This is a genomic window from Selenomonas sp. (assembly GCF_052169755.1).
In the GTDB taxonomy this organism is placed as follows: domain Bacteria; phylum Bacillota; class Negativicutes; order Selenomonadales; family Selenomonadaceae; genus Selenomonas.
The window spans coordinates 1-46,722 of the sequence record NZ_JBQNBV010000002.1 but is presented as its reverse complement, the minus strand read 5'-3'; the positions used below and the strand labels follow the sequence as shown (position 1 = coordinate 46,722).

Sequence of the window (46,722 nt, the reverse complement as noted above, 5' to 3'; positions counted from 1 at the left end):
GGATTTGCTATGGAACTGAAAGGGTCACAGACGGAGAAGAATCTTTGGGCGGCATTTGCCGGGGAGTCGCAGGCGTATACGAAGTACGGCTACTATGCGTCACGCGCGAAGAAGGACGGCTTCGAGCAGATTTCGGCGCTCTTTGCCGAGACGGCGGGCAACGAGAAGGAGCACGCAAAGATCTGGTTCAAGCTCGTCGCGGGCGTCGGCACGACGGCGGAGAATCTTGAGGCAGCCGCAGACGGCGAGCACGAGGAATGGACCTCGATGTATCCCGAGTTTGCCAAGGTCGCGAAGGAAGAGGGCTTCACGAAGATTGCGCGTCTCTTCGAGGCTGTGGCGAAGATCGAGAGCGAGCACGAGGAGCGCTATCGCATTTTGCTTGCAAATATCAAGGATGAGAAGGTGTTTAAGAAGGACGAGAAGATCATCTGGCAGTGCCGCAACTGCGGCTATGTCTGTGAATCGCCGCAGGCGCCCCAGGTCTGTCCCGTTTGCAATCATCCGCAGGCGTATTTCGAACAGCTCAAGAAGAATTATTGAAAAAGCGCATCTTGCCAAAGAAAGATGGGGCTGCTGCACATTCGTTTTGTGCAGCAGCCCCATTTTTTATCCCGCGGCGGTTACAGTCGTGTGCTGATGTTTGCCACATAGCCGAGCTGGGCGGCGTGGTCGTGGAAGAAGTCGAACATCGTCGTGAACATATCGCGGTTCTCCTTCTTCATGGCGTTCGTCATGATCTTCAAAGCGCCCTTCGCTCCTTCGTCATGCAGGATGCCGGGCGGATCGAGAAGCGTCATTGCGCCGTACTTTTGCTCTGTACGGAAGGCGTGCTTTTCGATCTTTTCCTTCCAGCCTGCAAGTGTCAGCGGTTCGACATGGACGTTGATCGCTTTGGAGAGTCCGGCGATAAGTTCGTGCTGCACCTGCGGGTTCTCTTCGCGGAATACGACGTCATGCGTCAAAAGCACGCCGCCGGGCTTTAGGATGCGCGAATATTCCTTGAGGGCACGATCTTTGTCCTCGCCGATGAGCATCGTGAGCATCGCCTCATTGATGACGACGTCGAAACTCGCATCTTCAAAGGGCAGATCGAAAGCGCTGCCGCAGACGACCGAGAGCTGTTTTTCGAAGCCGTTTGCACGGATGTTTTCACGCGCCTTTTCGAGCGCCGCTTCATCCAAATCTATGCCTGTGACCTTGCAGCCGTATCGCTTGGCGACGAGGAGCATCGTCGTGCCCATGTTGCACGCGACTTCAAGAACCTTGGAGGCGGGCTGAATCTTCGCCTTTTCCAAGAGCCAGTTCGTCGCGTCGATGCCGCCCGGGCGCAGCTTCGTCTTTCCCATTCGCGCCAAAAAGGTATGTCCTGCTTCATGCATGATCTTCATCTCCTTTGTAGGATGGTCGCTTCCCTTTACTGGTTCTCATTATAAAGATAAAAGGTCAAAAAGTCAACAGTTTCCTATAAATTTTCTAGGAAACTGTTGAAAAGCGGAGAATCGACCGCCGACGGCATACTTTTAGCCGTGTAAGGAGACAGGGCAGACGCATGGGCACGGTGTTTCTATGTTTTGTTGTTGTCGAGGGAAAAGGCGTAGGGCAGAAGCTCTTCAGCGGTCACGACGCGGCTTTTTCCTGCGAGGTTGGCGAGGATGATGCGCTTGACGGCGAATTCGGCGACGACTTGGCGGCAAGCGCCGCACGGCGAACAGGGCTGCTCGCCGTCTGCGACGACGGCGAGAGCCACAAGCTCTTTCGCCCCCGCCGCGATGGCGCTGAAGATGGCGGTGCGCTCGGCGCAGTTTGTCAGACCGTAGGATGCGTTTTCGATGTTGCAGCCCAAGAAGACGCGCCCGTCGGCAGAGAGTGCCGCCGCACCGACGGCGAAGCCGGAGTAGGGGGCATAGGCGTGGGCGCGTGCCTGTTTGGCAAGCTCGATGAGCGCCTTATCGTCCATCTGTGCTGCCTCCTTCTTGGGTACGGTGCGACATGGCGGCGGCGACTTCTTCGAAGAGGGCGGCGCTCAACGCTTCTTTCGCCGTCGGCTCGTGCGGCTTTTCGGCGCTTTGGAAGCTGTCCTTCGTGACGCGCGCGAAGATCAGCGGACGCTTTTCGGGCGGCTTTGCGCTGATCGCAACGGCGCGTCTATAGCAGGCGGCTGCGGGTGCGAGGCGGCTTTCGTCGTTCGTGTAGAGCAGGGCGAGCGGTTCGTGTGCTTTTATGGCGTCGCCCGTTTTTTTCATGAGGCGGATGCCCGCCGCATGGTCGATGTCGCTGTCCTTTGTCTCGCGGCCCGCGCCGAGCATACAGGCGGCTTGACCGATTCTTTCGGCGTCCATGCGCGTGATATAGCCGTCTCTTTCGGCGAGGATTTCGCGCCGGAAGTCCGCCTGCGGCAGCCGCAATGGATCGGTGAGGCACGCTGCATCGCCGCCCTGCGCCTCGACCATAGCGGCGAAGGCGCGAAAGGCGCTGCCGTCTGCGACGGCATTTGCCGCGAGCCTTTGGCACTTTGCGAAGTCGCCGCGCCCAATGAGGCGCAGCATGTCGGCGGCGAGCGCGAGGCTGACTTCCCTAAGGTCGGCGGGGCCTCTGCCCTGCAGCACGTCCACGGCTTCGGCGACTTCGAGCGCGTTGCCGACGGCGAAGCCGAGCGGCGCATCCATATCGGTGATGACGGCGGCGGTTTTCCTGCCCGCGCTCTCGCCGATGGCGACCATAGCGCGGGCGAGCGCCAATGCGTCATCCAGCGTTTTCATGAAGGCGCCGCTGCCCGTCTTGACGTCGAGCAGGATCGCCGCACTGCCTGCCGCGAGCTTTTTGCTCATGATGGATGCGGCGATGAGCGGGATGGAATCGACGGTCGCCGTGACGTCGCGCAGCGCGTAGAGCTTCTTGTCAGCGGGCGCAAGCTCGCCGGATTGACCGATGAGAGAAAGCCCCGTCTTTTCTATGACGGCGAAAAAGTCTTCGCGCGAGAGCGTCGTCTGAAAGCCCGGAATGGCTTCGAGCTTATCGACGGTGCCGCCTGTGTGACCGAGACCGCGCCCGCTCATCTTGGCGATGCGCCCGCCTGCCGCCGCGACGATGGGGCAGACGATGAGCGTCGTCTTGTCGCCTACGCCGCCTGTCGAGTGCTTGTCCACGGTGGATGCGCCGAATGCGGAAAGATCGACTTCGTCGCCCGAAGCCGCCATAGCGAGCGTAAGCGCACGCATCTCTTCTTCCGTCATGGAGCGAAAGCAGATCGCCATGAGCATCGCTGCCATCTGATAGTCGGGAATCCTGCCCGTCGTGAAGCCCTCGATCATGGCGCGTATTTCTTCTGCGGCAAGCGGCTCGCCGCGTTTTTTCTTCGTGATGAGATCATACATACGCATAAAGATGTTCCTCCTTATCTCAAGCGAAAAAGGCACAGCACTAGGGCTGCGCCTTTTTCATAGCCGCTTTCATATCTGTGACGATATCGGACAAACGTATCTCACGGAGCTTTTCTTCCATCGCCTGCTGCACGTCGAAGAGCCTGCCGTCCAAGGCGGCATGAATCGTGCGCCCGGCGGGGCAGGCGGGATTCGGTCGCTCGTGGAAGTGAAAGAGCTTGCCGTCCTCTAAGAGCGCCGTCGCGCGGTAAACATCGTAGAGTGTGATCTCCGACGGGTTTCGCGCGAGACGCGAGCCGTTTCTGCCGCGCGCCACGCTGACAAGCTCTGCCCCCTTGAGCATGAGGAGCAGGCGGCGGACGACGACAGGGTTGACTTGTATGCTGCCTGCGAGGAAGTCGCTCGTGACGCGGCGATCATCCTCGAAGAGAGCGAGTGCCGCAAGCATGTGGACGGCAATGGTGAATCGGCTGGATATCTGCATGGGACACTCCTTTCCGACGCCGCTTGCGGCAGCGTCAAATTTTTTTCATGGAAAAGCATGGACGCGCGATAGGAAGCACGGATACCCTCGACGATTCTTACAAAGAGAATGGTACGAAAGCGGAGAGCCAGCCCATAAGGCGCAGCGTCCAGCCGAACCACATCATGACGCCGAGTGCGACGAGACAAATCCCCGCCGCTTTTTGTACCGCAGGCAGGAAGCGGTAGAGGGTGCGCACACGCTTTTCAAGACGATGCCAGAGAAGCGCGAGCACGAGGAAAGGCAGGGCGAAGCCAAGCACATAGAAGCCGAGCAGCCAAAGCCCTTCGACGACGGTCGTGCGGCTCCCTGCGTAGATGAAGATCGCCGCGAGAATCGGTCCCGTGCAAGGCGTCCAGCCGACGGTGAACGACATGCCTAGGAGAAAGGAGCCGACAGCCCCTTCGGACGAGCGGTGCAGAAAGGGACGCCACTCGCGGTAGAGAAAGCGCGGACTGATAAGCCCCGAGAGGAACAGTCCCAAGAGCGCGAGCAGCAAAGCGCCGGCTTTTTCTACGAGGGCGAGGTGTCGGGCGAGAAATTGCCCGAGTACGGTCGCCGTCGCGCCGAGCGCGAGAAAGACGACAGCAAAGCCCAAGAGAAAGAAAAAGACGTTGCGAAAGAGCATACGGCCCGCGCTTTTTGCCGATGAAGCGGGGGCGGCGCCATCCGCCGCCGTGCCGCTGGAGCCTGCGAGGATCAGCAGGAATGTCGGCAGCATCGGCAGCACGCACGGCGAAACGAAGGAAACGGCGCCGGCGAGGAACGCTGCGCCGAAAGAAATCGCTTCCAAAGAATCCCCCCTACTTCGCCGCGCGCAAGAGCGCCGTTTCCAGCTCCGCCGCCGTCGTGCCGCCGATCTTCTTCAGCAGAATCGTGCCGTCACGGTCGATGACATACGTCGTCGGGATGGCGCGGACGCGATAGATGTCCGCCGCTTCTCCGTTGAGGTCGAGGAGCACAGGCATCGTGTAGCCGTTGTCCTTGAGGAACTTGTCAACCGTATCCTTCGGCTCTTGGAGATTGATCGCATAGAATGTGACTTCGCCGTCATGCTTCTTGGCGAACTCGTTGAGTTCGGGCATCTCGGCGCGGCACGGCGGGCACCATGTAGCCCAGAAATTGATGACATAGAGCTTCTTGTCCATAGCAGCATTGATCGCGACATCTGAGCCGTCAAATGCGGTCGCCTTAAATGCCGGCGCTGTCCCTTCGACGCCCTCCATATCCGCCGTCTGCTCCGCTTTCGCTTCGACCGAATGCGAAGCATCATCCGCCTGCAGGCCGCAGCCCGACAAGAGCATGAGCGCCATGAGCGCACCCATCAATCCCTGCATCGTTCTTTTTGCTGTCAAAATAAACGCCTCCTTAAAATGATAAGATTTAGAACCAAAGTTCCATAAAAGGTTCCAGCCATCGACCTTCTGCGGGTCGGCACACAAATTCTTCTCCAATAAATTCCATAGCACTATTCTACGGAGTAAAGTTCTCAAGGTCAAGGCAAAGCGCATGAGAATCGCAGATTTCATATACTTCTCATGTGGACTATGGTATGATAGACAGGCAGGAGCTTCTTCTGCATGGGAAATATGCCAAGAGCATGAAAAGAGGTACATATAATGGCAGAGAAAGCAAAAGTTTATTTCACCGACTTTCGTACGGAAGTTGGCACGAGTTTGACGAAGAAGCTGCAGCGGCTGTGTCTTGCAGCGGGCCTCAAAACGATCGAGCTTGAGGGCCGCTTCGTCGCGATCAAGATGCACTTCGGCGAGATGGGGAATCTTGCGTTTTTGCGTCCGCAGTACGCGAAGGCTGTCGCCGATCTCGTGAAAGAGGAAAAGGGCATCCCGTTTTTGACGGACTGTAACACGCTCTATCCGGGCAGCCGCCGCCATGCGCCCGAGCATCTCGACTGCGCGAATATCAACGGCTTCAATCCGACGACGACGGGCTGTCAGATCATCATTGGCGACGGGCTGCGCGGCACGGACGAGTTGGAAGTGCCGATCAAGAACGCCATCGTATTGAAAACGGCGAAGATCGGCCGCGCTGTCATGGACGCCGACGTCTTCATCAGTCTCACGCACTTCAAAGGGCATGAGCAGACGGGCTTCGGCGGCGCGATCAAGAACATCGGCATGGGCTGCGGCAGCCGCGCGGGCAAGATGGAACAGCATTCGTCGGGCAAGGTCGGCGTACACGAGGAGCGCTGCCGCGGCTGTCGCCGCTGCGCGAAGGAATGCGGCTCGAATGCGATTTCTTATGTAGGGAATAAGGCGGTCGTCGACAAGGAGCTTTGCAAGGGCTGCGGCCGCTGCATCGGCTCGTGTACCTTCAACGCGCTCTACAACGAGGTCTGGGACGCCGCTGACATCCTCGACCGCCGCATGGCGGAGTACGCGCAGGCGGTCTGTCAGGATCGTCCGTGCTTCCACATCAGCATTGCGCGTGACATCTCGCCGCACTGCGACTGTCATGGCGAGAACGACGCGCCGATTCTGCCCGACATCGGCATGTTCGCTTCGTTTGATCCTATCGCGCTCGATCAGGCGTGCGTCGACATGGCGCTCAAGGCGCAGCCGATCCGCAACAGCAAGCTCGGCGATCACCTCGCCAAGCCCGATTGGCAGCACCATCACAATCATTTCCTCGACTCAAATCCCAACGTCTGTTGGGAAGAAACGCTCGTGCATGGCGAGAAGATCGGGCTCGGCACGCGCGACTACGAGCTTATCGCGCTGAAATGATTTGCACCGCCGCGCCGAATGGGTTAAAATAAGGCAAAGGGTGCAAAAAGCCAAGGGAAGCCCGTGCAAATTTGCACGGCGGCGGCTCCCTTGGCTTTTTTGTGCATATATCTCAAAAGGAGGAATTGCCTTGCGCATTGTTATAGTCGGTGCGGGAAAGCTCGGCTACAGCATAGCCGAGCTTCTTTCCAATGAGGAGTTCGACGTCGTGCTCGTCGATCAGGATGAAGTGCGCCTGGAAGCGGCGAAAAATACGCTCGACGTGCTGACGATCACGGCGAACGGCGCCAGCCCCATCACGATGAACGATCCCGATATCCGCGCGGCGGACATCCTCATCGCCGTGACGGCGGGCGACGAGGTCAACATGGTCGCGTGCATTCTCGCGAAGAAGCACGGCATCACGCACACGGTCGCGCGCATCCGCGACATGCAGTTTCTTTCTGAAGCGAAGGAATACCTGAAGCAGAACTTCGACATCGACCTCATGCTGAACCCCGAACTCATTACGGCGCGCGAGGTCTACCGCATCCTCATGACGCCCGCCGCGCTCGACGTCGAGGACTTTGCGAGCGGCAAGGTGCGTCTTTTCGAGACGAAGGTGACGCGCCACTCGCCCTTGGCGAACATCCCTCTGAAAGATCTCGAAATGCCTAAGGCGATCCTCGCGGGCATGATCTTCCGCGACCATCGCATGATTATCCCGCACGGCGACGACTGTCTTCTGCCGCACGACAACGCCTATTTCATCGGTGATCCCACGGAGATCGAGAAGTTCAGCGAGACATTCGTGCAGCGCGACGCAAGACGGCTCGAACACGTCATGCTCATCGGCGCGGGGCGCACGGGCCGCTTCCTCGCCAAGATGCTCGACGAGGCGGGCGTCGCTGTAAAGATCATCGACGCCAATCGCGAGCGCAGCCGCCTCGCGGCGGAAAATCTCGAAAACGGTCTTGCGATCTGCGGCGACGGCACGGACATTGACCTCTTGATGGAAGAGGGCGTCGCCGATGCTGACGCCGTCGTCTGCCTGACGGAGGACGATAAGCTGAACCTTATGCTCGCGCTTTTAGCCAAACATTTGGGGGCAAAGAAAACGGTCGTGCGCGTCGCGCGAAGCGAATACGTCGACCTCATGGAAAAGGTCGGCGTCGACATCGTTCTGCCGACGCGCCTTCTTTCCGCATCCGAAGTCCTTGCTTTCGCGCGGCGCGGCGGCGTCGTATCGGTATCACTTCTCGAAGGTGCGAAAGCGGAAGCCGTTGAGGTCATCGTGCAGGACGGCGCACCCGTCGCAGGGATTCCTCTGATGGACGCGCGATTGCCGCGCGAATGCCTCGTCTGCGCCTATGTGCGCGATGACGAAGCCGTGATACCAAACGGCGCATCGGTGCTTCTGCCCGGCGACCGAACCATTCTCTTCATCCAGACGCGCTTTGCGCAGAAGGTCATGAAGTATTTCAAGGGCAAGGACTGATATGGACACGCGCATCATCGCTTTTTTGCTCGGGCGCATGGCATTTTTGGAAGGCGCGGCGCTCTTTGTCGCTTTTGGTCTCGCGATCTTCTGGGAGGACGAGCACCCGCTCTCCTTCGGCGTGCCTGCGGCGCTCTCGTTCGTCCTCTGGCGCGTCTTTTCGCATCTCTCCAAGGGGCATCGCCGGACGATCAGCGTCACCGACGGCGCCGTATTTCTCTTCGCCGCATGGCTGTTGAACTCGCTTTTGGGCGCTCTGCCGTTCTTTCTCACGGGCGAGCTTTCCGCTGCTGACGCTTTCTTCGCGAGCGTTGCGGCGTTCACAACGACAGCGCTTCTCTTTACGCCGACGGGACTTCAAAGCTCGCTCGGCTTCTGGCAGATCTTCCAAGGCTGGATCGGCGGCATGTACTTCCTCTGCCTTTTGGTCACAATCATGCCGCAGGTCGGCGGCTGTTTCGGGCTGACGCTCTCGGCGCGGCAGGGCACGAACTTCAGCCCGCTCTTGCGGCGCATGAATGCGGCGGCGCGAAAGATGGCGCTTCTTTACGCCGCTCTGACGCTTCTTTCGATCGGTCTATTTCTGCTCGCAGGCGAGGGTTTCCTGTCGAGTGTCGTGCTCGCCCTGACCTCGATCTCTACGACAGGACTTGATCCGCGCGGCATCGTGCTGAAGGGAAGCGGCGTCACGACGGAACTTGCGGCGGAAGCCGCGATGCTTCTTGCAGGCGTGAACTTCATCCTGTGGCAGCGCGCGGCGGCGCGGCGCGATGTGCGTGCGCTCTTCTTGGACGCGGAACTGCGCTTCTTCCTCCTCGTCGTATTCCTAGGCGGCGCGGCGCTCGCCCTTTATCTCGCCGTCGTCGGCGTCTACGATGTCGAAAAGAGCATGCGCATGGGATTCTTCCACGCCATCTCGTTCGCGACGACGACGGGTTTTGCCGCTGCGCCGCTTGCCGCATGGCCGACCTTTCCTCATGCCGTGCTGCTTCTCTTGGCGACGCTCGGTTCTTCGATCGGCGCCGTCGGCGGCGGCTTCAAGGCGATGCGCCTGCTCGTGCTTGTCAAGATGGCAAAGGTGGAGATCCTGCGCACGATCCACCCGCGCATGATCGTCAACATCAAGATCGACGGCAAGTCCGTGCCGCACAAACTCCACGGCAGGATCTTGAGCTTCTTCTTTCTCTATGTCGTCGTGCTGATTCTCGCGACGCTTGGCCTCGCGCTCGCGCACATCGACACGCTGCCCGCTATGGGCTTCGCCGTCGGCTGCCTGTCGGGCACGGGAACCGTTGTGACGCTCCTCTACGGCGGCAAGGACTTCCTGCTTCTGCCCGGCTGGGTCAAGGTATTTGCAGGATTCCTCATGATCTTGGGGCGGCTTGAAATCTTCTCCTTCTTGATTTTGCTGCGGGCGGGGCTGGATCGGCTGCACAGAAGACAGTGGTGAGAAGAGCGATCTTTTCGTGAGCTGCGTCCGCATGGATCGGTCGAAAAGATTTGGCAAAATGACGGGTATTTTTGAGAAAAGATTTGGCTGTTTGCTGGGATTTTCTCGGAAAAGATTTGGCAGAACGATGGTTTTTTTGCTGAAAAGATTTGGCTGGCTGCTGAATCTGTGCTAGAATGGATTTGCATGGTTCCTTTAAGGGAGCTGCACGATCTCTGCAAAGCAGAGCCGTTCATGTAGACAGCGGGAGAACGACACATGTTTCGACGAAAAATCTATTCCAAACTGGCACGATGGAAAACCGAGCAGCGCGGCGCATCCGCCCTGCTGATCGAGGGACAAAGGCGTGTGGGCAAATCTACGATCGTAGAAGAGTTCGCGCGACGCGAATATAAAAGCTATATCCGGCTGGATTTTTCTCGCTGTTCGAGGGAGACGTACGACCTATTCAACGATGTTTCCGATTTGGATTATATTTTTCTGCAGCTGCAGCTGCAGAGCGGCGTACAGCTCTTTCCTCGGGAATCTGTCATCATTTTTGACGAAGTGCAGCTTTGTCCGCTGGCACGTCAAGCCATCAAGGCGCTGGTGCACGATCAAAGGTATGACTATATCGAAACGGGATCGCTCATTTCCATCCGCAAAAATGTCAAGGACATTCTGATTCCGAGTGAAGAATATCGGCTTTCTATGTATCCGATGGATTTCGAGGAATTCCTCTGGGCGTTTGACGATGAAGCGACGGCGCCGCTGCTGCGCCGGATGTATGAGAAAAAAAGAGCGGTGGGAAGCGCTGCCCACCGCAAACTTATGCGAACCTTCCGCCTCTACATGCTGATCGGCGGTATGCCGCAGGCGGTGGCGGCATACCTTTCAGCCAAAAATTTTGTTGACGTCGATCGGATCAAGCGTGCCATCGTGGAACTTTATGAAGCTGATTTTCATAAGATCGACGGTACAGGACGCTTATCGCAGCTGTTTGCGAACATTCCTGCGCAGCTGCACCGACACGCTTCACGCTATTCACTGGCGGGCGCACTCGGACGGAATCGAACACAGGGATGGGCGCAGCTGATTGCCGAACTTTTGGATTCGCGCACCGTTTTGGCGGCGTATCATGTGAGCGAGCCGAGCGCCGGACTTTCCTTGTCGAAAGACTCCGGACGGTTCAAACTCTACTTGTCCGATACGGGGCTTTTTACGACGCTCGCTTTCCGCGATCAGGAATTTACCGACAACATCATATATCAGAAGCTTTTGGGCGATCGCCTGCCGGCAAATCTCGGCTATCTCTATGAAAACATCGTTGCTCAGACGCTCGCCGCCAACGGCAGACAGCTCTATTATCATACCTTTCCCAACGAGAGGAAGACCAATCTGTACGAGATTGATTTCCTTGTACCTCGGAAAAACAAGATTTGTCCGTTGGAGGTCAAATCATCCGGCTACAAACGCCATACTTCTCTCGATGTCTTTTCCAACCGATATTCTCAGCATGTCGATGAGAAGTATCTGATCTATACGAAGGATTTGCAGCGAGAGCAGGACGTCCTTTGCCTGCCGGTCTATATGGCGCAGTTCCTCTAGAAAAGCTCACTCGAACGCGCGTGCGAGCGCTTCAAGCCCCTTCGTGAGCGTCGCCTGCGGGCAGGCGATATTGATGCGCTGGAAGCCTGCGCCGCTCTTGCCGAAGATTGCGCCGTCGTCGAGCCAGAGACGCGCTTCGTCGATGATCTTTCGGTCGAGCGCCTTCGCTTCAAGACCGTAGGCGTGGAAATCGAGCCACAAGAGGTAGGTGCCTTCCGGCTCGATGAGCTGCACCTTGGGCAGATGCTCGGCGAGGAAGCGTTTCGTGTGCGCGATGTTCTGCTCAAGGTAAGCGAGCAGTGCGTCGAGCCACGGACCGCCTTCGCTGTATGCCGCCTGCGCCGCCAAGAGACCGAAAAGGCTTGGTTCGCCGTAGCCTGTGCTGAAGACTTCCTTCTGGAATCTTTGGCGCAGGCTTTTTTCTGTGATGAAAATGTTCGAGAGCTGCAGCCCTGCGAGGTTGAATGTCTTGCTCGGCGCAGTGCAGGTGATCGTCCGCGCCGCAGTCTCGGGCGAGAGCGCGGCGAAAGGCGTGTGCCTGTGACCGGGGCGCACGAAGTCGGCATGGATCTCGTCGGCGACAACGAGGACGTCGTGTGCGAGGCAGATCGCCGCCAGACGCTCCAGCTCCTCGCACCGCCAGACGCGCCCGACGGGATTGTGCGGGCTGCAGAGGAGAAAGAGCTTCACCTTGCGCTCCTCGATCTTCTTCTCGATGTCGTCGAAATCCATGCGATATGCGCCGTCTTCGAAGAGCAGCGTGCTTTGGGCGAGCGTGCGCCCGTTGCCCTCGACGACACTGAAAAACGGATAGTAGACGGGTTCGGTTATGAGAATGGTATCACCAGGCGCGGTAAAAGCACGCACCGCCATAGAGAGCGCAAATACGACGCCCGGCGTGATGACGAGCGCATCCTTTCCGGGCTGCCAGCCGCGGCGCGTGCTGAACCATTGTTCGAGCGCTGCATGATAGTCGTCTTTTGGACTCGAATAGCCGAATATGCCATGCTCGGCGCGTTGGCGAATGGTATCACGCACCGCCTGCGGCGCACGAAAGTCCATGTCGGCGACCCAAAACGGCAGAACGTCCTCGGGATAGCCGCGTTCTTCGGCGAAGTCGTATTTGAGGCTGTTCGTATGGCGGCGTTCGATGATTTCGTCAAAATCAAAATGATTCATGGGGAAGGCTCCTTTCAAATCCTTTGGCTGTGATCGCACATTCGTGGAAAACGCGCATCTATTTCGCAAAATGAGCATGTCGGTGATTTTGTTTAAGAGGCGCTGCATTTTCCGGCGATTCCTTTATTCTGCTTTGCCGGCTCTTATTCCTGCAAAACGGAAACGCCAACCGAACAAAGATCGTCCGGTGAAGGAATGTGGAAGAAACCGCAGCACAGCCCGTACAAGTTTAGCGTATGCAAGGAAAAAGCGGCTTTGTTCCATACCTCTGCGATATATGGAACAAAGCCGCGTAAATCAGCGTAATTGTATGAAAAAGCGATGTCCTGAACATTTACATGCTCTTGAGCTGATCCAATGTGTCCAGAACGACCTTCGAAGCCTGCTCAATTTCGGGAAGCAGAGCGTGTACTTTATATTCGTTGTGATTGTTGTATGCGTCGATGGCCTCTGCGCAGAGGTTATGGAAATGTTCATGCGTTGCTTCCAGCCCCTCGAAGACCGGCGTGCCGCCGTACTTCTCTTTGCCTTGTCCGTTGTACCAGTGACCGAGACGGCAGTTGGTGTAGTCCAAGACGTCGGCGGATTTGAGCTGTACGTTGCCCAAGAGCATCTGATTGATGCGTGCGAACCAGATCAGATGATCGGTCTTGGCGAGGTCGAGAATATCATTCGATTGAAGAGCCAGCCCGCCTTTGAGGAAGTCTGTGCGCACGGAACTCGATTCCATCAGCACATGGAAGATGCTCGTGTTGCATTCCTTCGCTTCGTCTTTCGCTGTGTGCATGTTGTCGACGGCTTGGGTCAGCGACGCCGTCATCTCCTCGAAGGAAGCCGACTGCTGCTCGGCAAACGGCGCGAGTTTTTCCATGGATGTGCTGATTTCCGTGAAGGTATCGCGGATGGTGCCCGCTTGCTTTTCTGTCGCTTCGATGTTTTCCGAGTTCTTTGTGAAAGTCTCGTCCATCGAGTCAAACTGACCGCCAAGGCTCTTGACTTCGTTTTGAATCGACGTGAGCTGGGCGCGAATCTCTTCGACGGATTCTTTCGACTGCACGGCGAGCTTCCTGACTTCTTCCGCGACGACAGCGAAGCCGCGTCCGTGCTCGCCGGCGCGCGCCGCTTCGATGGAGGCATTCAGGGCGAGAAGGTTCGTTTGTTCGGAAATACCGTTGACCGTTGCGACGAGGGTGTTGATGTTCGCCGTGGAACTCGTCAGCGTATCCATGCGCTGCACCATGAGACTGATGCTGTCGCCGACGACGCGGTTGCCCGCCGCCATCCCCATGATCGTTTCGCCCGCTGCGCCCATCGTTTCCTGCCCCGAAGTCGTCTGCTTGGCAATATCGGTTGACATGGAGGCGATGTCGTTGATCGACGCTGCCAGTCCGCGAATGACTTCCATGACTTCCTGCACGCCGCTCGCGATGTCCGTCAAATTGAAAAACAGCTTGTTGAGCATAATGGAAGAGTGGATCTGCTGTGCAAGACCGCTGTTCAGTGCCAATGTGATGTGGCGCGCCTGCTGCTCTTGTTGTGAGACGAACGCCTGCAATGCTCCGGCTAAAGGCTGTAGAGCCGGTGCGCTCACCAGGGGCGCCGGTGCATCGAGCTTGCCTGTAGCAAGCGTCTTTAAGTAGCGCTCCAACTTCAAAATATCGTCTGCTGACCCTGTTGAAACGGCGGGCGCCGCCGCAGCTTTTCCGTTTTGGAAGAAGCCCATGATACATCAACCTTTCTCGTGTGACTTGCGTAAACTTTCTTAATTGGAGAACTGCGCCTTGTCCTCCTTCTCAATTATGATATCGGTAGATTTCCACTTTTAGGTAAGACGATTTTGAAGATATTCTATAGGATAATTTTCCTTTATTTTGAAAAAGATATATTTTCTTCTGTTCACGCATGTATGCTGCCGAAGCGCAAAAAGCGCGGGAGCTAGAAGAAAAGGAGTGGGAAAATGCGTGTATTTTTGAATCCGGGACACGATCCTCTTTATGACAGCGGCGCGGTCAATGCCGAACTTGGGCTAAGAGAGTGCGACGTCGCCGCCGACATCGGTGCGCGGGTGAAGCTCTACCTGGAGCTTGTCGGCATGGAAGTATTTCTCATGCAGAGCGACAATCTCGCATGGGAGAGCTGCCATATTGAGCGTTGGAACGCCGCTGTAACCGATGAAGCAAACAAGTGGTGCGCCGACATCTTCATCAGTCTCCACTGCAATGCAGCGGACGGCGAGGCGCATGGCACCGAGACGCTCATTTATGCGTGCGGCGGAAGGGCAGAACGTCTCGCGCACACTATCGAGCAGCAGATCACGAGAACTCTCGGCACGACAGACCGTGGCGTCAAGGAGCGCCCTGAACTCATCGTGCTTCATGCGACCGCTATGCCCGCTGTTCTCGTCGAGATGGCGTTCATCGACCATTTGCCCGAAGCCAGACTCCTTGTGGAAAAAGCCGACGTATTCGCCAGAGCCATCGCGCGAGGCGTTACCGACTATGAGGCTGTTTTTGAAAAGCCGGATTTCAGTTGAGCCTGCTGAAGCGGGATGGCAGCAAAGCCGTCAACGGACGGAGCGGAATGAGGTTGGCGCACATGTTTTATGTGCGCCAGCCCTATTTTTTTGCCACGCTTACAAAATATAAGCCTTAAATCCTATAAATAAACGATATCATGGCGTTAGACAAAGCCCAATGTCCTATGTTATAATAGGTGTCACATATAAGGTTGGTGTCTATATAATTTCGTTGAATGAGGTCTGTATATCTATGGATATAAAACGACGTATTTTGAAATGTTTGGCGGCGTGCCTGCTTCTGAGCGGCGTGTTCAGTGCGGGGGAAGCGGCGGTGCGGCTTTCGCTGGCGGAGAGCGTGGAGCGTGCGCTGGCTTTGGATCCGACGATTGCGGCGGCGGAGGCGAGTGCGGAGGCGGCGGCTTGGCAGCTTTCGAGTGCGCGGCGTTCGGCGGGGCCGAAGATTACATGGAGTTCGCAGGCGCTGCGCTTGGGCGGCGAGGATTATGCTTCGACTGACCGACGTTTCAGTAATCGTTTGAATCTCGAAATCCCGCTCTATACGGGCGGGCAGATCGAGGGCAGCGTGCAGCAGTATCGCTCGCAGGCGGACGCGGCGGCGCTCGGCGTCGAAGGCGAGCGCCAGGCAGTGCGCTTCCGCGCGATCGAGGCGTACTACGATGTGCTGCAGAGGAAAAACCTCTTGCAGGTCGCCGAAAGCGCCGTGCGCATGGCGAGCGAACAGCTGCATTTGCTCAATATTCAATTCAACGAGGGAACGGTGGCGCGTTCGGATGTCTTAGAGATGCAGGTGCAGATGGCGGATTATGAGCAGAATCTTCTGAGCGCGCAAGGGGCGCTTGCCGTCGCTGAGACGACGCTCCGCTCTGTGCTCGGTCTTGCTGAAGATGCGGAGATCGAGCTGATCGACGCTTTTACTTATGAGCCGTACGCATGGACGCTTTCCGACTGCATCGACTATGGGCTGCAGAACCGCCCTGACCGCACGGCGGCGGACTGCCGCATCAAGCAGGCAGAGGCGCAGAAGCGTGTCGCAGAGAGTGCGGCGCGGCCGCGCGTTGCGGGCGTCTTGAGCAGGACGATTGCAGGCGATGCGCCGTTTGGCGATGATCGCAGCGAGAATTGGCAGGTGGGCGCGGAACTTTCGTGGAACATCTTTGATAATCAAGTGACGGCGGCGAACGTCAAGGCTGCCGAAAAAGCGACGGCAAAGTTCGTTGCCGACAAGAAGGAGACCGAGCGCACGATTCGTCTCGATATACAGAAAGCGTACCGCGGTATGAAAACGGCAGAAGAGAAGATTCATACGACAGAGAAAGCCGTCGAGCAGGCGAAGCGCAACAATGTCCTCGCGGAAGTGCGCTACAAAGAGGGCGTCGATATCATGCTCAAGGTGACGGACGCGCAGGAAAAGCTCGTGCGGGCGCGGACGAATTATTATACGGCACTCTATGAATACAATTTGAACAAGGCGGCGCTGGAGCGTGCGATGGGCGTCGCCGCTGCGCCCGTGCCGGCGGTTCATGCACAATGAGGCGATGAAGAGGAGAGTGGCATGAAGCGGATTCTTTTGATCGGACTGGCTCTGACGATGAGCCTCGTCATAGGCTTGATGATCTACGGAACATATCTGAATCATTTCGGTGAAAACAAGATTGCGCGTCAGCTCGAAGACCGCCGCATTACGCTTACGGGCGCACGTGCGACGGTGCGTATGCTGCACCCGATCCTGCGCTTCGATACGATGACGCTGCAGTCGCCCGATATGGCGGACACCGTATCTTTGATCGACGGACGCATCGCATCGATCACGGTCAAGCGAAACGACGACGTCGAAGCGGGCGAGGTTGTCTGCCGCCTTGTAAACGGCGAGTACCCGCTGAAGGTTCAGGAGATGGACAGTAATATCATGGAAGCGGAGGCGAAGCTGCAGCAGGCGAAAAACGACTATGAGCGTTACCAGCGTCTTTGGAATCAAGAGGCGGCGTCGAAGGAAAAGCTTGAGGCGATGTATACGACGTATCAAGCGCTCATCACGCGTGTCGCCGCCCTTGAGGCGCAAAAGCAGCAGCTTCTCCTGCAGGAGTCGTACCAACAGGTGACGGCGCCCATTTCGGGCAAAGTCCTGCTCGTCTACCAGGCGGCGGGCGCTTTTGTCAAGGCGGGCACGCCGCTCGTTCTCGTGGGAAACAACGGCGCGTTGCGTTTTTCCAAGACGGTTAAGGACTATCTGGCGCGCTGGTATCCCGTGGGGCAGAAGGTCGGCGTTTCGATCCTGCTGGAAGATTTTCAGAAAGCTTACGATACGTCGTACGGCGTCGGCAATCGCGGCGAGAAGCAGGATTTCACGGCGACGGTCGTTTCCGTCGAGCCGCCGCTTACTGAGCCTGCCGAGATGCGCCGTGTGGTTTGGAGCGTCGATAACTCGTCGGGGATTCTTGACATGAAAACGTACAAGAACGTGGAGCTTCGCTCATTTCAGGAGCATCGCGCTTTGACCGTGCCGCTGGCGGCGGTGGAAAATCCGCTGTCGGAGCATCCGCTCGTCTACGTTTGGAACGAACGGCAGGAGATCGAGATGCGCGAGGTCAGCGTCGGTGTGCAGGATAAGGAATATATCGAGATCTTAGCGGGCGTTTCGGAGGGCGATGTCGTAATCACCTCGGGCAAGGAAGGCTTGGAATCCGGCACGAAGGCTGCCGTTCAGTTGGAGGAGGGCGCATGACGAAGGAGAACAATCTGCTGTTCAGCCGTGAGGCTTTGGATAAGCTGCGCTCCCCCGACCGCTTGGATAAAATGGTCTCGGTCACATCGCCGACAGGGTGGGCGCTCTTGGCGGCAGTCGCTATTTTCATCGGCTCGATTTTGCTCTGGGCGGTGTTCGGCTCGTTTACGGTGGCGGTCGAGGGGATGGGGCTCATCATGGACGCCGCCGGCACGGTGAATGTTTCGCATATCAGCGGCGGCAAGATCGTCCATGTTTATGCGAAGTACGGTATGCCGATCGCCAAAGGCGACTTAATCGCGCAGGTCGAACAGGCGGAAAAGTCGATGGATGCGACGATGGCGCGTCAAGGTCTCGGGCTTGCGACGAGTGGGCGCGAGGCGATGAGCTATGCCTATCAGTACGATCAGAAGCGTCAGCAGCAGCTCGTCACGGAGAGTATTTACAGCGATTATGACGGCATCGTTGACGAGGTCATGGTCGACGACGGCACGGTGATCTCGGGGGGGATGCCGATCTGCCGCATTCGCTTGACGCAAGGCATTGATGAGCTGACGGGCGTTCTGTATATTCCTGTCGAGAAGGGCAAGCGCGTCAAGCAGGGGATGCTCGTGCAGGTCGCGCCGAGCGGCGCCGAGGTGGCGGAGTCCGGCAGTCTCGTCGGCATCGTGCGCCAAGTGTCGCAGTACCCGCTGTCGGCGCAGGGAGCGCAGAAGTCGATTGGCAACGCATACCTCGCCCAGTGGATCGCCGAGCAGAAGAAAAGCGCCTTGATGGAGGTGCGTTTCGACCTCGTGAAAGATGAATCAAACGAATATCTCTGGACGTCGGTTGTCGGCGATCGGCCAGACATCACGGCGGGCAGCTTCTGTAAAGGGTCTATCGTCATCGAACGCAAGCCGCCGATTGAGAAGGTGTTCTACAAGGTGAGCCAATGGCTGAGATCAAGGTGACGCCATGAATTGGATAAAGCGAATGTTTGGCGGCGAGCGTGCGAGAAAGCTGCGCGTCAAGGTGCCGACGATCTTGCAGATGGAGGCTACCGAGTGCGGCGCGGCGGCGCTTGCCATGATCTTGGCGCATTACAGGCTGTGGGCGCCGCTTGAGAAATTGCGCGCCGAATGCGGCGTGAACCGCGATGGTTCGAATGCGAGCTGCGTTTTGAAAGCGGCGCGCGGGCGCGGCTGTACGGCGAAGGGCGTGCAGATGACGCCGGACGCCGTGAAGAAGGCGGAGTACCCGCTGATTATCCATTGGGAGTTCAACCATTTCGTTGTCCTTGAAGGCGTCAAGAACGGCAGAGCTTACCTCAACGATCCCGCCGTCGGGCGGCGCACAGTGCCGTGGGAAGAGTTTCGTACGTCGTTTACGGGCATCGCGCTGAAGATTCGTCCCGGCGAGAACTTTCGTCCCGAGGGTGCGCCGTACAGCGTATTTCATGCGATCGCGAAGAAGCTGCGGCACGACCGCGCGGCGGTGCTTTTTGTGAGCATCCTCACGCTTTTGATGATTGTGCCGGGCTTGGCGCAGCCCGTGTTCAACCAGATCTTTTTGGATGAGATTCTGACGGCGCGTCATCCCGACTGGCTGTTTAATCTGATCTTGGCGATGGTCTGCGCCATCGGTCTTGTCGGCGCTTTGACGGCGCTTCGCGCGCGCGTCCTCACGCGCTGGCAGAAGAAGCTGACGCTTGCCGATTCCGCGAGTTTCTTTTGGCATACGCTGCGCCTGCCCATGCAGTTTTTCGAGCAGCGTTATGCGGCGGAGGTCGCTTCGCGCATCGCGTTCAACGAGTCCGTCGCTGCGGTCTTGTCAAACGCGGCGGCGACGGCGGCGCTTGATTTCTTCGTCGCGATGTTTTTTCTGCTGCTTCTCCTGCAGTACAGCGTCTCTCTAACGCTCATCGGCCTTGGCTTCAGCGCGGCGGAGATCGGCGTGTTTCTCGCGCTTCGGCGCAGGATCACCGACCTCAACATGCGCGTGCAGCAGGAAGCGGGCAAGGAGTACGGCACGCTGATGAACGGCGTTCTCATGATTGAGACGGTCAAGGCGAACGGTGCGGAAGCAGACCTTTTTTCGAAGTGGGCGGGCTACCATGCGAAGGTGCTGCGGAGCGCGCAGGAGATCGAGCTTTGGTCGCTGACGGCATCCGCGCTGCCGGCGTTTCTGGCGGGACTGAACACCGCCGTCATCATGACGGTCGGCGGCTTTTCCATCATGGAGGGCGTCATGACCGCCGGTATTTACATCGCTTTTCAGCATCTCATCGCGAATTTTCAAAGTCCGATCAACAAGCTCGTCACGCTCGGAACGACGTTGCAGACGACGGAGATGCAGCTGCGCCGCCTCGACGATGTGCGCCGCTATCCGATTGATTCGCTGAATTATGCGGCAGATGCCGACGATGCGGCAAGCGGCGTATTGGCGAAGGAAAACGGAGCGGCGAATGCGGTCGATGCGGCGCCGATGCCGCATCGTTTGGCGGGGGCGCTGCAGCTTTCGGATGTTTCCTTCGGCTACAGTCCGTTGGAGCCGCCGCTCTTAGAACATTTCGATCTCTCCTTGCAGCCGGGACGCTGGGTCGCTGTCGTGGGGCCTTCGGGCAGCGGCAAATCGACCGTGGCGCGTATCATTTCGGGGCTGTACGAGGAATGGTCGGGGGAGATCCGCTTCGACGGCGTGCGGCGGCGCGATGTGCCGAGGAGCGTGCTCACCGGCTCGGTCGCCGTCGTCAATCAGGACATCTTTTTCCTCAGCGGCACGGTGCAGGAAAATATCACGCTCTTTGATGTGTCGATTCGGCGTGCCGACGTCATCGAGGCGGCGAAGGATGCGTGTATTCATGAGGACATTCTGCGGCTCGACGGCGGCTACGAGAGCGAGGTCAGCGAGGGCGGCACGAATTTCAGCGGAGGGCAGCGCCAGCGTTTGGAAATCGCGCGCGCTTTGGCGAGAAATCCTGCGCTGCTCATCCTTGACGAGGCGACGAGTGCGCTCGACCCCGTGACAGAGATGAAGGTGCTGCAAAATATTCGGCGGCGCGGCTGCTCGTGCTTCATCGTCGCGCATCGCCTGTCGACGATCCGCGACTGCGATGAGATCATCGTCTTAGAGCGCGGACGGGTGGCGGAGCGCGGTACGCACCGCGAGATGATGCAGGCGGACGGCGCGTATCGCCGCTTGCTGCGAGAAACGGGAGCAGGGGAGGACTGACATGCAGCTCTTAGCGGGACAGCGGTTCCCATGCCGAGAAGAGCAGATGCTCAAGATTACAGCGGGAAAAGTGGAAGTCTATGCGGTGACGAAGAACGCCGCCGCCTTTCGCCAGATGTTTTTGATGGAACTTTCCGCGGGGGCGGTCGTTTATCCGGCGTTTGACGAGTTTAGTCAGATTGAGATCGGCGTTTATGCAGTCGCGGATACGGAAGTGGAGCCCGCAGCTTTTTCGGCGTATTCCGTCGACTTTCATCTGCCGCAGATGAAGGTCTGGTTCGCCAAGCTCGCGGAGCTTCCTTGGGTTGAGCGGCTCGCGAACCTTGGCGACGATATGCTGCAGCTCTGGGAGTCGGGCGCGATGCTCGACGGCGCGGCGGACGACACGGCGGCGCTTTGCCATACGTTTGCCGAGCACGAGCGGATCCTTTCCATGCTGATCGGCGTCCACTTCGGCTCGGAGGACATTCGCTTCCAGAAGCAGATGGAGCTGCGCCTGCGCTCAGAGATTCGCCTGTTCGACGAATCGGTTGCACTTTTGATGGATGAGGATTCGCTCTTTCGTGCGGGCGCTTTTTCTGAAAGCGTCGTCTGCGAGGACGCCGCTTTTATCGTCGGCTGCATTGCGCACGCTCTCGCCATGCCGGAGCGCAGTTTGAAGATCGCGCCTGAGATTGCCAAGAAACTCGATCAAATCGGACTGATTCGCCGTCTTGTCGATAAGGCGGGGATGGCGATGCGTCTGATTCATTTGGAAGAGGGCTGGTATGAAAAGGACAGCGGCGTGATTCTCGGCTACTACGGCAGGAAAAAGGAGCTTGCGGCGTTTTTGCCGATCTCGCCGACGCAGTATAAGATCGTCAGCCGGAGCTTCCCGAAGGGCAAGCCGCTCACACCCGAGGTCGCCCGAGAGATTGACGCGGACGCTTTCGCTTGCTATGCGGGGCTGCCGACGGAGAGGCTCACGCCTATGGATCTCCTGAAGTTCATCGCCGTGCGTCTGTGGAAGAAGGACTATCAGGTGATCTTCCTCGCGAGTTTCATCGCGGGTGTTGTGGCGCTCATCGCACCGATGGTGACGGAAACCATCTTCAACGACATCTTGCCGATCTTCGACTACCAAGGACTCGTGACGGTCACGCAGATCGTCATCCTCGCGAGCTTTACGACGCTCGCCGTGACCATCGCACGCTCCGTTGCGATCTTACGCATCTCGACAAACGTCGATATGAGTGTCGAAGCGGCGCTTCTCGGACGGCTCTTCGCGCTGCCGACGCGCTTTTTTCGCAGCTTTCCGTCGGGAGAGTTGGTGCAAAGGCTCATGGGCGTCGTGGCGATCAAGAATATCTTGAGCGGCGAACTTTTGAATATCGTATTCAACCTCGCCTTTTCTTTTTGGAGCCTGCTCCTCATGTGCTATTACAGCTTGAAGCTCACGGTGATCGCCGTCGTGCTCTGGGGGCTTTATGCAGCGGCAGTCGCCGTGATCTCGCGAAACGTCCTGTCGTTTCAGAGAAAGCGCGTCGCCGCGCACAATAAGACGGCGGGCGTCGTACAGCAGATCTTCATCGGTCTTGCGAAGTTCCGGCTGCAAGGCGCGGATGGACAGGCGTTCCACCTTTGGAGCCGTGCGTTCGGTGAGGAGTGGAAGTGGAACCTCAAGCTGCGCTGGCAGGAGAACTATCGCCTTATATTGGCAAGCGTACAGCCGCTCATCCTTTACATCGCGCTGTATTATGTGGTCGCCTACGACATGCGCATGGCGCTTGAACAGGGGCACGACCCGTACAAGACGGTGATCAGTTACGCGCAGTTCATGGCGTTTCACACGGCTTTCGCGGGCTTGAATGCGACGCTCAATGCGGCGATTCCGCTTGCGGTGCAGTTCTTCTCCGTGCGCCCGCATATTGAGAATATGAAGGCGATCTTGGATGAGCGCCCCGAGGCGAGCGACGAGCGCGTCGATGCCGAAGTTCTGACGGGCGCGATCCGCATTGAGCATCTGACATTTTCCTATGGCGCGGATAAGCCCGATGTCTTGAAGGACATCAGCCTGCGCATCGAGCCGGGCGAAACGGTCGCCATCGTCGGGCGTTCGGGCTGCGGTAAGAGTACGTTTGTGCGGCTGCTCTTGGGATTTGAAAAGCCTCGGCACGGCGCGATTTACTACGACGGGCAGGATCTCGCGGAGCTGAATCTCGCTTCTGTGCGCACGCAGATGGGCGTTGTGCTGCAGAACGGACAGCTCATGACGGGCGACATCTTCTCGAACATCGTCGGCACGATGGCGCTTACGCAGGACGATGCATGGGCGGCGGCGGAGGCGGCGGGCATCGCCGACGATATTCGCAGTATGCCGATGGGGATGCAGACGGTCATCAGCGAGGGCAGCTCGAACATCTCGGGCGGTCAGCGCCAACGCCTCTTGATCGCGCGTGCGCTCGTGGGTAAGCCGGCGATCCTCGTGTTCGACGAAGCGACGAGCGCGCTTGACAACCATACGCAGGCGATCGTGACCGAGAGCCTCAAGCGGTTGAAAGCGACGCGCATCATCGTCGCGCATCGCTTGTCGACGATCCGCGACGCCGACCGCATTCTCGTCATGGATCGAGGTGTGATCGTCGAGAGCGGCGCTTTCGATGAGCTGCTGGCGAAGGGAGGCTTGTTCGCTGATCTCGTGCAGCGTCAGGTGGCGTAACAAGGATGGAACAGTTTTGCAGTTTTTGCAGAGACAGGAGGAACCATGACGGGAGACATCTTAGGAAAAATGCACGTGAAGCTTCGGTTTGAGGCAGTCTACCGTGAGCATTGGCGCAAGATCTACAACTATATTTACGGTCGTCTGCTCTCGGCGGCGGATGCCGAAGAAGTGACGGCGGACGTATTCATCGCGGCGTGGGAGAACTGGGAGAAGTATGATGCTTCACGCGCGAAGATCACGACATGGCTCGGTACGATCGCGCACAATAAGGTCAACGATTACTTCCGCAAGGCGTATCGGCGCAAGGAGCTGAGTGTCGCCGAGTTCCCCGAGCCGATGCAGCCGACGCAAGCGGCTCGGGCGGAAGGGAGCTTCGACGATCCCGCGAGCGAGCGAACGTATGAGATCCTGCAGCAGCTCACGGAGGACGAGCGCAATCTTCTGGAGATGCGCTACACTCTCGATATGGACAACGATGAAGTCGCCGCCGTCCTGGGCGCGACGGCGAACGCTGTCAGCCATCGCTATCGCCGTCTGCTCGACAAATGCCGAAAAATCTCTGAAAAAATTTTTTCCTAAAGCGGCGATTTTCTCCTTGGCGTTTCGTATATATAAGCGAGAAGGCAATCACAACAAAACACGAAACAGAAAGGAGATGCAAGATCATGGATGAAATGGAACGGAGCTTCCGGCAGGCGGACTTCTCACGCGGCAGGGCGAAGCTCGAAGAGCGCATCTGGCAGAGGATTGCCGCTGCAATCGAAGAGCCGAGCGCTGAAGAGCGCGAGCTTACGGATGACGAGCTGATGCACGTCGCAGCCGCAGGTTCGCCGCACATGCGAAAGCCGGAGGAGAAGAAGTAAGACGGACGAATGAGAAAAGGGAGGCGACGCTCTTGCACAAGCCGCGCATCATCGAGGGGACGTACACGGACTACATCTGCCTCTTCGGCGATCATCGCACGGCATACGCCGATCTCTGTGCGAGAGCGGCGGACTCCGGCTCGGGCGCACTCTACATCCTGCTTGACGAAAAGGGACCGTGCGGCTACCTCGCACAGACCGATGAGGGCGATACGGATCGCATCGCGCAAATCTTCACCGTACCCGAGCGGCGCGGCGAGGGAGCCGCGAAGCTCCTGATCGCCGAAGCGCTCAAGCGCTCAGACAAGGAGCTATGGATCAATTTGACGGAAGATGCAGCGCATTTTGCGCCGCTCGACAAGCTCATCCGAAAGGCGGGCTTTTGGGTCGGCAACGTCAGCACAAGCTTTCGCTCCGGCATCGAAAAGGATTTGTCCCACTGGGAGAAGTTCATGCAGAAAAAGGGCAATCGGCTCTGCGCTCTCATTGAACGGCTCGGTTTTATCGCTTACTCGTTCAGCGAAGCGCCGGCAGAGTTCATAGATGCGCTCTACAACTCTTCGTACAACGAATACGGCAATCGTTTGGACGTGCGCCCGTTCTTCGACAATGAGGGAAGAGCGCTCGACCGCGACATGAGTTTTTTGCTCGTCCATGCGGGTGAACAGGGAAAAAAGCTTGCGGCTTACAGTCTGGTCATACGGCCCGATGAGCGCAGCGCGGTATTCGAACACCTGTCGGCTGCGCCGGAGTTTCAAAATACGGGCTGCATTTTTCTCGCCGTCGCACGTTCGATGGAAGCCTTTCAAAAGAAGGGATGCAACCGTGCCGCCTACACCGTCTATGCGGACAACAAGCGGGCGCACGCGTTTTCCGAAAAGGTTTTTGGCCGCGTCACCGTATCGTCGCATCGTACCATTCATTATATGTTTAGGAGGAAGAACATTGACACCACTGGAGCAGAAAGTTTACGACAAGATCGTTAAGACGATGGATCTCGATATTTCCGAGCTGGAGGGCGTCGATGAAAATTCCCCGCTGTTCGGCGAGGTGAAAGAGGGCGAGCCGTCCTTCGGTCTGGACTCCATTGACTCTTTGGAGCTTGTCGTCATGATCGAAAGCACTTGGGGCTTGGGAGAAATCCCGAGCGAGGAGATGGCGAAACTGCGCACGGTGAAAGCGATCGCCGACTATGTGACCGAGCACGCGGAGCAGCCGCTATGAGCCGGCGCGTGGTCGTGACGGGCATGGGTCTTGCCGCAGGCGCGGCGCGTGACCGCGAATCCTTCGCCAAAGCTTGCTTTGACGGCGCGGGCAGCATCCGTTCGTGTACGGCGTTTGATCCGTCGGGGCTTTCGACCGCACAGTTCGGCGAAGTCGAGGGGCTTGCAGCAGCGGACGAGCCGAATGGTCGCTACTTCGAGCTGCTGCGTCAATCGGCAGAGAGCTTTTTGAAAGATACGGGGCTGACGAAGGAGGAAATCGCTTCGTGGGGAACGCGGTGCCGCATGTTTTTCGGCACGCTGATCTTCAGCTCCGACGCGTTTTACCGCCACAGCCTGCGAAAGAAAGCGGGAGCGGCAGGAAGCGATTCCTTCATCGCGCACATGAATGACTTCTCGGCATACGCCAAATCACTCCTCGGCGTGGAGGGCAGCCTTTCCATCGTTTCCTCGTCGTGTGCGGCGGGGACGACGGCGGCGGGCATGGCGCTCGACTATATCCGAAACGGTCTTTCAGAGCGCGCGATCGTCGGCGGCGTGGACGCACTGTCTATCGTCACGGCATACGGCTTCAATGCTTTGAAGTCGCTGTCTGCGGATACGTCGAATCCCTTCGATGAAAGTCGCGACGGCATCAACATCGGCGAGTGCGGCGCGTTCTTCCTCTTTGAATCACTCGAAGGAGCAAAGGCGCGCGGCGCTCGAATCCTCGGCGAAATCGCGGGCTATGCGCTCGGCAACGACGCTTATCATATCACAAGCCCGCGACCCGACGGCGAAGGCGCGTACCGCGTCATGCAGGACGCGCTCAAAGACGCCGGCATAACGCCTGCCGACATCGGCTGCATCAACGCGCATGGCACGGGAACGCTCGCGAACGATGCGATGGAGATGAAAGCGCTTGAACAGCTCTTCGGCGATGTCGGACATGAGATCGCGCTCTCCTCGACGAAAGCGCTTCTCGGTCACTGCATGGGTGCGTCGGGAGCAATCGAGCTGGCAAGTGTGCTGCTCTCGCTGGCAGAGCAGAAGTACATCCCGATGCCGCGCCTTGCGACGCGCATCGGAGACGCTCAGAATCTTCGGCTGTCAGACGAGAGCTTCACGCTCGACGCCGAGTATGCGATAAAAAACAGCTTTGCGTTTTCGGGAAACAGCGCCGCTCTCGTCGTGCGGCGGTACGAAAAGGGAAAGGAGCGGGCGGTATGACATCGGTTTACATTGACGGCATCGGGATTCTCTCGTCGTCCGTCCGTTCAAACGAAGAGCTGGTCGCGACAGCGGCAAGGTTGCTGCAGGGAGAAAAGGCGGCTTCTGCGCCCGACGGCGCGGCGTTCGCCGAAGCGTTTGACTTCGACTTGGGCGTGCCGTCGTCGAAGGTGCGCCGTGCGCCGCGCTACGCCAAGCTGGCGGTGGCGTCGTCGGCGCAGGCGCTTGCCGACGCAGACGTTGAAACCGACCGTGCCGCCATCGGTACGATTTTCACCTCGGGCTACGGCCCTGTCGAGAACAACGCGGCTTTTGCCGATTCCGTCGCCGAAGGCGCGCCGCTTCTCGCCAGCCCTACGGTCTTTTCCTACACGGTGCCGAACGCCTGCTTAGGGCAGGTCTGCATCGTCCACGGTCTGCAAGGTCCGAGTACGATGCTTCTCGCGGGCGATGCAGCGGAATACGCCGCGCTGCTTCTTGCAGGCGGCAAAGCCCCGCATATCCTCTGCGGCGCGGTGGAAGATCCGACGGCTGAGCTTCGCGCATCGTTTGATGCGGCGGGGGCGCTCTCGTCGGAAAAAATAGCGGGCGGCGCGGTGACGCTGCTGCTCTCGGCGAAATCGTCGGCGAAAAGCTATTGCCGCATCACGAAATTTGCGTCAGCCGCGCTCCCTGTTTATCCCTATGTGAGCCGTCTTTCGGACGCGCAGGGAGAAGCTGCTGTGCGGGCGATGACAGCCGCGCTCGCCTACGTTCGGCAAGATGCGCCGCCCGATCTCGTGCTGACGGCGGAAAACGGCGGCGGCTTCGACGCAAAAGAGCAGGCGGCGCGTCGAGAAGCGCTCGGCGATGTGCGGGCGATGCACGCGAAGTGCATTTTCGGCGAATCCCTGAACTGCGGCTATCTGGAAAACATCGCCTTGGGAGCGGCGCTCCTCAGAGGCGAGCGCGAGTGCGGCGGCAAGATTCGCTCGATTGTGGCGACGGGGCTGGATGTGCATGGCAACTATCTCGCCGCACGCATGGAGGTGTAGAGCTTGGGGATCTTAGACGGAAAACGCGCCGTTGTCATCGGCGCATCCGGCGGCATCGGGCTTGCCTGTACGCGGCTCTTTCTCGCTGAGGGCGCGCGCGTCGCGGGCAGCTATCGCCGAAAGAGCGCGGCGCTTGAAGAGCTTTCGGCGCGTGAGGCGGCGCTGCATACCTTTTCTCTCGATCTGACGGCGGCGGAAGAAATCGCCGCGCAGATGAAAGGCGCGATCGACGCGCTCGGCGGTATCGACATTCTCGTGAACGCCGCCGGCATCACGAAGCCCGCCCTCTTTCACGCGGCGAAGCCAGAAGAGTGGCGCGCCGTTCTGGAAAGCAACCTCATGGGCGCGTTTCATACGACAAAGAGCGTGATCTTGCCGCTCATGCGTGCGGGCGGCGGCTCGATCATCGAGGTCAGCTCGGTATACGCCGAGCGCGGCGGCGCGGGGCAGAGCAGCTACTGCGCGTCGAAAGCGGCGCTCCTCGGTATGACGCGTGCGCTCAGCGTCGAGCTTGCCGCCAAGAAGATTCGCGTCAACGCCGTTGCGCCGGGGTTCATCGACACGGCGATGACAGAAGGCTTCAGTGAGAAGCAGCGGGAGCAGTTTCTTGCACGCATTCCGATGAAGCGTTTCGGCAAATCCGAGGAAGTCGCAGAAATCTGTGCATTCCTCGCAAGTGACAAGGCATCATACATCACAGGACAGGTTTTCACTATCGACGGCGGACTTTCCGCCTGCTGAATTTGTATATCCGCTGCCTCGTGCAGAGATATAGATGAGCGCCGGTAAGCGGCTTCTGCTCGGCGTCTCGCTCGAAGAAATTTCATGTATCCAGAGGAGGAACCAATCATGAGCAAAATGTCGGATTTCTACACAAAGGTCGTTTCGGATGCAGGACTGCGCGCCAAGGTTGACGCAGTGCTTGCGGGCAAGGACATCGCAAATCTCACAGACGAAGAGCTTCAGAAGATCGGCGAGATCGCCAAGGAAGCCGGTTTTGACATCTCGCTCGATGAGGCGAAGGAGTATCTTGCCGCCGAGGCGAAAGAACTTTCCGACGAGGCGCTCGATGCTGTCGCGGGAGGCGTGAACAAGGGCGTCATTGAGTGCGAGGGCAAGAATGCCGGCACGCACGACGAGATCGAGGGCCATGCCAACATCGGCGGCAAGGGCGGCGGTCTCGGCTCGCTCGGCAAGAAGTAACGCATGTCGTACGGGAGAAGCCGACGCATATCGCTCGGTGCAAATCCTTGGAGAGTTTTTAGGTCATCCGTATAGAGAAAAGGAGAAAACGATCATGAGCAAAATGTCAGATTTTTACGCAAAGGTTATTTCCGATGAGACGCTGCGCAGCCGCATGAACGAGGTGCTCGGCGGCAAGGACATCGCGGACGCATCCGACGAAGATCTCAAGAAGATCGGCGAGATCGCCAAGAGCGCGGGCTTCGACATCTCGATCGACGAGGCGAAGGCATATCTCGCTTCCGATGCGAAGGATTTGTCCGATGAAGCGCTTGACGCTGTCGCAGGCGGCATCAACAAGGGCAAGGTCTCATGCAAGGGCGAAGACGCCGGCACGCACGAGACGATCAAGGGAAGCGCGAAGGTCTAAGACCGCAATTTCACCGTCCCGAAAGCTACAGCCGCCCGCCGTGCATCTGCGGCGGGCGGCTGTTTTTCTAAGCCGTTTACTTTTCGAACAATACAGGAGGAAACTATGCGCTATGTGACTTTGAAGCCCCGCTATCGTCTGCGCGGTTGGCGCGACCGCGAGTTCGCGCTCTACGATTGGCAGGCATGGAGCGGCGAGTATGGCAAGACGCTTCCTCTTACGCGTATGCAGAAGGAAGCCATTGAGATCTTGACGAAGCCCGGCGTTTCTATAGACGATCCGCTCTTGCCGCAGAGTATGCGCCAAGCGGGGCAGAAGCTTTTTGATCTCGGCTTTTTGGAGGAGCGTTCGAGCGATCAGGGACTTCTTGCGGAGCAGAAGTATCGCTATGCCGACACCTTGATGGCGCACAGTTTGACGTGGTCGATCACCGGTAACTGCAATTTGCGCTGCCGGCATTGCTACATCTCCTGCGATGAAAATATCTACGGCGAGCCGACGATGCGTCAGTGCGAAGAAGTCGTGCGCCAGATGAAGGAAGCGAACATCGCTATGGTCGATTTGACGGGCGGCGAGCCGCTTGTGCGTCGTGACTTCTGGGATTTTGTCGATATGCTGATCGACGAGGGCATTTATATTGAAGAGATTTTTTCTAACGGACTTTTGATTACCGACGCATTTCTCGATAAATTGGAAAGCCGTCATTTGCATCTGAATTCTTTTCTCCTGAGCTTCGACGGCGTGGGGCGGCACGACTGGATGCGCGGTCTTACGGGAGCGGAGGAAAAAACTATAGAGACGATCCGGCGGCTCAAGCGGCGCGGTTACGGCGTCATTGTTACGACGGTGCTGCATGAAAAGAGCATGGACGCGCTCGATGATACTTATCGGCTGATGAAGGAGCTTGACGTCGATTTCTGGCGCGTGTCCGACGTCGTCAATACGGGCAACTGGAAAAAGACGCAGAATACGGAGGTCAAGACGGCGCGGCTTTTGAATGCTTATCTGGATCTGATCGCGCAGATGAAGCGCGACGGTATGCCGTTTCGCGCCGTGAAGCTCGCCGGCTGTTTTCATGCGACGGGCGGGAATTATACGCTGCCTGCCTTGGGCGGCTGCGGCACGAAAGCGCAGGAGGGCGAACGCCTTTGCGAAGCGAGCAAGCTGTTCCCGCATCTTCTGCCCGACGGCAGACTTCTGCCGTGTATGCCGATGTGCGGCACGGAGATGGAGGAGAAGGCGCCGAATATCCTCATGGGCGGGTACGACATCAAGAGAGCGCTGAACGATTCGCCGCTCGCGCAGTATATGGCGTACACTTACCGCGATGTGTTCGAGCATGAAGCGGAATGCGCGGCATGTCCGCACAAGTATTTGTGCAACCGCTGTCCGGCGACCTCGCTGAATTACGGCAGTCTTTTTGCCAAGTCGCCCTTGACGTGTGCGTTTATCAAGGGGAATTACAAGGATAAGATTCGGGAAATCATGGAACATGAATGAGAAAAACGCTCTCGCGGACAACGAAATATTTTTGCGGCGTGTGTTCTTCAAGCATGTGACGTCGTCGATCTTCGCGATGTTTGGCGCGATGGCGAGCATGATCGCGAACAGTGTCTTGGCGGGCGCGTTCTTCGGTGCAGACGGCTTGGCGCTCATGAGCATCATCGTGCCGTTTTATTCGGTGTTTGCGGCGCTCGGCTCACTCGTCGGCGTCGGCGGTTCGACCGTCTGCGCCTATGCCTTGGGGCGCGACGACAGCAAGGCGGCGAACGAGGCGTTCTCTCTGTCGGCGCTCTTGGGGTTTGTTCTCGCGCTTTTGGCGGGGGGCTTTTGCTGCGGCTGGCTCGATGTGCTGCTGCCTCTCTTGGGCTGTACGCCGGAATTGTATGAAGAGGCGTATCGCTGCAGTGTCGTTTGTCTTCTGGGCGGTTTCGGCACGACGCTCTTTTACCTGCCGTACAATTTTCTGAAGCTCTTGGGTAAGCTGCGGCTCCTGCTCGTGGTGTTCCTTGGCATGGCGGCGGCGAATATCGCGCTCGACCTGCTCTTTGTATGCGGCTTCGGCTGCGGCGTTGCGGGCGTCGTCTGGGGCACGGCGGTCGCTACGGTCGGCGCGTCCGCCGTCGGCATCACGCGTCTGTTCTTCGCAAAGGATGCGTTTCGACCGTCGTTTTCCATGAACGCTGCGCTTCTTCGCCAGATTGTAAGCTGCGGTACGCCGTCGGCGCTCAACAATCTTTTGATCTTTTTCCGGCTGCTGTTTCTAAATCGGCTTGTCGTCGCCGCCGCAGGAAGCAGCGGCCTTGCTGCGCTTTCTGTCGTGACGGCGATCGAGAACTTCGCGCTCGTGATCCTCGGCGGTCTGGCGCAGGCGACGGCGGGCTTCGTCAGCGTATTTACGCAGGAGATGGATACGGTCAGCGTGCGCCGCATCGAGAGACAGGCGCACCGCATCGGCGTTTTCCTGATGCTCTTGACCTCTGCGGTGATGTTCCTTTTTCCGATGGAAGTCTGCCGCGCCTTTGGCATGAGCGGCGCGGCGGAAGCCGCACTCGGAACGCAGGCGCTCCATATCTTCGCCGTGAGTCTTGTGCCGTCGATGTGGTGCTACCTGCTTTTTTTCTATTATCAGGCGGCGGGCTTTACGAAGCTCGCGAATGTATTGATCTTTGGCAAGTCGTTTCTCTTTCTTCTTGTACCTGCATGGCTTTTGTCGAAGGATTTCGGGCTTGTCGGCGTATGGTCGGCATACACGCTGTCAGCGATGATCCCTTTGGCTATCCTTTTTCTCGTGCGTCCGTTCTATGCGCGGCGCGGCTATGCGGGGCTTCTTCTGCAGGACAGACGCGCCGAGCGCGACGGCCGCTACATTTCCTTTTCTGTGCGTGCGGATGCGCACGAGATCGTTGCAAGCAGCGCAGCAATCGAGACGTTTTGTCGGCAGAACGGCGTCGTACACAAGGATAATCTGCTCGTCTGCCTTGCTGTCGAGGAGATGCTTTTAAGCATTCGCGAGCACGCTTTTGCGGACGATAATGCCGCGATGATCGACGTGCGGCTCCTCGTGCTCGCGGAGGCGGACGGTCTTGCGGCCGTGCTGCGCATACGAAGCGGCGGCAAGCTGTTCAATCCGCTGGACTATTATGAGCATCGCAAGACACAGGATCCTTTGGCGCTCGGCGACGCCTTGGGTTTAGCGATGATTTTGCAGGCGGCGGAAGCGATTCACTACAAGACGACGTTCGGCGTCAACAATTTGACTGTGCGCATGAAATGCGGACAAGAGGCAGGAGGGTGATGTCATGGCAAAGCCGAATATTTTGCTGCGCGACTTTGCGCCGGAGGATGCGGCGGGTTTGGTCGCGTGCATTCGCGAAGAATACGGCGCGAGTTACTTCCAGCCGGAGTTTTATCGCGCGGACTATCTGAGAGAGCTGCACGCGGGCGGACGTACACATTTTCTCGTTGCCGAAAGTGCGGGCGAGATCGCCGCCATGCTTGCGCTGCACATCGACGCCGACTGCGGTACGATTGCGACGGGCATCGTGCGCAAGGCGCATCGCGGTGCAGGCGTCATGCCGCAGCTTTTTCGAAGGGCGGTGGAGCAGGCGAAGCGTCTGCATCTTCGTGCGCTTTTTTGCCGCAGCGTCGCGTATCACGACATCACGCAGCGCCGCTTGGAAGAGCTGGGCTTTTCGCCGACCGCTCTTTTGATGGCGGAGTTCTTGACCGAGGGACAGTATTCGTATGCAAAGGATACAAATTTGAAGCACCCGCATATCCTGCTCGTGAACGTCCTTTTGCCTGACCCTTTGCCGTGCAGGATCTTCGTACCTGCCGTATGCAGAGGTGCGGCGGAGATGATTTACGCTGCGCTTCATCGGCGTGCAGCGATCTCGACCGCGTGCGGTGCGCTTCGCGGCAAGAGTGCATTGTCGGCAGAGTACGATGATCGTCAGCGATGCACGTCCATCTTCGTGCATCGCGCGGGGGCGGATCTCCAAGTGCGGGTGCGGGAAATCGAGCGCAGCCGCCGAGCGGATTTGCAGACGTCGAACGTCTTTTTGAATCTCGCCGATGCGGACGCTGTCGCCGCGTATGAAGTCTTGCGTGCGATGGGGTACTTCTTCACGGGCTTTTTCCCGCTGTGCAAGGGAGAGGAAACGATGGTTCTGCACAATCCTATGGGCGTTGCGATCGATGCGGATGCTTTCGCGCTTTCTCCTGCGGCGGCGAATCTTCGCGATCTTGTCGAGACGCGCCGCTCTGAGGGGGAAGCGCCATGAAGCTCAAACGATGGACGAGGCTCCATATACGCGGGCGCATGATTCTCGTCGTGCTGTCGACGAGCCTTTCGACGCTCGTTATCTTGAGCTTCATCGGCTTTTACGGCATGTTCGGCGCACGGCTTGATGCGGTCGAGAGCGGCAGGGAGATCGGACGCGAAGCGACGACGAGCAGCTCTGCCGCGCTTTTGGAGCAGAAGAAGATCGAGCTGCAGAACATCGTGGACGACAAGGCGAACGATATTGACGGCAAGCTGGAGAGCATCCGCCGCGACGTAGAGATCCTCTCAAGCGAGATGAGCCGCATCGCCTCGGAGCCGGAGAGTTGCACGCCGTACACCGTCCTGCCGCCCGACGCGCGAAACGGCGGCAAGCTGACGCCGCAGCTGCTCTTTGCCGCCGATGTCGATCGCACGGATGCTGCGCTCCGGGAAGAGATTGGCTATGCCGCCAACATCGCGCCGCTTGCCCTCGACTTCATGCGGCTCAATCGCTTCATGGTCACGGCGTTCGCCGCCTCGGAAAACGGCTTCACGATTTTGACCGACACCTACTCCGACTTGCAGGGCGCACACTTTGACTCGCGCACGCGCCCGTGGTATACGCTCGCAAAGGAACGCGGCGGGCTTGTCTTTTCCGACGTGGAGAAGGATGCGCTCAACGGCGAGCTTTGTCTTTTTTGTTCGATGCCGTATGAGCGGCAGGGGGAGTTCGCCGGCGTCGTGGCGATGGGCGCATACGTCGCCGATCTTCGGAAGATCATCGACGCCGTCAGCGATTATCAAGGGCAATTCGCTTTTGTCATCGATCGAAAAGGTCGAGTGATCCTTTCGACGCTTGACGCAAATACCTGCGATACGGCTATGCGCGAATTGGCTGTCAACGTCGATGAAGAATTCGATCTCAGACGCACCGCCGAGGCTCCTTTGGCGCTCGCAGCGCGTGAGATCTCTGCGGGCGGGCGCGGGCTCACGGAGGTCGTCGTCGGCGGTACGCTGTACGACGTCGCCTATGCGCCCATCGCAGGCATGGGCTGGACGTGCGCCGTCGGCATCCCGAAGCAGGAAGTCATCGCGCCCGCCGTGCAAAACGATGCGACGATCCGCCGGATGACCGACGCGAGCGTAGAAAAGCTCGACGGCTACATGGTGCGGACGACGCTTCTGATCGCCTGCGTCGTAGCCTTGTTGTTCTTCGTGCTGATCTATGCGGGGCGCAGGGCGTCAGAGCATTTCGTGCGTCCGATTCGCGCACTTTCGGACGGCGTGCGCGAGATCGCCGGCGGCAACTTGGAGAAAAAGCTCGATATCAAGACGGGCGACGAGATCGAGAGCCTTGCCATCTCCTTCAACGCCATGACGGATGAGCTTGTGCGCTATATGAAGAACCTCGCTGAAATCACGGCGAAGGAGGAGCGCATCGCGACCGAGCTTTCCGTTGCAAGCCGCATTCAGGAAAATATGCTGCCGAACATTTTCCCGCCGTTTCCCGATCACCGAGACTTCGACATTTATGCGACGATGGACGCGGCGAAGGTGATCGGCGGCGATTTCTATGACTTTTATCTGCTCGACGACGATCACGTTGTGATTACGATTGCCGATGTATCGGGCAAGGGCATCCCCGCTGCGCTCTTCATGGTCGTCGCCAAGGTCATCTTGAAGAATGTCATGCAGGCGCTTCAAGCGGGCGACGATCTCGCAGACGCTGCCGTCCGCGCCAATGAACAGCTCTGCCAGAACAACGAAACGATGATGTTCGTCACGGCGTTCATCGCCGTGCTCGATCTCAGAGACGGCACGCTCTCTTATGTGAACGCCGGTCATACGCCGCCCGTCCTCATCCGTGCGGCAGACGGCGGCTTCCAGCCGCTCGATGTAGAGCGCAATTTCGTGCTTGGCGGCATGGAGGGCTTTGACTACGTCGCACAGACGACGACGATGCGTGCCGGCGACGTGCTCTTTTGCTACACCGACGGCGTGACCGAAGCGGCGAATGAAGAGGACGCGCTTTACGGCGAAAAGAGGCTCTTTTCCAGTCTTATGGACGTCTGCGAAGAGCCGCCGCATCTTAGGGATCTGCTCGCCGCTGTGCGCGCGTCGCTCAACCGCTTCGTGGGCGCGGCGGAGCAGTCGGACGACATCACGATGCTTGCGCTCTCTTACAAGGGACGCGCTGAAAAAGAAGGCGTCGGCGCTGGGACGATACCGAACGGCGCAGAGAAAATCTGCATGAAAGCGACGCTGGAAAATCTCGCGCGCGTCAATGCATTTATCGAAACTTTGCTCGCGCCTTTGTCATGCCCCCAAAAAACCGAGATGCAGCTTGGTCTTGCCGTCGAGGAGATCTTTGTCAACATCGCCACGCACGCCTACGGCGCGGGTGAAGGCTGCGTGACGATCTGCGCGGCTGTGGAAGAGACGCCGTCCGCTGTCCGCATCACCTTTGTCGATGAGGGCGCATACTACGACCCGCTCGCGTGCGGCGATCCCGATACAACACTTTCCGCCGAAGAGCGTGAAGTCGGCAAGCTCGGCGTATTTCTCGCGAAAAAGAATGTCGATGAAATGCACTATGCCCGCGAGGATGGCAAGAATATCCTGACGATACGCAAGCGCTTGGATGGAAAGACTTGATTCGGCGATACCGTTTCCGCTATAATTTTCAGGGGAACATTTTGCAGTTTGAGAGGAGCGCATCGAGTGGAAATAAAAGAGGAGCATCAAGGCGCCGTATGGCGTATCGCACTTTCCGGCCGTTTGGACACCCTTGCGGCGGCGGAGTTGGACAAGGTGATCGGCGCGGGTATCGCCGATACGGCAGAGTTGATCTTCGACTTTGCAGATGTCCAATACATCGCCTCGGCAGGTCTGCGCGTCCTCTTGGTGGCGCAGAAGCAGATGAACAAGCAGGGCAGCATGAAGCTCCTGCATGTGAATCGCGATGTGAAAGATGTGCTGGAGATCACGGGCTTCATCAATTTCTTGACGATTGAAGAGAGCGCGGTCTGAAAAGCCGCATATAAAGAATGCAGGCTCGCCCGTAAGTTCATCCGCGCATGTGAATTTAGGCGACCGCTTTCTTTATCTGAGGGAGGGATTCGATGGAATTGGCGAAGTGCATCGATCATACGCTGCTTCGGACGGATGCGCGGCAGGCTGATTTGGAGAAGCTGACGGCAGAGGCGAAGGCGCACGGTTTTGCTTCTGTCTGCGTCAGTCCGATCTGGGTGGCGTTTGCGGCGCAGGCGCTCCGAGAGAGCGGGGTCAAGGTGTGTACGGTCATCGGTTTCCCGCAGGGGGCGACGCCGTCTGCGGTCAAGGCGTTTGAGACGAAGCAGGCGATCGCGGACGGCGCAGAAGAGGTCGATATGGTCATCGCGGTCGGCAGGCTCAAGGATGGAGACGACGCTTATGTAAAGGCGGATATCGAAGCCGTCGTTCGGGCGGCGAAGGGCAGGGCGCTCACGAAGGTCATCATTGAGACGTGTCTTTTGACCGACGAGGAGAAGCGCCGCGCGTGCCGCTTGGCGAAGGAGGCGGGCGCGGATTTCGTCAAGACGTCGACGGGATTTTCGACGGGCGGCGCAACGGCAGCGGATGTGAAGCTCATGCGCGAGAGCGTCGGCGAAGCTCTCGGCGTCAAGGCGTCGGGCGGCGTGCGTGACCGCGCGGCTGCCGAGGCGATGCTCGCCGCCGGCGCGACGCGTCTCGGCACGTCGAGCGGCGTGCAGATCGTCGAGGGATAGGCTGCACGCAAAACGCCCCGTCATAAGCCGCGACTGCGGCTTATGACGGGGCGTTTTTTATGTCGTGTCTCTATGCACAAGGCTGCGTCATTGCGTTTTCTGCGGGATCGTGCCGCCGGGAACGGGGGCGGCGCTGTCTGCCGACGGCGCAGTATCCGCTGCATCTGTGCGCGTGCGGGGTGCGTCCGTATCGACGGTCGTGTTTCTGCGTTCCGGCGGCGCTGTCGTGCGCTCCTTGCTGCCCGTACTCTTATCGTCCTTGTCACTCGCATCCGTGCGGCGCTGCTCCTTGGCGGAACTTTCCGCTTTTCCTGCACTCGTGCGCTCCTTGATGCGTCCGATCGAATGGTCGTCTGCGGGAACTTCCGTAGCGCCTGCGGGAATCGAGTTTTCGTATTCGCTGCTCTCGCGCTCCATAGCGGCGCGCATCGAAGCGTTGACGTCTATGCCGAGTGTGCTGGCGACGGTCTGCCGGAGTTTCACGATGTCGGGGATCCAATAGCTGATCTCCGAGATGTAGAGCGGGCGTCCCGGCACCATATCGGTCTTGAGCCCGTTCTTCTGCGCGTCCTTCAGCGTGCCTGCAAACTCTAAGAGCTGGCGGAAGGAGAGATCGGTTTCGATCGAGCCCATGACTTCTTTGATGACAGCGGGCAGACGCGTGACGATGGCGGGCGATGTGACCTTCTCCATCACGGCTTTCATGAACTTTTGCTGGCGCTCGATGCGGCCGATGTCGCCCTCTTCGTCGCGATAGCGCACATAGGTCACGGCGGTCTTGCCGTTCATGTGCTGCATCCCCGGCTTGAGGTCGATCAAAAGACCGCCGTCATCGTCCCACGGATCTTCGTAGTACATGCGCTTTTCCACGTTGATGTCGATGCCGCCCAAGGCGTCGATGATGCGCTGGAAGGAGTGCGTGTTGATGATGATGTAGTGGTCGATGCGCACGCCCAAAAGATCCTCGACCGTGCTCTCGCTGAGCTTATGCCCGCCGTAAGCGTAGGCGGCATTGATCTTGTCGTAGCCGTGCCCCTTGATCTTCACGCGCGTGTCGCGCGGTACGGAGAGGAGCGCCGCCTGATTCTTCTTGGGGTCGATCATCGTGACCATCAAGGTGTCGGAACGCCCGACGTCGTCCTCTCTCTGATCGACGCCCATGATCATGATGGTCGCCTTGTCTTTCGCCGTCAGGAGATGTTCTTCATCCGCTTTCGGCGAATCCTTGTCCAAGAGGCTCGTCGAGGCGAAGAGTGCGCCCGCCGCAGCCGCAGCAAAGAAAACGAATACGATAGCGACGTACGGCAAGATGCGCCGCTTCTTTTTCGGCGCGGCAGGGGGCGTTGAATGGTTCTGCAAGATCATACCTTCTTTTTCAACATTTTCATGTGCATCCGCCATCTGCGGCGGCACGCGACTGCGGACAAGGTTTCGCCCGCATGATACTTTCTTATTATAAAAGGTCTTGTTTCTTTACGCAAATGATATTTTCCATTTCGGGCAGGATTAGGAGGATTTTATCCGTGCTTCCTTGAAATAAATTTGGCAAATTTTAGTTCGTATTTCCTTTTGAAACGTATCTTTTCTATTGTAAAATCGCGTGCTTTATATTATCATAAAAGAGTAATAATTCTGGTGTGTTATACGGGGATAACCGCCAGTTATGGGACGGGTGCTCCATACCGTTCGCTTCAACGTAATGGAGGTGTTACTAAATGAGTACGGAAACAAAAAGTCAAGGCGACAAGATTCATGAGGCTGAGTTGGCGTTTGACCGGAAACGGCGTACCTTCGGCATGATCTGCGGGCCGATCTGCGCCATCCTCGTCATGATTACGCCGATTGCCGATCTGCCGCTTCCGGCGCACAAGCTTTTGGCGATCATGACGCTGATTGCGCTTTGGTGGATCACGGAGCCGATACCGATTCCGGTGACGTCGCTCTTAGGTCCGACGCTTGCGGTTGTCTGCGGCGTTGTGGGGGCAAAGGACGCCTATGCGGCATTCGCAAATCCGATGATCTTCCTCTTCATGGGCGGCTTTATCATCGCCAAGGGCATGATGATGCACGGACTTGACCGAAAGTTCGCTTTCGCCCTCCTATCGATGTCCTGGGTCGGTTCGAATCCCAGGCGCATCTTCCTCGCCGTCGGTCTTGCCTGCGCGCTGTGCTCGGGCTGGGTCAGCAATACGGCGACGGCGGCGATGATGTTCCCGATCGCACTCGGACTTTTGGAAGCGATCAAGGAGATGTTCGCCGCGAACGGCAAAAAGATCGAGCTGCACGAGTACAAGTACGCCACGGGTCTCATGCTCATGACGGCGTATTCGTGCTCCATCGGCGGCGTTTTGACCCCGATCGGCACGCCTCCGAACATCATCATGCTCGGCTTCCTCGATCAGATGGCAGGCATACACATCTCCTTCTTTGAATGGATGATCTGGGGTTTTGTCGCTATGGTCGTCTATTTCATCATCGCTTATCTGATTCTCGTCAATATGTTCCCCGCGGACGTCAAGCGCATCGAAGGCGCAGAGGCGTTCATCGCCGAGAAGCGGCGTGCGCTTGGCGGCTGGACGCGGGCGCAGAAGAACACGCTCGTCGGCTTTATCGTCGCCGTCCTGCTCTGGGTCACGCCCGGCATTTTGAACATCGTCTTGGGACCGGAGTCGCCGATCCTCAAGATGTACGGCAAGCTGTTCCCCGAAGCGATCGCCGCGATGATGGGCGCACTGATCCTCTTCTTCCTGCCCGTCAACTGGAAGGAGCGCGAGTTCACGCTGAACTGGAAGGATGCAGCCGCCGGTATTGAGTGGGGCACGCTGATCCTCTTCGGAGGCGGTCTCGCGATGGGCGGCATGATGTATAAGACGGGGCTTTCGACGTGGGTCGGCGACTGCATCGTCGGCTGGATGGGCGGCGAGCCGTCGCTCTTCATGATGGTCGCGATCTTCTCCGTCATGGCGCTTCTCTTATCAGAGCTTTCGTCGCACACGGCGGCGACGAACATGATCGGCCCCTTGGGCGTTACTGCCGCTATGGCTGCGGGCTTCAGCCCGATCCCCGTCGCGGTCGGCATCGCGCTCTCTTCGTCGCTCGGGTTCATGCTGCCGGTATCGACGCCGCCGAACGCTATCGTCTACGCATCGGGCTATGTGCCGATCACGAAGATGATCAAGACGGGCGTCTACATCGACTTCATCGGTATCTTCTGCGTGACGATCCCGATCGTGCTCTACCTCGTCGAGTACATCGTTGGCGCACGCTGAATGACAGAAGCCCTCCTTTTTGCGGAGGGCTTCTTATTTTTTCGGAAAGCTTCCCGTGCTGCTGAGGAAGCGGAAAGGAGCTGTATGGCAAAGGAAATTGAACGCAAGTTCCTCGTCAGAAAGGAGCTTTGGCTGCCGCGGGGCGAAGGCACAGAAATCGCGCAGGGATATCTTGCAGCAGATGCGATGCGTGCCGTGCGCGTGCGCCTTGCAGGGCAAAGCGCCTATCTGACCGTCAAGGGACCGACGCGAGGCGTCGAGCGTTTGGAGTTTGAATATGCGATTCCTCTGGATGATGCACGAGCTATGCTTGCGCTCTGCGAGCGTCCTTGGATCGAAAAGCGCCGCTACAGAGAAAGGTACGGTGCGCATCTCTGGGAGATCGACTGCTTCTCGGGCGAAAACGAGGGGCTTATCGTCGCTGAAATCGAGCTTGCCGCCGCAGACGAAGCCTTTGAAGCGCCGCCTTGGCTCGGCGAAGAGGTCTCCGACGACAGCCGCTATCTGAACGCCAGTCTCATGCGTATGCCGTTCTCTCGCTGGCAGAAAAAACTTTGAGTGTGAGGGAAAAAGTGGTACACTAAAAGCGTATGCTTTGTCAATGCTTTCTAAATATAAGAATGCGGCAGTTTTTCAAAGGAGATGTTTTTCAGAATGAAAAGTGAGTATGTACGGGGCATCGTCTACGCGCTGCTTTTTGCCGTTCCTGCGTATATCCTTGGGCAGTTCTTCCCGATCATCGGCGGACCTGTGTTTGGTATCCTTCTCGGCATGTGCTTTGCACGTCTTGCGCGGCCGAAGAACTTCGAGGCGGGCATCAGCTTCACGGGCAAGAAGATCTTGCAGTATGCGATCATCCTCTTAGGCTTTGAGATGAATCTCTACCACGTCTTGACGGTCGGCTCGCAGTCGCTTGCTGTCATGGCGTCGACGCTTGCGACAGCTTTTTTCGTCGCGTGGGGGGCGGGAAGGCTTCTTGGCGTCGAGGGCGATGCGAGGACGCTGATCGGCGCGGGCACGGCGATCTGCGGCGGTTCCGCCATCGCGGCGGTGGCTCCCGTCATTGGCGCGAAAGACAAGGACATCGTCTTTTCCATCTCGACGATCTTCCTGTTCAACGTGCTCGCCGTATTCATCTTCCCCTTCTTCGGACATCTCATGGGCATGAGCGACTTCGGTTTCGGCATGTGGGCGGGCACGGCGATCAATGATACGTCGTCCGTCGTTGCGGCAGGCTACTCGTATAGTCATGAAGCGGGCAGCTATGCGACGATCGTCAAGCTCACGCGCGCTCTCTGCATCGTGCCCGTATGCCTTGTTTTCGCGCTTTTTGCGGCGCGGGACAGCAAGGCGCAAGGCAAGGGATTCAGCCTGAAGCACGTGTTTCCCATGTTCATTCTGTGGTTTGTCGTCGCTTCTATCGTCAATACGACGGGCGTTCTGCCCGAAGCGCTCACGCACTTTTTGGGGCAGGCGGGCAAGTTCGCCATCGTGCTCGCGATGAGCGCCATCGGACTGAACACGGACTTCGCCGCGCTCCTCAAAAACGGCGTGCGTCCCATCACGCTCGGGCTTTTTTGTTGGATCGCCGTCGCCGTCATGTCGCTCATCGTGCAGCATTTCATAGGCATCATGTAATGCACAAACCTGTGGATAAGTTCTGCACAAGATGAAAAAACAGCATTTTTCTTGAAAAATGAGGGACTTTTCCACAGGGTTTATGCACAAAGTGGACAAAACTGGGGATAACTTATGAAAGATCGTGGTATGAATCGCTGAGAAAGGAGCTGCTATGGTATCTGAATGGGAGGTTTTCCTGCGCTTGACGCTTTCGTGCGTGCTTGGCGGCGTCATCGGCTACGAGCGGCAGTCGCGCCGCAAATCGGCGGGACTGCGCACGAATATGCTCGTGTGCCTTGGCTCCTGCCTCGTCATGCTCCTCTCGACGGCGATTTATCAAGGCGTTGAGGGCAGGACGAACGCGGATCCCGCGCGCCTTGCGGCGCAGGTCGTTTCGGGCATCGGCTTTTTGGGCGCGGGCGCGATCATGAAGGAAGGGCTGACGGTCACGGGACTGACGACGGCTGCGTGTCTTTGGGTCGTCGCAGGCGTTGGGCTTGCCACAGGCGGCGGCTACTACACGGCGGCGCTTTTGGCGACGGGGCTGGTATTCGTGACGCTCGGCGCGCTTTCCCGTATCGACGAGTGGGTGCTGCACGACAATCACATCCTGCTGACCGTCTTTACGCGCGATTTGCCGGGGCAGCTCGTTCATATCAACGAATGTTTGGAAGATCTCGATCTCACGGTGCATACCGTCAAGACGGTGCGAAGTGAGGTCAGTGATCGCGCCCTCGTGCTGGAGTTTGAACTTTTCAATCACTCGAAGATCAAGGGCGTCGCTCTCGCCGACGCCGTCGGCCGCATCGAGGGCGTCACGGGCGTCAATGTCGCCTAGAATCGTTCTTCTGCAAAGAAGCTGTATGTATATCTGATTAGACGTATGCGGAAGAATTTGCTATAATGAAGAGGAAATCAGACAGTTCCACGCGTTTCCGGGAAGAACTTCTTCTTGGAGGAATTGCCCCGAATCCTTTTTCCTAATTTTACGAAAGGGTGTGGAAATTTTGAATCTCTCTGCTCGCATCTTTATCGCGCTCATTCTCGCGGTCGTCGTTGGACTTGCCGTCGGGGAAGAGTACATCGGCTTCATCAACTGGTGGATCGCACCGATTGGCACAATATTTATCAACCTCATCAAAATGATGATCGTGCCTGTCGTATTCTCGTCGCTCATCGTCGGCGTCACGAGTCTTGGCGACACGAAGACGCTCGGGCGCATCAGCGCCAAAGCGGTCGGCATCTACCTTTCGACGACGGCGATCGCCATCATCATCGGCTTCTCTGTGGCGGGCGTCATCCATCCGGGCGTCGGTCTTACTTTGAGCGGTACGGCTCCCGAGATGAAGGAAGCGCCGTCCGTCATGCAGGTCTTGGTCAACATGGTGCCGACGAATCCCATCGCGTCGATGGCGAAGGGCGATATTCTGCCTGTCATTATCTTCGCACTCTTCATCGGCGTCTCGATCACGCAGGTCGGCGGCGAGCGCGGCATGAAGCTCATCGGCTTCTTCGACGCCTGCGCCGAGGTCTGCTACAAGGCGATCGGCATGATTATGGCCTTTGCGCCGTACGGCGTTTTTGCACTGCTCTTGCCCGTCGTCGCGAAGAACGGACCGAAGGTGCTGCTGCCGTTGCTTTCCGTCATTCTCTGCGCTTTCATCGGCAGCGTCATTCATGCGGTGCTCGTCTACTCGACGATGGCTTCCGTCTTTGGCAAGATGAGTCCGATCAAGTTCTTCCGCGGCATGTCGGAAGCGATGATGCTCGCCTTTACGACATGCTCAAGCTCGGGCACGCTGCCGGTCAACATGAAGAACTGTGAGGAAAAGCTCGGCGTCTCGCGTAAGATCGCCTCTTTCGTCCTGCCTCTGGGCGCGACGATCAATATGGACGGCACGGCGCTCTACATGGGCGTCTGCTCGCTCTTCATTGCGAACGTATTCGGCATCGACCTCACATTCCAGCAGATGGCGATGATCGTTCTGACGGGTACGCTCGCGTCCATCGGCACGGCGGGTGTGCCGGGGGCAGGACTTATCATGCTCGCGATGGTCTTGCAGGCGGCGCAGCTTCCCTTCGAGGGTCTTGCGCTCGTCGCCGGCATTGACCGCATCCTCGACATGATTCGCACCTGCCTCAACGTCACGGGCGACGGCGCCGTTTCTGTCGTCGTCGCAGCGTCTGAGGGAGAGCATTCTTCGTCGAATGGCTGATCGTTGAGATGAATCGGGGGGGAGAAAACATGCGGCGTACTCTTGCGATGATTTTTGCAGTCATGCTTTTCTCCTCGCTTTTTGCAGTTTTTGGCGCATCTTCTGTGCTTGCGGCAAGACTGGCGGAAGATGCGGGAAGCGCCTCGACGCAGGCTGCGGCTGCAAGTGCCGGTTTTTCTGACAAGGTGCTTCGCGCCGCGCCTGTCGGGCAGCGTCATATCGTCCTTCTGCGCCCCATCGCGCCGCGCTCCATGCCGATCTCCGTGGTCGATGCGATGAAGGAGCGCGTCGTGCGCGACTTTCGCGTGCCGCTCAATGAGACGCTTCGCGCTGTGAGGTATGCGGACGATGCAGAAATAGAGCAGGCGATGCGGATCATCTACGGCGGCGAAGGATCGCTCGCCGAGCGTCTCAAGCGGGCGGCTGAGGAAACGGATGCCGACTATATCGCGGGTTTCGCTGTCACGGAGTACAGAGAGACGACCTATCGCAACTGGAAGGATGAGCTTGTGCTGCACAGTTCTGTCAATCTGCGTCTCCTCGGTTACGACCGCGTGCGCGATCTCGTCGTCGATCTGCCTGCTTCGCGCAGCTATCACAGCGAATACTCGCCGAGCGGCACGGCGCGTATCCTCGCGCTCTTTGAAATCGACCGTCTCATGGATAAGGCGGATTTTCGCTCGACGCTATTTCCGATCACCGATTGGCTCGATAAGCCGCGGAAAAAGACCAGCGGGGCGGCATAGTAAAGAGACACCCTCGATGGGCATCGCTCATCGAGGGTGTCTCTCTTTATTATGCCAGTCGTTCGATTTTCGGCTCGGCGCCGTCTTTCAAACACTCCTTCGTGATCGTCACGCGGCGTTTCTCGGCGGACTTCGGGATTTCGAACATCACGTCGAGCATCGTGTCCTCGATGATGCCCTTGAGGCTTCTTGCGCCGGTCTTTCGCCGGATCGCTTTTTTTGCGACGGCGCGAAGCGCATCTTCTTCGAATACCAGCTCGACGTTATCCATCGCGAGAAGCTTCTCGTATTGCTTGACGGGCGCGTCCTTCGGCTCTGTCAGGATGCGCAGAAGGTCGTTTTCGGAGAGTGTTTCGAGCGTGCATATCACGGGCAGGCGGCCGATGATCTCGGGGATGATGCCGTACTGCATGAGATCTTCGGGGCGCACCTTATGGATAAGCTCATCGAAGCGTTTGGCTTCGTCTTTTTCCTTGCCCTCGACCTCTGCGCCGAAGCCGATGCCTGCCGCATCTTTCTTGAGACGCTTTCCGATGACATCTTCGATGCCGACGAAAGCGCCGCCGACGATGAAGAGAATGTTCTTCGTATCGACCTTGATTGTCGGCGCTTCGGGATGCTTTCTCTGACCTCGCGCCGTGAATTCGACGACGGAGCCTTCGAGCATCTTGAGAAGCGCCTGCTGCACGCCTTCGTGTCCGGGGTCGGCGGTGATCGAGTTGTTTGCGCCGGATTTTCTCGCGATCTTGTCGAACTCGTCGAGATAGATGATGCCGTGTTCCGCTTTTTCGATGTCCTTGTCCGCTGCATAGTAGAGGTTTCGGACGGCGACTTCTACGTCTGCGCCGACGAAGCCCGCTTCTGTGAGGCTCGACGCATCCGTCACGGCAAAGGGGATGTCGAGAAGCCGCGACAGATGCGAGAGAAGCGCTGTCTTGCCGCAGCCTGACGGGCCGAGCATGATGACGTTCGACTTCTCGATGTCCGTGCCGTCCTCGTTCATGTAGCCGTAGTTCATGCGCTTGTAGTGATTGTAGACGGCGACGGAGAGGATTTTCTTGGCGCGGTCTTGGTTGATGATGTACTCGTCGAGGTAGGCTTTGATGATGTGCGGCTTGTTTTTCTGCAAGATCGCATCGAGCTGGTCGGCAAAGTTGAGCTTCTCCCTTTCCGCGCTCGCTGCCTCGTGATCCTCAATGTAATGGTATATGTCTTTGACGCAGTTCTTGCAGATGGCAAAGCCCGTGTTCGGGTCGTAAATCGGCATATCGTACTGTTCATGCACGGTAACTTTGCGTTTGCAGAAGCTGCATGTATGTTTCAGCGGTTCGCGCTCTGTCATAGTCATGCTCCCTTCAGTTGAAATGGTCTTATT

General features: G+C 58.0%; 42 protein-coding genes. 32 read left to right on the top strand and 10 right to left on the bottom strand.

Features of this window, described 5'->3' with window-relative positions; translation table 11 throughout:
* Window positions 1-9: 9 nt before the first annotated feature.
* Complete coding sequence (rbr, locus tag ACTTKG_RS00405) at window positions 10-543, top strand: rubrerythrin (protein WP_442672283.1); 534 nt, start codon at window positions 10-12, stop codon at window positions 541-543.
* Window positions 544-623: 80 nt separating this feature from the next.
* Here the strand turns inward: rbr and ACTTKG_RS00400 are convergent, their stop codons facing one another.
* The 6 genes from ACTTKG_RS00400 to ACTTKG_RS00375 all read right to left on the bottom strand — a co-directional run bounded on the left by ACTTKG_RS00400 (window position 624) and on the right by ACTTKG_RS00375 (window position 5,261).
* A complete protein-coding gene (locus ACTTKG_RS00400) occupies window positions 624-1,382 on the bottom strand; it encodes a class I SAM-dependent methyltransferase (RefSeq protein ID WP_442672282.1) in 759 nt (252 codons plus the stop codon).
* A gap of 185 nt (window positions 1,383-1,567) precedes the next feature.
* Window positions 1,568-1,960: a cytidine deaminase gene (locus ACTTKG_RS00395; protein ID WP_442672281.1), complete on the bottom strand. Its 393-nt coding sequence runs from the start codon at window positions 1,958-1,960 to the stop codon at window positions 1,568-1,570.
* Window positions 1,950-3,383: a thymidine phosphorylase gene (locus ACTTKG_RS00390; protein WP_442672280.1), complete on the bottom strand. Its 1,434-nt coding sequence runs from the start codon at window positions 3,381-3,383 to the stop codon at window positions 1,950-1,952. Before ACTTKG_RS00390 ends, ACTTKG_RS00395 begins: the two co-directional genes overlap by 11 nt.
* 40 nt (window positions 3,384-3,423) lie before the next feature.
* Window positions 3,424-3,867 (bottom strand): Rrf2 family transcriptional regulator, encoded by a 444-nt coding sequence (locus ACTTKG_RS00385; RefSeq protein ID WP_442672279.1) that lies wholly within the window; start codon window positions 3,865-3,867, stop codon window positions 3,424-3,426.
* 97 nt (window positions 3,868-3,964) lie between these two features.
* On the bottom strand, window positions 3,965-4,699 hold the full coding sequence (locus tag ACTTKG_RS00380) for a cytochrome c biogenesis CcdA family protein (RefSeq protein ID WP_442672278.1): 735 nt from the start codon (window positions 4,697-4,699) through the stop codon (window positions 3,965-3,967).
* 10 nt (window positions 4,700-4,709) lie between these two features.
* Window positions 4,710-5,261 (bottom strand): TlpA family protein disulfide reductase, encoded by a 552-nt coding sequence (locus tag ACTTKG_RS00375; RefSeq protein ID WP_442672277.1) that lies wholly within the window; start codon window positions 5,259-5,261, stop codon window positions 4,710-4,712.
* A gap of 264 nt (window positions 5,262-5,525) precedes the next feature.
* Here ACTTKG_RS00375 and ACTTKG_RS00370 point away from each other — a divergent pair, with 264 nt between their 5' ends.
* The 4 genes from ACTTKG_RS00370 (at window position 5,526) to ACTTKG_RS00355 (ending at window position 11,167) form a co-directional block, all read left to right on the top strand.
* On the top strand, window positions 5,526-6,653 hold the full coding sequence (locus tag ACTTKG_RS00370; protein ID WP_442672276.1) for a DUF362 domain-containing protein: 1,128 nt from the start codon (window positions 5,526-5,528) through the stop codon (window positions 6,651-6,653).
* A gap of 130 nt (window positions 6,654-6,783) precedes the next feature.
* Window positions 6,784-8,130 carry a Trk system potassium transporter TrkA gene (trkA, locus tag ACTTKG_RS00365; RefSeq protein ID WP_442672275.1) on the top strand — a complete coding sequence of 449 codons (1,347 nt, stop codon included), beginning with the start codon at window positions 6,784-6,786 and terminating at the stop codon, window positions 8,128-8,130.
* Between the two features lies 1 nt (window position 8,131).
* Window positions 8,132-9,580 carry a potassium transporter TrkG gene (locus ACTTKG_RS00360; protein ID WP_442672274.1) on the top strand — a complete coding sequence of 483 codons (1,449 nt, stop codon included), beginning with the start codon at window positions 8,132-8,134 and terminating at the stop codon, window positions 9,578-9,580.
* 258 nt (window positions 9,581-9,838) lie between these two features.
* Window positions 9,839-11,167, top strand: coding sequence for an ATP-binding protein (locus ACTTKG_RS00355; RefSeq protein WP_442672273.1), 1,329 nt, complete (start codon window positions 9,839-9,841; stop codon window positions 11,165-11,167).
* A gap of 6 nt (window positions 11,168-11,173) precedes the next feature.
* On the opposite strand, the gene ACTTKG_RS00350 is transcribed toward ACTTKG_RS00355, so the two are convergent.
* On the bottom strand, window positions 11,174-12,346 hold the full coding sequence (locus tag ACTTKG_RS00350) for a MalY/PatB family protein (RefSeq protein WP_442672272.1): 1,173 nt from the start codon (window positions 12,344-12,346) through the stop codon (window positions 11,174-11,176).
* A gap of 334 nt (window positions 12,347-12,680) precedes the next feature.
* Window positions 12,681-14,000: a methyl-accepting chemotaxis protein gene (locus ACTTKG_RS00345; protein WP_442672271.1), complete on the bottom strand. Its 1,320-nt coding sequence runs from the start codon at window positions 13,998-14,000 to the stop codon at window positions 12,681-12,683.
* Window positions 14,001-14,303: 303 nt separating this feature from the next.
* Here ACTTKG_RS00345 and ACTTKG_RS00340 point away from each other — a divergent pair, with 303 nt between their 5' ends.
* The 21 genes from ACTTKG_RS00340 (at window position 14,304) to deoC (ending at window position 37,496) form a co-directional block, all read left to right on the top strand.
* Window positions 14,304-14,879: an N-acetylmuramoyl-L-alanine amidase family protein gene (locus tag ACTTKG_RS00340; RefSeq protein ID WP_442672270.1), complete on the top strand. Its 576-nt coding sequence runs from the start codon at window positions 14,304-14,306 to the stop codon at window positions 14,877-14,879.
* A 235-nt stretch (window positions 14,880-15,114) separates the two neighbouring features.
* Window positions 15,115-16,416, top strand: a complete 1,302-nt coding sequence (locus tag ACTTKG_RS00335; protein ID WP_442672269.1) for a TolC family protein — start codon at window positions 15,115-15,117, stop codon at window positions 16,414-16,416.
* Window positions 16,417-16,437: 21 nt separating this feature from the next.
* Complete coding sequence (locus ACTTKG_RS00330) at window positions 16,438-17,607, top strand: efflux RND transporter periplasmic adaptor subunit (protein ID WP_442672268.1); 1,170 nt, start codon at window positions 16,438-16,440, stop codon at window positions 17,605-17,607.
* Window positions 17,604-18,560, top strand: a complete 957-nt coding sequence (locus ACTTKG_RS00325) for a hypothetical protein (protein ID WP_442672267.1) — start codon at window positions 17,604-17,606, stop codon at window positions 18,558-18,560. The genes ACTTKG_RS00330 and ACTTKG_RS00325 overlap by 4 nt, the downstream gene beginning before the upstream one ends.
* 4 nt (window positions 18,561-18,564) lie before the next feature.
* Window positions 18,565-20,820 (top strand): NHLP family bacteriocin export ABC transporter peptidase/permease/ATPase subunit, encoded by a 2,256-nt coding sequence (locus ACTTKG_RS00320; RefSeq protein ID WP_442672266.1) that lies wholly within the window; start codon window positions 18,565-18,567, stop codon window positions 20,818-20,820.
* 1 nt (window position 20,821) lies between these two features.
* Entirely contained in the window at window positions 20,822-23,518 is a 2,697-nt protein-coding gene (locus ACTTKG_RS00315) for an NHLP bacteriocin export ABC transporter permease/ATPase subunit (RefSeq protein WP_442672265.1), read from the top strand.
* Between the two features lie 75 nt (window positions 23,519-23,593).
* Window positions 23,594-24,100 (top strand): RNA polymerase sigma factor, encoded by a 507-nt coding sequence (locus ACTTKG_RS00310; protein WP_442672264.1) that lies wholly within the window; start codon window positions 23,594-23,596, stop codon window positions 24,098-24,100.
* Between the two features lie 86 nt (window positions 24,101-24,186).
* Complete coding sequence (locus ACTTKG_RS00305) at window positions 24,187-24,384, top strand: hypothetical protein (protein WP_442672263.1); 198 nt, start codon at window positions 24,187-24,189, stop codon at window positions 24,382-24,384.
* Between the two features lie 32 nt (window positions 24,385-24,416).
* Entirely contained in the window at window positions 24,417-25,370 is a 954-nt protein-coding gene (locus tag ACTTKG_RS00300; RefSeq protein ID WP_442672262.1) for a GNAT family N-acetyltransferase, read from the top strand.
* Complete coding sequence (locus ACTTKG_RS00295; protein ID WP_442672261.1) at window positions 25,330-25,608, top strand: acyl carrier protein; 279 nt, start codon at window positions 25,330-25,332, stop codon at window positions 25,606-25,608. Before ACTTKG_RS00300 ends, ACTTKG_RS00295 begins: the two co-directional genes overlap by 41 nt.
* Window positions 25,605-26,816 (top strand): beta-ketoacyl-[acyl-carrier-protein] synthase family protein, encoded by a 1,212-nt coding sequence (locus ACTTKG_RS00290; protein WP_442672260.1) that lies wholly within the window; start codon window positions 25,605-25,607, stop codon window positions 26,814-26,816. The genes ACTTKG_RS00295 and ACTTKG_RS00290 overlap by 4 nt, the downstream gene beginning before the upstream one ends.
* Window positions 26,813-27,850: a beta-ketoacyl synthase chain length factor gene (locus tag ACTTKG_RS00285; RefSeq protein WP_442672259.1), complete on the top strand. Its 1,038-nt coding sequence runs from the start codon at window positions 26,813-26,815 to the stop codon at window positions 27,848-27,850. The genes ACTTKG_RS00290 and ACTTKG_RS00285 overlap by 4 nt, the downstream gene beginning before the upstream one ends.
* A gap of 3 nt (window positions 27,851-27,853) precedes the next feature.
* Complete coding sequence (fabG, locus tag ACTTKG_RS00280) at window positions 27,854-28,591, top strand: 3-oxoacyl-ACP reductase FabG (protein WP_442672258.1); 738 nt, start codon at window positions 27,854-27,856, stop codon at window positions 28,589-28,591.
* Window positions 28,592-28,699: 108 nt separating this feature from the next.
* The gene (locus ACTTKG_RS00275; protein WP_442672257.1) at window positions 28,700-29,053 is read left to right on the top strand and encodes a Nif11-like leader peptide family RiPP precursor; all 354 of its coding nucleotides are present in this window, start codon (window positions 28,700-28,702) and stop codon (window positions 29,051-29,053) included.
* A 94-nt stretch (window positions 29,054-29,147) separates the two neighbouring features.
* Entirely contained in the window at window positions 29,148-29,462 is a 315-nt protein-coding gene (locus tag ACTTKG_RS00270) for a Nif11-like leader peptide family RiPP precursor (protein ID WP_442672256.1), read from the top strand.
* 105 nt (window positions 29,463-29,567) lie between these two features.
* Window positions 29,568-30,962 (top strand): radical SAM protein, encoded by a 1,395-nt coding sequence (locus tag ACTTKG_RS00265; RefSeq protein ID WP_442672255.1) that lies wholly within the window; start codon window positions 29,568-29,570, stop codon window positions 30,960-30,962.
* A complete protein-coding gene (locus ACTTKG_RS00260) occupies window positions 30,955-32,760 on the top strand; it encodes an MATE family efflux transporter (protein WP_442672254.1) in 1,806 nt (601 codons plus the stop codon). Before ACTTKG_RS00265 ends, ACTTKG_RS00260 begins: the two co-directional genes overlap by 8 nt.
* A 4-nt stretch (window positions 32,761-32,764) precedes the next feature.
* Entirely contained in the window at window positions 32,765-33,748 is a 984-nt protein-coding gene (locus ACTTKG_RS00255) for a GNAT family N-acetyltransferase (protein WP_442672253.1), read from the top strand.
* The gene (locus ACTTKG_RS00250; protein WP_442672252.1) at window positions 33,745-36,384 is read left to right on the top strand and encodes a SpoIIE family protein phosphatase; all 2,640 of its coding nucleotides are present in this window, start codon (window positions 33,745-33,747) and stop codon (window positions 36,382-36,384) included. The genes ACTTKG_RS00255 and ACTTKG_RS00250 overlap by 4 nt, the downstream gene beginning before the upstream one ends.
* Before the next feature lie 66 nt (window positions 36,385-36,450).
* A complete protein-coding gene (locus ACTTKG_RS00245; RefSeq protein ID WP_442672251.1) occupies window positions 36,451-36,759 on the top strand; it encodes an STAS domain-containing protein in 309 nt (102 codons plus the stop codon).
* Window positions 36,760-36,851: 92 nt separating this feature from the next.
* Complete coding sequence (gene deoC, locus ACTTKG_RS00240) at window positions 36,852-37,496, top strand: deoxyribose-phosphate aldolase (RefSeq protein WP_442672250.1); 645 nt, start codon at window positions 36,852-36,854, stop codon at window positions 37,494-37,496.
* A gap of 87 nt (window positions 37,497-37,583) precedes the next feature.
* On the opposite strand, the gene ACTTKG_RS00235 is transcribed toward deoC, so the two are convergent.
* Window positions 37,584-38,861 (bottom strand): LCP family protein, encoded by a 1,278-nt coding sequence (locus ACTTKG_RS00235; RefSeq protein WP_442672249.1) that lies wholly within the window; start codon window positions 38,859-38,861, stop codon window positions 37,584-37,586.
* A gap of 350 nt (window positions 38,862-39,211) precedes the next feature.
* Between ACTTKG_RS00235 and ACTTKG_RS00230 the strand changes: the two genes are divergently transcribed.
* The 6 genes from ACTTKG_RS00230 to ACTTKG_RS00205 all read left to right on the top strand — a co-directional run bounded on the left by ACTTKG_RS00230 (window position 39,212) and on the right by ACTTKG_RS00205 (window position 45,347).
* Window positions 39,212-40,765 carry an SLC13 family permease gene (locus tag ACTTKG_RS00230; protein ID WP_442672248.1) on the top strand — a complete coding sequence of 518 codons (1,554 nt, stop codon included), beginning with the start codon at window positions 39,212-39,214 and terminating at the stop codon, window positions 40,763-40,765.
* A gap of 84 nt (window positions 40,766-40,849) precedes the next feature.
* Complete coding sequence (locus ACTTKG_RS00225; RefSeq protein ID WP_442672247.1) at window positions 40,850-41,323, top strand: CYTH domain-containing protein; 474 nt, start codon at window positions 40,850-40,852, stop codon at window positions 41,321-41,323.
* 96 nt (window positions 41,324-41,419) lie between these two features.
* Window positions 41,420-42,403, top strand: a complete 984-nt coding sequence (locus tag ACTTKG_RS00220; protein WP_442672246.1) for a YeiH family protein — start codon at window positions 41,420-41,422, stop codon at window positions 42,401-42,403.
* Window positions 42,404-42,557: 154 nt separating this feature from the next.
* Window positions 42,558-43,223 carry an MgtC/SapB family protein gene (locus ACTTKG_RS00215; protein ID WP_442672245.1) on the top strand — a complete coding sequence of 222 codons (666 nt, stop codon included), beginning with the start codon at window positions 42,558-42,560 and terminating at the stop codon, window positions 43,221-43,223.
* Between the two features lie 160 nt (window positions 43,224-43,383).
* Complete coding sequence (locus ACTTKG_RS00210) at window positions 43,384-44,601, top strand: dicarboxylate/amino acid:cation symporter (protein ID WP_442672244.1); 1,218 nt, start codon at window positions 43,384-43,386, stop codon at window positions 44,599-44,601.
* A 29-nt stretch (window positions 44,602-44,630) separates the two neighbouring features.
* The gene (locus tag ACTTKG_RS00205; RefSeq protein ID WP_442672243.1) at window positions 44,631-45,347 is read left to right on the top strand and encodes a hypothetical protein; all 717 of its coding nucleotides are present in this window, start codon (window positions 44,631-44,633) and stop codon (window positions 45,345-45,347) included.
* A 49-nt stretch (window positions 45,348-45,396) separates the two neighbouring features.
* Here the strand turns inward: ACTTKG_RS00205 and clpX are convergent, their stop codons facing one another.
* The gene (clpX, locus tag ACTTKG_RS00200; RefSeq protein ID WP_442672242.1) at window positions 45,397-46,689 is read right to left on the bottom strand and encodes an ATP-dependent Clp protease ATP-binding subunit ClpX; all 1,293 of its coding nucleotides are present in this window, start codon (window positions 46,687-46,689) and stop codon (window positions 45,397-45,399) included.
* Window positions 46,690-46,722: the final 33 nt, after the last annotated feature.

What these genes read in the sequence shown, in the direction of transcription:
- ACTTKG_RS00355 (WP_442672273.1), top strand. Translation starts at nt 9,839, where the DNA reads ATGTTTCGACGAAAAATCTATTCCAAACTGGCACGATGGAAAACCGAG.
- ACTTKG_RS00400 (WP_442672282.1), bottom strand. Translation starts at nt 1,382, where the DNA reads ATGCATGAAGCAGGACATACCTTTTTGGCGCGAATGGGAAAGACGAAG.
- ACTTKG_RS00325 (WP_442672267.1), top strand. Translation starts at nt 17,604, where the DNA reads ATGACGAAGGAGAACAATCTGCTGTTCAGCCGTGAGGCTTTGGATAAG.
- ACTTKG_RS00350 (WP_442672272.1), bottom strand. Translation starts at nt 12,346, where the DNA reads ATGAATCATTTTGATTTTGACGAAATCATCGAACGCCGCCATACGAAC.
- ACTTKG_RS00260 (WP_442672254.1), top strand. Translation starts at nt 30,955, where the DNA reads ATGAATGAGAAAAACGCTCTCGCGGACAACGAAATATTTTTGCGGCGT.
- ACTTKG_RS00220 (WP_442672246.1), top strand. Translation starts at nt 41,420, where the DNA reads ATGAAAAGTGAGTATGTACGGGGCATCGTCTACGCGCTGCTTTTTGCC.
- ACTTKG_RS00225 (WP_442672247.1), top strand. Translation starts at nt 40,850, where the DNA reads ATGGCAAAGGAAATTGAACGCAAGTTCCTCGTCAGAAAGGAGCTTTGG.
- ACTTKG_RS00315 (WP_442672265.1), top strand. Translation starts at nt 20,822, where the DNA reads ATGCAGCTCTTAGCGGGACAGCGGTTCCCATGCCGAGAAGAGCAGATG.
- ACTTKG_RS00320 (WP_442672266.1), top strand. Translation starts at nt 18,565, where the DNA reads ATGAATTGGATAAAGCGAATGTTTGGCGGCGAGCGTGCGAGAAAGCTG.
- ACTTKG_RS00395 (WP_442672281.1), bottom strand. Translation starts at nt 1,960, where the DNA reads ATGGACGATAAGGCGCTCATCGAGCTTGCCAAACAGGCACGCGCCCAC.
- ACTTKG_RS00290 (WP_442672260.1), top strand. Translation starts at nt 25,605, where the DNA reads ATGAGCCGGCGCGTGGTCGTGACGGGCATGGGTCTTGCCGCAGGCGCG.
- ACTTKG_RS00335 (WP_442672269.1), top strand. Translation starts at nt 15,115, where the DNA reads ATGGATATAAAACGACGTATTTTGAAATGTTTGGCGGCGTGCCTGCTT.
- ACTTKG_RS00385 (WP_442672279.1), bottom strand. Translation starts at nt 3,867, where the DNA reads ATGCAGATATCCAGCCGATTCACCATTGCCGTCCACATGCTTGCGGCA.
- ACTTKG_RS00255 (WP_442672253.1), top strand. Translation starts at nt 32,765, where the DNA reads ATGGCAAAGCCGAATATTTTGCTGCGCGACTTTGCGCCGGAGGATGCG.
- ACTTKG_RS00265 (WP_442672255.1), top strand. Translation starts at nt 29,568, where the DNA reads ATGCGCTATGTGACTTTGAAGCCCCGCTATCGTCTGCGCGGTTGGCGC.
- ACTTKG_RS00305 (WP_442672263.1), top strand. Translation starts at nt 24,187, where the DNA reads ATGGATGAAATGGAACGGAGCTTCCGGCAGGCGGACTTCTCACGCGGC.
- ACTTKG_RS00235 (WP_442672249.1), bottom strand. Translation starts at nt 38,861, where the DNA reads ATGATCTTGCAGAACCATTCAACGCCCCCTGCCGCGCCGAAAAAGAAG.
- ACTTKG_RS00250 (WP_442672252.1), top strand. Translation starts at nt 33,745, where the DNA reads ATGAAGCTCAAACGATGGACGAGGCTCCATATACGCGGGCGCATGATT.
- ACTTKG_RS00270 (WP_442672256.1), top strand. Translation starts at nt 29,148, where the DNA reads ATGAGCAAAATGTCAGATTTTTACGCAAAGGTTATTTCCGATGAGACG.
- ACTTKG_RS00370 (WP_442672276.1), top strand. Translation starts at nt 5,526, where the DNA reads ATGGCAGAGAAAGCAAAAGTTTATTTCACCGACTTTCGTACGGAAGTT.
- ACTTKG_RS00205 (WP_442672243.1), top strand. Translation starts at nt 44,631, where the DNA reads ATGCGGCGTACTCTTGCGATGATTTTTGCAGTCATGCTTTTCTCCTCG.
- ACTTKG_RS00275 (WP_442672257.1), top strand. Translation starts at nt 28,700, where the DNA reads ATGAGCAAAATGTCGGATTTCTACACAAAGGTCGTTTCGGATGCAGGA.
- rbr (WP_442672283.1), top strand. Translation starts at nt 10, where the DNA reads ATGGAACTGAAAGGGTCACAGACGGAGAAGAATCTTTGGGCGGCATTT.
- ACTTKG_RS00215 (WP_442672245.1), top strand. Translation starts at nt 42,558, where the DNA reads ATGGTATCTGAATGGGAGGTTTTCCTGCGCTTGACGCTTTCGTGCGTG.
- ACTTKG_RS00330 (WP_442672268.1), top strand. Translation starts at nt 16,438, where the DNA reads ATGAAGCGGATTCTTTTGATCGGACTGGCTCTGACGATGAGCCTCGTC.
- deoC (WP_442672250.1), top strand. Translation starts at nt 36,852, where the DNA reads ATGGAATTGGCGAAGTGCATCGATCATACGCTGCTTCGGACGGATGCG.
- ACTTKG_RS00230 (WP_442672248.1), top strand. Translation starts at nt 39,212, where the DNA reads ATGAGTACGGAAACAAAAAGTCAAGGCGACAAGATTCATGAGGCTGAG.
- ACTTKG_RS00340 (WP_442672270.1), top strand. Translation starts at nt 14,304, where the DNA reads ATGCGTGTATTTTTGAATCCGGGACACGATCCTCTTTATGACAGCGGC.
- ACTTKG_RS00390 (WP_442672280.1), bottom strand. Translation starts at nt 3,383, where the DNA reads ATGCGTATGTATGATCTCATCACGAAGAAAAAACGCGGCGAGCCGCTT.
- ACTTKG_RS00285 (WP_442672259.1), top strand. Translation starts at nt 26,813, where the DNA reads ATGACATCGGTTTACATTGACGGCATCGGGATTCTCTCGTCGTCCGTC.
- clpX (WP_442672242.1), bottom strand. Translation starts at nt 46,689, where the DNA reads ATGACAGAGCGCGAACCGCTGAAACATACATGCAGCTTCTGCAAACGC.
- ACTTKG_RS00360 (WP_442672274.1), top strand. Translation starts at nt 8,132, where the DNA reads ATGGACACGCGCATCATCGCTTTTTTGCTCGGGCGCATGGCATTTTTG.